The sequence below is a fragment of the Yersinia enterocolitica genome, assembly GCA_002082245.2.
Taxonomy (GTDB): Bacteria; Pseudomonadota; Gammaproteobacteria; order Enterobacterales; family Enterobacteriaceae; genus Yersinia; species Yersinia enterocolitica_E.
This window is the reverse complement of sequence record NBTC02000002.1, coordinates 57,672-115,342: the sequence shown is the minus strand read 5'-3', so window position 1 is coordinate 115,342 and position 57,671 is coordinate 57,672. Positions and strand designations below refer to the sequence as shown.

Sequence of the window (57,671 nt, the reverse complement as noted above, 5' to 3'; positions counted from 1 at the left end):
AATAAGGGGCTTACGATTTTTTAGTCACGTTAGACGATCAACTGTTCTCGTCTATTAAATAATCAGAATCCAGCACTAAATCCGATCCAGACTGCAAGCCATGTTGGTGGCCCGTCTGCATGGCATCGAAAATGGCTAAAGCCAATTCGTTGCCACACTGATTGTCTTTACATAATGCATAATGTGTTTCAGGCAACCGAGGTAGCCCTTCTGTTTCACCCAGTACGCGTAAATCAGGACTCATCATCTCTATTGGCCTAGCGGTCACACCCAGCCCTGCCCTGACTGCCGCACGAATGGCAGAAAGTGAAGAGGCTACATAGGCGATTCGCCATGCAATACCGGCTCTGGTCAGGTTTTCTATTGCCATATCGCGGAATGGGCTTGGCTCATCCATCACCACTAACGGTACCGATTCACCGGACTGGAACTGATAGTCGGCGGAACAGTACCAAAGCGTAGGTGATGTCCTTAAGATCACATGAGGATGAGTGTCGACCTTGGCTGTAGTAATAGCCAGGTCCACTTCGCCATTACTCAGCATATCAGCGATAAATGGACTGCGTTTTACCCGCACATCTATCGCTAGCCGAGGATATAGCGTCGCCACTCGGTTCAGCAAGAAAGGCAACAACGTATCGGCAGTATCATCAGATGCGCCGATAATGAGTGACCCTTCTATATTGCTGTACATAAGTGACGTACAAGCTTCATCGTTGAAACGCAAAATTTTTCTGGCATAGCCAAGTAACTGGAGACCATGTTCAGTCAATAATTTGTTACGCCCATGGCGGGCAAATAACTCCTTACCGACTAACTGTTCTAACCGTTGCATTTGTTGGCTAACTGCTGACTGAGTGCGACAAACCGCTGCGGCAGCAGAGGCAAAAGTATTCAAGTCAGCAACAGCTACAAAGGTTCTAAGCAGATCGAGGTCGAGATTAATTATCGGACGATTTGCATTTGTCATAGTGTATTCTTCACTTTTTTGAATTCTAATTACAAACTACCCTGGTGTATAAGTATCGCGCCATCAATAAGGGACAACGCTAAGTATGACAGTACCCCACTCACTAGAGTAGGGCAAAAAATTTACTTATATTTCGTTACCGTTATCTCTTTTTATAAAAATCTATTGAGTAAGTTATGTATTTATTTGTGAATACGGTCATAAAAAGCCACTAAATCTTCGATTAATGAAGATTTTTTCCCTTTAGGATCTTGCTTTTCCTCAGGCATTTTTAAGTGCTGCAATGCTATTTTAATTAAACAAATCTGCACTAACCCTTTTCGAAATATCAAAAAATATCAATATATCTCTATGTGTGTTTTTTATCTAATTGAGTAAATTCAACTATTAACATAGATATTCTCTAAGATTCAGCCTATTTAACATTAATTATTCTTAATAGTTTTCCTATCTACAATTTTGTTTCTTTTCACATCTTAATAATATGTATGATGATATAAATTGTTGGATTGAGATCCCAGCTAATACGATGCAGCATAATCGCGTCTCATTATCATCGGTATCAACCCGCGATTTTGGCACCGAAAGTGAACCTCATCTTATAGATATATTTTGTTGGTAACTGCTGTATGTCACGCAATCAGCCGAAATAAAACTTCAAATAAACTAATAAATAAGGCATAAACCAGTGGATTTAAAGACAAAAACATCGGTTATATTCCATACCAATGAAGCTGGCAGTCATTTACAATAAGAGCAGCTATTCGCACTAAAGATGTGCATAGAACTTCAAAAAGCAGCAGCGTCGGAGTACATTGGATACCTTGCAGTGTTCCACGCTGAGGACACGCTTTTACCAGCAAAAGGCTCAATTTTTTATGTCCCCCATTGAGAAATCCAGCAAACTGGACAACGTCTGTTACGACATTCGTGGACCAGTGCTAAAAGAAGCTAAGCGTCTTGAAGAAGAAGGTAATAAAGTTCTGAAACTGAACATCGGCAACCCTGCTCCGTTTGGTTTCGATGCACCCGATGAAATTCTGGTGGATGTGATCCGTAATTTGCCAACTGCGCAGGGCTATTGCGATTCCAAAGGCCTGTTTTCGGCGCGCAAAGCTATTATGCAGCACTATCAGGCACGGGATATGCGTGACCTGACAGTCGAGGATATCTACATTGGGAACGGGGTCTCTGAGCTGATCGTGCAATCCATGCAAGCATTGCTGAATCTGGGCGATGAAATGCTGGTACCTGCACCAGATTATCCGTTATGGACGGCGGCAGTTTCGCTTTCAAGTGGTACCGCCGTACATTATATGTGTGATGAAGAGTCGGGCTGGTTCCCTGATTTAGATGATATCCGTAGTAAAATCACGCCGCGTACCCGTGGGATTGTGATTATCAACCCGAATAACCCGACCGGCGCGGTATACAGCAAAGAGCTGTTACTGGAGATTGTTGAAATCGCCCGTCAAAATGACCTGATTATTTTCGCCGATGAGATCTACGATAAGATTTTATATGACGAGGCTCAGCATCATTCTATTGCGGCTCTGGCGCCTGATTTGTTAACTGTGACCTTCAATGGTTTATCCAAGACTTACCGTGTTGCCGGTTTCCGTCAGGGCTGGATGGTGCTGAATGGTCCTAAAAAACACGCTAAAGGTTATATTGAAGGTTTAGAGATGTTGGCATCAATGCGTCTGTGCGCCAACGTCCCTATGCAGCATGCCATTCAGACGGCATTAGGTGGTTATCAGAGCATTAGCGAGTTTATTCAGCCAGGCGGGCGCTTGTACGAACAGCGTGACCGTGCCTGGGAACTGATCAACCAAATACCGGGGGTTTCCTGCGTGAAACCTCAAGGCGCGTTGTATATGTTCCCACGTATTGATCAGAAGCGTTTTAACCTGAAAGATGATCAGAAACTGGTATTGGATCTGCTATTGCAGGAAAAAGTGCTGTTGGTTCAAGGCAGCGCCTTTAACTGGCCATACCCTGATCATGTACGGATTGTCACGTTACCGCGCGTGGATGAGCTGGAGATGGCAGTGAGGAAACTGGGGCGGTTTTTGGAGACCTACCACCAGTAATTAATCAGGGCTTGTATAGCAAGCCCTGTTTTATTTATGCAGTGATTATCTTAAACACCCTAGTTCTTCCCTTTGTTGACGGTCAATTAAAACCCTCACCGAATCATTAATGCTCCAAGATATTGCAGAACCTTGTTGTTTAATCAGCTTATTGCAACGTTCTATTCTTCGTTGCTCTTGCTGCTTATCCCTCGCGGCGTTATGCGTAGCGCAAAACTCCTCACTGAACGGCCCCAAATTTCCCCCTACACAGAATTCCTCCTGAGCTTGTGTTGTCGCACTGAATAATAAAATTGACATAGGAATAAATAATAATTTCATATAACTATCCTTAGCTTTATAATTTAAATAAAATTTATATGCTGAAATTTAATAATCCATAAAATGGACAAAAAAAGAATAATGAGTTCACATCACTAATTCAATAGAGCTAATGTTAAATAATTTCTTTTATAATTAATGAGATAGAATGAATGGCAAGAATGAAACACAAAGATAAAGTGAGGGTTTAATAAACAAAATTGAGACATTGTGAGAATATTTAATTAACTCATTATCTCATTGATAAAATCGATTTGATGTTATCCTCGTATGCAGATTGTTTCCATCATCTTATGGTTAATATATTGAATAGAGAGAAAACTATGAGTCACTTCTTCGCCCATCTATCTCGTCTGAAACTGATCAACCGCTGGCCGCTGATGCGCAATGTTCGCACTGAGAATGTCTCTGAACACAGTTTGCAGGTGGCATTTGTCGCTCATGCGTTAGCTATCATTAAGAACCGTAAGTTTAACGGCAATCTCAATGCCGACCGTATTGCGCTGCTGGCGATGTACCACGATGCCAGTGAAGTGATAACCGGTGATTTACCCACCCCTATCAAGTATTACAATCCTCAGATTGCCCATGAATACAAGAAGATAGAAAAAGTTGCTCAACAAAAACTGATTGAAATGCTGCCAAAAGAATTACAGCAAGATTTCCGCTGTCTGCTGGATGAGCATTATTATAGCGAAGAGGAAAAAGCACTGGTTAAACAGGCAGATGCTCTATGTGCTTATCTCAAATGTTTGGAAGAATTATCCGCCGGTAATAATGAGTTTATTCAAGCTAAAGCGCGGTTGGAGAAAACCCTCGCCATGCGCCAAAGCCCGGAAATGGATTACTTTATGGAAGTCTTCGTGCCCAGCTTTAGCCTGTCACTGGATGAAATCAGCCTCGATTCGCTGGATGAAAGTTGAAGTTGAAATTGAAATTGAAATTGAAGTTGATTTTCAAAAGCACATTTGAGCTGTCGAGCGAAGAGTATAGGCAAGGAAAATGGGCATGACGCCCGTTTTAGGGGTCACGCGCCTGTGACCCCTTTGGCGGTTGAGGCACCAAGGGGCAAGGTGAGCACCAATCTCATATCAACCGAACTAAACACAACTCTTACCCTGTAGCATCCCAATCAGAATGGAAACAGCACCGGCACCACCATCACACTAACAATCATGACTAATATCGTAAATGGCACCCCCATGCGGACAAAATCACCGAATTTATAACCACCTGGCCCCAATACTAAGGTATTCACCGGTGACGAAACTGGCGTCATAAAGGCCGCTGAAGCTGCAATACCAATAATCATCGCAAAGGGATACGGCGAGACCGACATCTCCCGCGCAGCAGCAATCGCAATCGGTGCCATTAGAACTGCCGTGGCAGTATTAGAGATAAACAGCCCAATCGTGGCACACAACACAAACAAACATAGCAGCATGACGCGCGGCCCCATCCCACCGGCCACATCCATCAAGCCACGGACAATCAAATCTACCCCACCGGTTTTTTGCAATGCTTGTGCAAAGGGCATCATCCCGATGATCAAAATCAAACTCGGCCAATGGATTGAACGATAAGCACTTTCCATATCAATACATCGGAACTGACCCATCAGTAAACAGGCTACCAATGCCGCAATCACATTTGGCACCTCGTCGGTCATCATCATGGCAACCATCAACGCCAGACAGAATAATGCATGTGGGGCTTGCGAAATGGCCGGTGCCACTTCATCCACTTCCGCCGGCAGGTTCAGTACGATGAAATCACGGGTCTTTAACTGTAACTGACGAATCAGTTTCCAATCACCGATCACCAGTAAGATATCGCCAAACTGCAATTTGTCATCAACCAGTTTGCCTTCCAAAGTCTTACCATTACGACGAATACCTACCACATTCAAACCATAGCGGGTACGGAAAGTGACCTCACGTAGACTCTTTCCCAAGAGGGCGGAATCAGGAATGAGCGAAACCTCGGCCATCCCGACGTTGCGCGCCTGCTCTGAGAAGTATTCACCGCGCAGCACCATCGGTTCCAGCATCTGTTCAGTGCAAAATTCACGTAAATCTATGTCGCAATCTGACATATCGATCAGTAAGACATCGTTCTCGTGTAATTCAGATGAACCGGTGGCACTCACCATCACACGCCGGAAACGCTTCCAGCGTTCAATCCCCACCACATTCGCCCCATAGCGGGCGCGCAGATGCAGTTCGTCAAGAGAACGGCCAATCAAAGGAGAATCATGGCGGATAGCCAAACGGCGCGCACGGCCAGTCAATTTATAATCGCGGATAAGGTCGCGGAAAGTGCGGCGTTTCCATTGCTGTTCTTTCTCTGAGTTTTCCTGCTTCCCGCCCAGCCAGCGCCGAGCCACTAACATATAAGCGACACCCATCAGCAAAATGATAATGCCGATAGGGGTAACGCCAAAGAAGCCAAAGCCTTTGATACCTTCGCGCAGTAATTCACTGTTAACCACCATATTTGGCGGCGTTGCCACCAGCGTCATCATGCCACTTATCAAGCCGGCAAAACTCAGCGGCATCATTAACCGCCCCGGCGAAATCTTCATCCGGCTGGCAACACTCAGTACCACTGGGATAAAGATTGCCACCACTCCGGTAGAGCTCATAAAAGCGCCCAATCCGGCAACCGTTACCATTAATAACGCCAGCATTTTGGTTTCACTGTGACCGGCGACCTTGACCAGCCAATCACCCACCTGATAAGCAACACCGGTTCTGACCAACCCTTCACCAATAACAAACAGCGCCGCAATCAATATCACGTTAGGATCACTGAATCCGCTGGTCGCCTCACCTAATGACAACGTACCACTCATCACAAAGGCAATAATGACCAACAGTGCTACCACGTCCATGCGCAGTTTATTGGTAGTAAACAGCACAATAGCTATTAGAAGTAGCGTCAACACCCACAATAGTTCGCGGTTCAAAATGGCCTCGTTGGCAAAAAGTGAAAGGAAATATCCGGCTCTGGCAGTAAAACATTAAAATCAGCAGCGGCCGCTGTCTGAGATCAATAATGACTGCAAATTTATGTGCTTACCATCCCACAAAGGGTTTTATTGTGTTTTTTTCCTGAAAAAAGTTTATCAACTTGTGATGTGCCAGACAGTAAAAGAGCGCCATCAGGCGCTCTCAGTGGTGATATTAAGGTATCTGGCGAAGAATTAACCTACTCGCACAACCCGCGCGCCGTTAGCGGTAACCTCAACGCTAATCTGCTCCAGCGAACTGAGCACTAAATCAACCTGCTCAAGTTTGGGAGTATCAGCCGGAGCATTGACCGCAATCACCTGACAGCCCGCAGCCAAGCCTGACAAAATCCCCGCAGGGGCATCTTCCACTACGATACAATCAGCCGGTGCCAGCCCTAAGCGCTCGGCCCCCAGCAGATAAGCATCTGGTTGCGGTTTGCCGTGCTTAACTTGTTCGCTGGTGATAAACACTTCAGGTACCGGCAGATGGCCGGCGGCACGGCGCGCAGAAGCGACCGGTACTGAGCCTGAAGTGACAATAGCCCACGGAATAGACAGGCTGTTTAGTCGCTCCAACAGTGCCACCGCCCCCGGCAATGCGCTCACACCATCGGTATCATTAGCTTCAACCTGCTCTAATGCCAGAAACTCAGCCTGAATTTCAGCCTCACTTGCACCCGACATAAAATGACGTAAAGAGGTAATTGCTTGTTTGCCATGGATAAAATCAAGAACTTCTGCTGGATTGATGCCTCGACCTTGCGCCCAGCCAATCCAGGCTCGTTCGACAACAGGTAAAGAATCAACCAAAGTCCCATCCAAATCAAAAAGAAAACCTTTACACTCCACAAGCACATCCTCATCAGTAAAACTATTTTTCAACTTACTGATAGCAAATAAGTTATGCGCTATCAGGCATTGATAATTTGCGAAATTTCAACAGCACTCAAATGGTATTGGCGTGGACATGATTGCCAGATAGCCAGCATACGTTGGTATTTATCCCACATTGGGGTTTGAGAGTTGAAACCATGAGTCCCTGAGTCAAAATGGGTGTAGCGCCCTTCAGTATTGACCATAAAGCGCACATAACTCAGGTAACGGGATTCGGTAGCAGCATCAAAACCGAGGAACGCGATACGGCGTTCATCCAAGTCTTGCTTGTCTTTCAGGTTACCACAGGAGACTTGCAGGGCGTGGTGCATCTCCATGATATTAATAATAGTACGGCAAGTATCTTCGCTCATCTCACCAAAATCACGGTCCAATTCACGCATCTGCAAACCAAAGCCGCGCTCGACAATGGTTTGCTGGCGACGATAACGCTCAGCATTTTCCGGATCCAGCATGGTCATCATTTTGTACTGATTCGACAGAATCAGTCGTTGGGCGTTGGTCATATCCATCACTAACTCCTAAGACATAAATAATGAGGAAATCATCGCACACAGGCTTGGGCCATACTTTGATTTGACAGGGGATTTTGCACCACTAATCCTTTGAGGCATAAAAGCCCGCTGGCATGAAACCGCCACTAGAGGTCATCAAGAAACGTTTTATCCAACTGTTTGAAGGCTCGTTTCAGCACATCGGCCAGGGATTGATAAGTCGGCGTCTGCTCGATAGGCGCAACAGCCTGCCCCGCTTCTGTTAGCTTGTTACGTACCTCATGGAACCACTGGAGTAAGGTTGGCGGTAACGGGGTTATCGCGCGCTTGCCTAACCACCATAACCCTTGCAAGGGTAAACCACAGGCGAACAGCGCCGTAGCGATGGCGGGTCCCAACTGGCCACCGAGGGCTATCTGCCAGGTCAGGGTAAAAATGGCCAGTGGTGGCATAAAGCGGATACCGAAGCGTGTCGCCGTAACCACGCGATTTTCGGGAAACATCGGCGCCAAGCGCTTATCGGCAGGCCAGGTCTTCATATAAAGCTGACCGCGCTGGAGTACCTGAAACCAACTTACAGAATCAGAGGGTTTTGTTGTCATGGCTCACCTCAACTTCACAAGCAAAAATTAAAATTTTTTTGTAATCCACAAACTAAAAATTAGTCTGTTAAATATATTTTGTTTTTAGGCTCCGCTATCGGTATCCTAACTCGGCCTTTTGGCCGCTAGAAGATGACGCTAAATATGTCAACTTTTTGCAGCTTTTAAATCATTTTTGTTAAATCGCACCGATTTTTACCACCAGGTTTTAACGTTTGCACTTAACGTTTAATCCGCGATTTTTCCATCATCATGCCTTTTTCTCTATCGCATGATGTTAATCATTAATGTCGACGCCAATATGCGCTACGCTTTTGGAATGATTGACGTTTTATTAACCATATGTTTTTCGCTGTTTTTGCATCATCAATGTCGCATGCGCGCTGTTTTTGCAAAACAAATGTTGAACACGACTATAAAATAGGTACTTCCATGTCGAGTAAGCTAGTACTGGTTCTTAACTGCGGTAGCTCTTCCCTAAAATTTGCTATCATCGACGCGACCAACGGTGAAGAACACCTCTCTGGTTTAGCCGAATGCTTCCATCTGCCTGAAGCCCGCATCAAATGGAAACTTGATGGTGGCAAACAGGAAGCAGCATTGGGTGCTGGTGCAGCACACAGCGAAGCACTGAATTTCATTGTTAATACTATTCTGGCACAAAAACCAGAGCTTTCCGCTCAGTTGACAGCTATCGGTCACCGCATTGTTCATGGTGGCGAGAAATTTACAGCATCAGCTATCGTTACCGAAGAAGTTATTCAGGGTATCAAAGATTCCATCCCATTTGCACCACTGCATAACCCAGCTCACTTGATTGGTATCGCTGAAGCGTTGAAATCATTCCCAAATCTGGCTGATAAAAATGTCGCTGTTTTTGACACCGCTTTCCATCAGACCATGCCGGAAGAATCTTATCTCTACGCCCTGCCGTACCGTTTATACAAAGAAAACGGTATCCGTCGCTATGGCGCACACGGCACCAGCCACTTCTACGTCAGCCAGGAAGCCGCTAAAACCCTGAACAAACCGCTGGAAGAACTGAACGTCATCACTTGCCATTTGGGCAACGGTGGTTCTGTCACTGCTGTTCGTAACGGTAAATGTGTTGATACCTCTATGGGCCTGACACCACTGGAAGGTTTGGTCATGGGCACCCGTAGTGGTGATATCGACCCGGCGATCATTTTCCATTTGTATGATGCCATGGGCATGAGCATGGAACAGATCAGCAAGCTGTTGACCAAAGAATCTGGCCTGCTGGGCCTGACTGAAGTCACCAGTGACTGCCGTTATGTTGAAGACAACTATGCAACTAAAGCAGATGCACGCCGCGCAATGGATGTGTTCTGTCATCGCCTGGCGAAATACATCGGTGCATATACTGCGCTGATGGATGGTCGTCTGGATGCCGTGGTCTTCACCGGCGGTATTGGTGAGAACGCCGCAATGGTACGTGAACTGACTTTGGACAAATTGGGCCTGTTGGGCTTTGAAATTGACCACGAACGCAACCTGGCAGCACGCTTTGGTAAATCAGGCACCATCACCAAAGAGGGCAGCCGCCTGGCTCTGGTTATCCCAACCAATGAAGAGCTGGTCATCGCACAAGACGCAGCCCGTCTGACTGCGTAAGAGTTTTTGACATATACCCAAAGTCATTGAAGTTGCAGGTAGGCGGCAAATGAATAAATCCCGATGAGCTGACTCAGGTCAGTAATTCGGGTGCATGAGCGTAGCCAACAACCCTGCGGCTTCAAGGACGAAGGATGTCCCCAAAGTCATTGGAGTTGCAGGTAGGCGGCAAGCGAATAAATCCCGATGAGCTGACTCAGGTCAGTGATTCGGGTGCATGAGCGTAGCCAACAACCCTGCGGCTTCAAGGACGAAGGGCATAACCGTAAAGAGGTTTAGCCGTGTCCCGTACAATAATGTTGATTCCTACCGGCACCAGCGTTGGTTTAACCAGCGTAAGCTTGGGTGTCATCCGTTCCATGGAACAAAAAGGTGTACGCCTGAGCGTATTCAAGCCAATCGCCCAGCCTCGTGCCGGTGATGATGCACCTGACCAAACCACCACCATCATTCGTGCGAACTCCAGCATCACTGCTGCTGAGCCGCTGAATATGGGTTATGTGGAAACCTTGCTGAGTTCTAACCAGCAAGACGTGTTAATGGAAGAGATTGTTGCCCGTTATCACGAAAATACCAAAGACGCAGAAGTGGTTCTGGTCGAAGGCTTGGTGCCAACACGCAAACATCAGTTTGCCAATGCATTGAACTATGAAATTGCTAAAACCCTGAATGCTGAAATCGTCTTTGTTATTGCTCTGGGTAATGACTCACCAGATCAGTTGAAAGAGCGTATCGAACTGGCTCGTTCCAGTTTCGGTGGCAGTAAAAACAAAAACATCACTGGCGTTATCATTAACAAATTGAATGCGCCGGTTGATGAACAAGGTCGTACCCGCCCTGACCTGTCTGAAATCTTTGATGACTCCACTAAGGCCAGCGTCGCGAACATCGATCCAAGCCAACTGTTTGCCAACAGCCCACTGCCAGTTCTCGGCTGTGTGCCGTGGAGCTTCGAGTTGATTGCAACTCGCGCCATTGATATGGCCAAGCACCTGAAAGCCACCATCATTAACAAAGGTGATATCAACACTCGCCGCGTTAAATCTGTGACTTTCTGTGCTCGTAGCATTCCGCATATGCTGGAACACTTCCGCCCGGGTTCTCTGCTGGTTACCTCAGCCGATCGTCCTGATGTGTTGGTTTCTGCTTGTTTGGCAGCCATGAATGGCGTTGAAATTGGTGCCATCCTGTTGACTGGCGGTTACGCTATTGATGAGCGTATCAACAGCCTGTGTGAACGTGCCTTCCAAACTGGCTTGCCAGTATTTATGGTTGATACCAATACTTGGCAGACCTCTTTGAGCCTGCAAAGCTTCAATCTGGAAGTCCCTGCAGATGACCATGAGCGTGTTGAAAAGCTGCAAAACTATGTTGCCAGCCATATCAGCAGTGATTGGATTGACTCTCTGAGCGCAACGTCTGAGCGTTCACGTCGCTTGTCACCACCAGCATTCCGCTACGAGCTGACCGAATTGGCCCGTAAAGCGGGTAAACGCATCGTGCTGCCAGAAGGCGATGAGCCACGTACCGTTAAAGCCGCTTCTATCTGTGCTGAACGCGGTATCGCAACTTGTGTGCTGCTGGGTAACCCAGAAGAGATCCAACGCGTTGCTGCCGCGCAAGGTGTTGAGCTGGGCAAAGGCGTTGAAATCATCGATCCTGTTGCTGTACGTGAGCAATATGTTCCGCGTCTGGTTGAGCTGCGTAAGAGCAAAGGCATGACCGAAGTGGTCGCGCGTGAACAGTTGGAAGACAACGTCGTTCTCGGCACCCTGATGCTGGAAAAAGGTGAAGTTGATGGTCTGGTTTCCGGTGCAGTACATACCACCGCAAACACCATCCGCCCACCATTGCAGTTGATCAAAACCGCACCGGGCAGTTCACTGGTTTCTTCGGTGTTCTTTATGCTGCTGCCTGACCAGGTTCTGGTTTATGGTGACTGTGCAATCAACCCAGATCCTACGGCTGAACAACTGTCTGAGATTGCTATCCAATCTGCGGATTCTGCTGCGGCATTCGGCATTGAACCACGTGTGGCGATGATCTCTTACTCTACCGGTAATTCCGGTGCGGGTAGCGATGTCGAAAAAGTACGTGAAGCGACCCGTCTGGCACAGGAAAAACGCCCAGATTTGATCATCGATGGTCCGTTGCAATATGACGCGGCAATCATGGCGGATGTGGCTAAATCCAAAGCGCCTAACTCACCGGTTGCAGGTAAAGCCACCGTGTTCATCTTCCCAGACTTGAACACCGGCAACACTACCTATAAAGCGGTGCAACGCTCTGCTGACCTGATCTCCATCGGGCCGATGCTGCAAGGTATGCGTAAGCCAGTTAACGATTTGTCCCGTGGTGCATTGGTTGACGATATCGTCTATACCGTAGCACTGACGGCGATTCAATCCGCTCAGGCTGACGCCAGCGCATCTTAATTCTAAGATTACGTTGTCTAAGAAACGCCAGCCTTGTGCTGGCGTTTTTGTTTGTTGGCAAAGCGATGTATAAATTGGGGTTAGAACGTTTTCACCTCGCAACCACACTCACCAAAAGACCGCATCGGTAAAATGCGCCAACAAAAAAACCGCCATATAGGCGGTTTCTCTGTGCTGGTCCGGTAAGCGGCCATTCCAGCGGGGTTGTTAGTATCAAAATAACTGTTACCAACATATCGCAAGTGCAACCCTGTTCTGATATTTTGGGCCAGTTGCTATTCACTGTCAAGTATCGGCTGGGGTGCATTCGTGTACAATCGCGGCGGACCTTTTCGCCGCCTTAAGCAAGCGGGCATCGGTTTAAGGGAAGGATATCCATTGGCCGTAACGCAAGTGCAACCCTGTACTTGTATTCACGCTAGTATCACCGGTGGTGCTGGCGTGAAGCGGTCTAAGCATGGACCGCACAATGAAACGGTACTTTTGTATTGTGCTCGTTGTATTTGGCGCATTGTTAACATCCGGGAATGGGGGTTGGCGTATTTTCAACAACTCAATCACGGTGATAATCAACACGTCAGGCAAGTAAGCCCGGTAAGCCGCCCTGCGGGGCGGTTTTCCTTTATTGTTTGGCGCTAGCCTCAGGTACTCTGCCGTGGTTCAAATTTATAGCTGAAACTCTGGCTAACCGGTTCACTCAACTCGCCATCGTCCTCACTCTCGAGCAGTTCGATCAACATCTTGCCAGCATCTTTACCCATCTTCCGGTAATCGATACGCATCGACGTCAGCGTCGGGTGAGTCTGATCGCAGTTATCAGAACCATCCAGGCAGGCAACCGCGATCCCGCCGGGAATTTTCAGCAAGCGACGTTGGCATTCAAACAGTACCCCCAAAGCGATATCTTCGTGGCTGCAAATAACCGCATCCAGCTCAGGCTGGCGTTGCAGAATTTCCGTCAAGGCATAGCGACCAAACTGTAAGCTGGCTGTTTCTGGTGTGGTGACGGTTTGATCAGCATTTTTATAATGTTCCAGCATCGCTTTATGCCAGCCATTCAGTTGCTGACGTTGTAAGCGGTTATCCATATGAGCGCCAATAAAACCAATATTGTGATAACCGCGCTCCAGTAAATGACGGCTTAATGCATAAGCGGATTCAAAAAATGCCGCCTCAAGGGTAATTTTCGCCCCTTTAAAATAGGACCCCACCACATTAACGGTAGGAATATTGGCCCGTTCAAGCAGTTGATAGGTTTTATCTGCCAGTTGTGAGCCAAATATCACCACGGCTGCCGGATTGCTTTGCAGTAACGTCATCAGTATTTCAGCTTCTTTCCGCTGACTATATTCATGGCAACCCAGCAATAACTGAAATTCATTTTTGTTCAGAATCTGTTGCAGCGCCTGCATAAATCGGGAGCTGGCTTTATCGGTCAGCGACGGAATCAAAACCGCCACGGTATCACTATGCCCCGAAGCCAAAGCCCCTGCCGTGCGATTAGGAATATATCCCAATGTTTCAACCGCTTGCTCTATCTTCTCACGTAACTTATCTGAAACCTGCTCCGGCGTTCGCAGCGCTCGGGAAACAGTCATCGACCCTACCCCAGCGTAATTCGCCACATCCGATAGAGTGACCCGCCCGGTATTACGGCGCTTGCGCGTTTTTTCCATGCTGAGTTCCTGCCTAATTAAAATTTCTTGTCGGATTAAAATTTTCTGTCTGGATAAAACAAGCCAGTCTGCGGGGTCTCGACAATACATTGCATTGTATATGGCTTATTCCGAGATAGCCAAAGGCCCTGACGCGACAAATGATAGCGCTATCACAAAATTTGATAGCGCTATCAGGTAGCGCTACCAATTGAGATATTCGTCACATTAATAGCAACGATAACTATCTACTCTCAGGTTAACAGTCATCGGGAGTCATCAATATCATGTTAAAAACACTGTTAACGTCAGACGTCATTCAGGTGGTTAGCCAGGCAAAAGACTGGCGTGATGCCATCGCCATTTCATGTAAGCCACTGATTGATAATGGCTCTATTGAAGCGCGTTATGTCGAGGCTATTTATCTCTCCCATGAGGCGATTGGCCCTTATTACGTAGTCGGCCCCGGCATTGCGATGCCACATGCCCGCCCGGAAGAAGGTGTGAATAAACTCGCTTTGGCATTAACCGTCATTACCGAGGGTGTCACTTTCAATGCTGAAGGTAATGACCCGGTCAAACTGCTCATAGTGTTAGCCGCGACAGACAGCAACAGCCACATCGAGGCTATTTCTCAACTCGCTCAGTTGTTCGATAACGATAACGATGTACAAACCCTACTTAATGCGCAAACGCCGCAAGAGATCCAATCTGTCATTGCGCGTTATTAATCACAGCATTCTGTACGGATAATAATTTTAAGGGGAAAAAAAATGAAAATTACAGTGGTTTGCGGTAACGGCTTAGGTACCAGCCTGATGATGGAAATCAGCATCAAAAGTATTCTGAAAGAACTGGCAGTCACAGCCGAAGTGGATCATGTGGATCTTGGCTCTGCCAAAGGGACACCAAGCGACATCTTCATCGGTACCAAAGATATTGCCGAACAGCTCATTGCTCAGGCCGTTGGTGGCAAAATCGTTGCTCTTGATAACATGATTGATAAAAAAGCCATGAAAGAACGTTTGTCTGTGGCATTAACTGAATTAGGCGCGCTGTAAGCGGAGGCTGGCATGGATTTCTTTCGTTTCTTAATGAGTGATGTGCTTTCTGAGCCGGCTGTTCTGGTCGGTTTGATTGCGTTAATTGGCCTGATTGCCCAGAAAAAACCGGTGACAGAGTGTATTAAAGGCACCGTAAAGACCATCATGGGCTTTGTGATTTTAGGTGCGGGTGCTGGCCTGGTGGTTTCATCTTTGGGTGATTTTGCCAATATCTTCCAACACGCTTTCGGTATTCAGGGCGTGGTGCCGAATAACGAAGCGATCGTTTCTGTGGCACAAAAGAGTTTTGGTAAAGAGATGGCGATGATTATGTTCTTCGCTATGGTGATCAATATTCTGATTGCCCGCTTTACGCCATGGAAATTTATCTTCCTGACCGGTCATCACACCCTGTTTATGTCGATGATGGTGGCAGTAATTCTAGCCACCGCAGGTATCAGTGGCGTGACACTGATTGTGATCGGTTCGTTGGTGGTTGGGGTTGCGATGGTGTTCTTCCCAGCCATTGCCCACCCTTACATGAAAAAAGTGACCGGTTCTGATGATGTGGCAATTGGCCACTTCTCTACCTTGTCTTATGTGCTGGCTGGCTTTATTGGTAGCAAATTCGGTAATAAAGAACATTCGACTGAAGATATGAATGTGCCGAAAAGCTTGCTGTTCCTGCGTGATACGCCAGTGGCTATCTCATTCACCATGTGTATCATTTTCATCGTGACTTGCCTGTTCGCCGGGCCGGAAGTAGTGAAAAGCCTGAGTGGTGGTAAGAACTGGTTCATGTTCTCGCTGATGCAATCCATCACTTTCGCCGCGGGTGTGTACATCATCTTGCAAGGTGTACGTATGGTTATTGCTGAGATAGTGCCAGCATTTAAAGGGATTTCAGATAAGTTAGTTCCTAATGCAAAACCTGCATTGGATTGCCCGGTGGTGTTCCCTTATGCACCTAATGCGGTTCTGGTTGGCTTCCTGAGCAGCTTTGCCGCAGGTCTTATCGGTATGTTCGCGCTCTATTTGATGAACATGACCGTGATTATCCCAGGCGTCGTTCCTCACTTCTTCGTTGGTGCGGCAGCGGGCGTATTTGGTAATGCAACCGGTGGCCGCCGTGGCGCTATTTTAGGTGCCTTCGCACAGGGATTGTTGATTACCTTCCTGCCAGTCTTCCTACTGCCAGTGCTGGGTGATATCGGCTTTGCCAATACCACATTCAGTGATGCCGACTTTGGTGCGCTGGGTATCTTGCTGGGTATTATTGTAAGATAATCAGTGAGATGAAGGTGAGATATACAAAAGCCCCTGCAAAGGGGCTTTTTTTATGGCTAAGCGGGAATCAATCTTCGCGTGGGGTAATTTTACCGTAATCCTGCTCATTGTTGCGCGTCAGCCACAGTGACAGCGCTTTCAGAGAGTCTGGGGTAAATTCGTCACAACGGGCAGTGATATCTTCCGGTACCATCCAGCATACTTCTTCAATTTCCTCAGCCTGTAGTGCAAACGGCCCATGGGACACGCAACTGAATAATCCGCCCCATACCCGACAGCACTCTTCTTCAAAATAAAACAGGCCATGTTCGGCAAACGGGACACCGGCTATCCCTAACTCTTCCTCTGCCTCACGCCGCGCAGACTCCAGGTAGTTTTCACCACTCTGCACCACCCCCCCCGCAGTGGCATCCAGTTTACCGGGATAGAAATCTTTACTCTCGGTACGACGTTGTACCAGAATTTTCCCCATTCCATCGTGCACCACAATATAGGTAGCACGGTGGCGTAGTCGTTGAGCTCTCATTTGTTGACGGCTGGATTGAGCAATAACGTCATTTTGCTCATCAACAATATCAACCCACTCGATGACTGCTGCTGGATTTTGCTCCACCATCCTCTGAAACCTTCTATCTGGGCGCGGTGAGACTCGCGCAATTGTTAATTATATGTTTACCCTCTGACATAACGTCAATAACTTTGGGTAACTAACTATTTATAATAGTTTTTTTAAAATTCAATTGGGTGACAGATTCATCATTATGTAGGGTCAAAACCTGTAAAATCCCCTCGTCTAACATGCCATAACTTGCCGGGTACCCACCTTTGGGGATACTGACCGAACCTGGATTAAAGCAAATAATCTCTCCCTGCCACCGAGCTTCAGGCAGATGAGTATGACCATAGACTAAGACATCACCATTACGCAACGGAGGAAGTGCGCCAGGGTGATAAAGGTGACCATGCGTCAAAAATAGACGGGTTTCTGGCATAATAATCTGCTGCCAACTCGCCATCATCGGGAACTGCAATAGCATCTGATCCACTTCACTGTCGCAGTTGCCACGAACCGCAATGATCCTTTCTTTATAGGCATTAAGGCGCTGTGCCACCTCTGCTGGCTGATAACCCGCGGGCAACGCATTGCGTGGCCCGTGGTTAAGAAAATCACCCAATAGCACCAGCCATTGCGCACCACTGCGCTCGAAGGTAGCCAGCACCTTTTCCGTTGCGGGCAACGAACCATGCAGGTCAGAAGCAAACATTAACTTCATGATATCGTCTTCTCTTAGGTCTACTCTCAGCAAATCAGGCGACGTAAACGCCATGGCACTCAATGAGAGATAAAAGAAGCCTATTCTATCATCCAATTGATCGGATTAATCCGATAAAAATCGATATCTGTTATGCAAAAATTTTATCGCAAAAAGCAGCGCCGACATGAAAAAATAATATCAGCGCAAGGTGAACGACAATACGAGGAAACCGTTATAATGAGGGCTGAGATACCAATTCATCCAATGTCACAGGATTGAATAAATATCCCTGCATTGCATCAATATTGCTACCCTTAAGTTGCGCCGACTCGTCTTCATTTTCCACGCCCACCACAATGACACCGAGGCAATATTTCTTAATGTTATTGATTAAGATCGGGAAGGTATGCTTATTGTGCTGCCAGAAAAAATGCTTATCGATTTTTACATATTCAAAAATATTGGCTGTGACCGCATTCAAGGTGGAGCCGCCGCTGCCCAAATCATCCAGCCATAACGGATACCGCTGCGCCAATTCCCGTAACAATGGGTTATTCATACCATCGGATAAATTAGAAAAAGTCTCCATGATCTCCAACCGTAGGAAGGGCATCTCATCCAACAACTGGCGCGTTGCGGCATCAGTCACAATCACTCCCGCCAAATCAAAATCAATATTGATTGAGAGCAAAACATGGTGAGTGATAAACCAAGCGCTATAGGCTTTTACTGCACGCAATTGATCCTGGAATAAATTAGTCTTTCCGTCGACATCTAATTCTTTAATAAACTTTTCAACATCGATGGGCAAATCAACCGATTTAGCTGAAAATCGGCTTAATAGCTCTACTGCCAGTAAGCTACCATCTTGTCTATGTATGGGTTCGCATACATAAGAACAATTAACTTCGATATTTAGCTTCATGCGCACCTGAAAAAGTGTATGGACAACAATGAGATCACAACCAGATCTCAGCCGGAGGATTTATAAGCCACCGTGAGTTTTTATAAAACACCCAATATTTATTTATAAAACATCCAAACTTCACAAGGGAGAAGGCCAACTGCCCTCTCGTCCATTCAGGTTAGTCTGTTCACTCTAGCAGAAATTCGCAAAATCAGTGTTTTAAAAATAATCAGCGTATGGCTTATAGTCGTTCTTGTTGCTCAGAAAAAATAACCATTTCGGCCGTTTTCTACCGTCGAAGTGGTATTACTTAAGCACTCAATACCGTATTAATCGGACAGATTGGTGCATTTATTTAGTTAAAATTTTTTATTTTTCCAAATGATGTGACTCACCAGACGCTCTGATGAGATAAAAATTTTAATCTCAAGATATGCTCAGTATCGTAGGAGAAGAGCGTAGGTTAGCCTATGCTGAAAGAGACACCAGACTGCCACTATTCAGGCATCAAGTAAGTTATTTGGGTAAGTGAACGCAGATAACACCTCTGCGGCTTCAAATTAAGAAGGGAATAAATGGAGGTTGGCTATGCGTATATTAATAACCGGAGCTACAGGCCTAATAGGGCGCAGTCTGACTGCCTTCCTTTTATCGCAAGCCCATCAAGTAACCGCACTGACCCGTGACACTCAGCGGGCAAATCAGGTACTCGGCGCACAAGTCACCTGCTGGTCAACGCTGGATGATAAACATGATCTCAATGATTTTGATGCAGTAATCAACCTGGCCGGTGAGCCTATTGCGGAAAAACGCTGGACCCCGCAGCAAAAAGAGATTCTATGCCAAAGCCGCTGGCAGATAACCGAGCGCCTGACCACGCTAATACAGGCCAGCACGACACCGCCAGCAGTATTTATTTCAGGGTCCGCCGTTGGCTTTTATGGTGATCAGGGGCAAGCTCTGGTTACCGAAGAAGAGACGCCACATGATGAATTTACCCATCAGTTGTGCGAACGCTGGGAAAATCTGGCTCGGGCGGCTGAAAGTAGTCATACCCGTGTTTGCCTGTTACGCACCGGTATTGTATTAGCGCCACACGGCGGTGCACTAGCCAAAATGGTCCCGCTATTACGTCTTGGATTGGGTGGCCCGATAGGGGATGGTCGCCAATATCTACCCTGGATCCATATCGATGATATGGTACATGGTATCCATTATTTGCTGACCACCGATGGCCTCAAGGGTCCATTTAATATGGTTTCGCCTTATCCGGTACATAACGAGCAATTTATTGCCACTCTGGCCGATGTGTTAGACAGACCAGCGGTTATCCGCACACCTGCCGCCGCGATTCGTTTATTACTGGGTGAATCCGCAGCGTTAGTGCTGGGCGGGCAACGGGCAGTGCCGAAACGATTGGAAGAGGCCGGTTTTGGTTTTCGTTATTTTGAATTGGAAGAAGCACTGCGCAATGTGCTGAATAAACCCTCAGCTTAATCAAACTGCTGCGGGATAGATAAAATCGCTATCCCGCAGAGATGTTACTTCAGTGCACCAGAAAGGAACTGCTGCAAGCGGGTACTCTTTGGGTTACCAAAAAGTTCAGCCGGCGGGCCTTCCTCTTCAATTACGCCTTTGTGTAAAAAGATAACATGGCTGGAGACATGACGGGCAAACTCCATTTCATGGGTTACCACCACCATAGTTTTCCCCTCCTCTGCCAGCTTTTGCATAATACGCAATACTTCGCCGACTAATTCAGGATCCAGTGCGGAGGTGGGTTCATCAAACAGTAATACATCCGGTTCCATCGCCAATGCCCGGGCAATGGAGACGCGTTGCTGTTGCCCACCAGATAGGTGCACCGGATATTTGGCGCGTGCGCGCTCATCAATTCCGACTTTATCCAGATAACGGATAGCCCGCTCTTTGGCTACTGATTTACTCAGCCCCAAGACTTGAACCGGCGCCTCCATCACATTTTCCAACACCGTCATATGGCTCCACAAATTAAAATGTTGGAATACCATCGTCAGGCGAGTGCGTAACAGTTGCAGCTCTTTTTTATCAAAAACTTTCAACTGCCCATCTTTATCTCGTACCAAACGGATATCACGATTATTTACACTAATCGAGCCTTCACTGGGTTTTTCCAAAAAGTTGATACAGCGTAAAAAAGTGCTTTTCCCTGAACCGGAAGAACCAATAATGGAGATAACATCCCCTGCTTTAGCTGAAAGTGAAACGCCCTTGAGTACTTCGTGTTCACCGTAATGCTTATGCAATTCCGTCACAGACAGTTTGGTTTCAGCTATTTTAGTTTCTAATGTGTCAGTCATAAGGTCTCCGTACTTAATGCGATGCCTGAGGTTTTATATGAGCCAGCCAACGTTTCTCTGCCTGGCGGAACAGGCTAATTAGCGTAAAGGAGATAATCAGATAAAGTACGGCAGCAATACCAAAAGCATAAAACGGCTGATAAGTTGCGGCGTTAATATCTCGCGCTATTTTCAGAATATCTGGCACTGTGGCAGTAAATGCCAGAGCGGTAGAGTGCAGCATTAAGATTACCTCATTACTGTAGGCCGGTAAGGCAATACGCAGTGCAGAAGGTAAAATAATACAGCGATACAATTTAAAACGTGAAAAACCATAGGCTCTGGCGGCTTCGATTTCACCGTGTGGCACCGAACGAATGGCACCGGCGAAAATCTCAGTGGTATAAGCACAGGTATTCAGTGTCAGTGCCAAAATAGTGCAATTCAAGCCACTGCGGAAAAAGGCATTTAACAGGTCATTGCCTCGGACAATCTCTAAACTGTACATACCGGAATAGAATACCAATAATTGTACATATAAAGGCGTGCCACGAAAGATATAAGTAAAAACCCAGACCGGTAAACGAATCCAACGCCGTTCGGCTACCCTTGCGACTGCCAAAGGAATTGCCAGTAACCCGCCCATCACTACCGAGGAAATAAGTAACCATAAGGTGACAGCCATCCCGGTAAAGCGGTAGCCATCGCTCCAGAGCAACGCTTGCCAATATTGTTGCAGGATTTCTATCATAGCTCAGCCCTCTTCACCCCATGGGAATAGCGCCGTTCTAGCCACAGTAATACGCCATTCGATACCGTGGTGAAGATGAGATAGACCACTCCGGCCACTAAAGCGAAGAAAAACGGCTGGTAAGTCCCTTTGCCTGCCAACTGTGTGGCCTTAACCACATCATTTAATCCCAGAATAGAGACCAATGCCGTTGCCTTTAGAATGACTTGCCAGTTATTGCCAATACCCGGCAGTGCGTAGCGCATCATGGCAGGAAACATGATTCTGCGGAAAATCTGGCTAGGGGTGAAACCAAATGCCGTCGCTGCCTCAATTTGGCCGCTGGGTACGGCCATATATGCGCCACGGAAGGTTTCAGTGAAATAAGCACCATAGATAAAGCCAAGGGTAATAATCCCAGCGGAGAGAGGATCAATATTGATTTGTTCAAAACCAATTGATTCAGTAATGCTATTTAGGGTTATCTGCAAACCATAGAAGATAAGCAGCATTAAGACTAAATCGGGTACACCACGGATAAGTGTGGTGTAACACTCAAACAAGCCAGATAACAGCCGGTTTGATGATAACTTTCCACCGGCACCAATCAAGCCGATAATCACTGACAGCAGCACTGAACACAGTGCCAACTCCAGCGTCACCAGCGCACCTTCAAATATCAGTTTCGAATATCCATCCAGCATCTGGGTTATCCTGTTTTACTGAGTAAGGAGTCTGGTTAATTGCTATGTTTAATTGCATGTAGAGGCCCCTGCCACTCGCGGCAGAGGCTCTAACGGCAAAGGTGCTTAACCGCCGTAAACATCAAAATCGAAATACTTTTTCGCGAGCTTGTCGTAGGTGCCATCTTTGCGCATTTCTGCAAAGGCTTTATCCAGCGCCGCTTTCAGTTCCGCATCATCTTTACGCAAGCCCATACCGGTACCTACGCCAAAGAACTGATCATTTTTTACTGATGGGCCAGCGAAAGCATAGCCTTTACCCGCTTCTTGTTTCAGGAAACCTTCACTGCCTGCAACTTCATCCTGGAAAGCCGCATCAATGCGCCCTGAAGCCAAGTCAGCGTAGATCAAGTCCTGATTTTGATAGGCAACCACATCGATACCTTTTGGCTGCCACTCAGCATTGGCGAATGCTTCCTGCGTAGAGCCTTGCAACACCCCAACACGTTTGCCTTTCAAGGCGACTAATGTTGGCTCTATTTTACTGTCTTTGGTCGCGATTAAACGGGCATTGGCAGCGTAGAGTTTGTCGGTGAAAGCAATCTCTTTCTGGCGTTTTTCCGTGATGGAGAGTGAGGAGATAATGGCATCGATTTTTTTGGCTTTGAGTGATGGGATTAATGCATCGAAGTCACTTTCAACAAAAGTACATTTAGTATCGATACGTTTGCATAACTCTTTTGCTATATCGATATCAAAACCTACCAATTCACCACTGGCATTTTTGGATTCAAAAGGAGCATAAGTTGGATCAGTACCAATTTTGACATCTTTCGGAATGGCAGCAAAAGCACTGCTGGCAGCAGCTAATGCTAAGACTAGCGGAAGAACCAACATCTTCTTATTCATACATAACCCTCAAATTGATTTTCGATGCCAGAAAGCGCGTTAATGTTCTGTACAACCCAGAGCGTTCATAAATCAATTTGCAGTAATCGTGCCAGTAATCATCTGGTAGGAAAGCTAATTCCACCACCGCTTAATTAGCACGATCACCACGAAATACAGGCATCAAGTCGTATACAAAAATCGAATACCACACTCATGCCATGATACGCGTTCTAAAACAGGATCATTGTGGTGCATAATCCGCCCCATTTCAGTGCGATGTTGCACAAATGTATCAATTAAGGGAAAAATGTTAATTATTGCCTTGCCATCGTGTAAACAGGTCTTCAGGCAGTTCGATGTCAAATTGATCGATAACCCGATTAACGGTCTGATCAACAATATCTTGAATGGTTTGTGGTCGATGATAAAACGCAGGCATTGGCGGCATAATGGTAGCGCCCAGCTCAGCGGCTTGTACCAGCAGGCGTAAATGCCCTAAATGCAACGGGGTTTCACGCACACATAACACTAGCGGGCGGCGCTCTTTTAAGATCACATCCGCGGCGCGGGTCAGCAAACCCTCGGTATAGCTATGGACAATTCCAGATAACGTTTTGATTGAACAGGGTAAAATAACCATACCTTGCGTTTTGAATGATCCGGATGAGATACAAGCAGCAATGTCACGTGAGTCATGTACAACATCGGCCAGTGCCTGCACATCCTTCACGCTAAATTCCGTTTCCAGCGCCAGCGTCTGGCGCGCCGCATTACTGAGAATAAGATGAGTTTCCACACCCTCGACATGTTGCAGCACCTGTAACAGCCGTACGCCATAAATGGCACCGCTGGCACCGCTAATGCCGATAATAAGTCGTTTCATGGGGTATAGCCTCGCACTGACGTTATGCCTTATAGTGTGAGCATAACATAAAGAAATATCGCCCGACTTTGCCGTATCAAGTACGGATTAGCAAGTTATTGGCCCCGTTTTGCCACAATACCCATGGCCCTCGGCTAGATAACAAAAAAGGTGCACCGCGCCGGAACGCTGGTTGCACCTTTTTGATTCACACTCTGCCGATAACTGAAGATACCCAATAAATTTCAAGTTGCAGCAAGGCACTAAACAGCGACCGCATCGCAAGATCCGTGGATTGGTCGAGGCCAACACATCTGCAACCTGAAAGATAACGGGTATTACCCTTCGTTATGCATCTCCAGATTCTCGGCTTCGTTATGATTACGTAATGCCTGCGCATCATCGTTACGTAACGATTCAAGATATTCCAGATAGCTCTGATCGACATCTTTAGTCACATAAACGCCGTTAAAGACCGAGCACTCAAACTGGGTGATGTCTGGGTTATCTTCGCGTACTGCCTCGATAAGATCGCTAAGGTCCTGGAAAATCAGTGCATCGGCACCAATCAACTGGCGGATTTCATCCACTTCACGACCATGGGCAATCAATTCGTTCGCACTTGGCATATCAATGCCATACACATTCGGGAAACGAATTTCCGGTGCCGCAGAGGCGAAATAGACCTTCTTCGCCCCAGCCTCACGCGCCATCTCGACAATCTGTTCTGATGTGGTGCCACGCACGATAGAGTCATCCACTAATAAGACGTTCTTATCACGGAACTCTGCGCGGTTGGCATTCAGTTTACGGCGCACAGATTTACGACGTTCCTGCTGACCCGGCATGATAAAGGTACGGCCAACATAACGGTTTTTCACAAACCCCTGGCGGTACGGTTTATCTAGAATACGGGCGATTTCCAGCGCGATATCGCAAGATGTTTCCGGGATAGGAATGACAACATCAATATCCAGATCTTCCCACTGCTTGGCAATTTTGGCACCCAACTTCTGGCCCATGCGCACGCGCGCACTGTAAACAGAAATTTTATCCATAAAGGAGTCTGGGCGAGCAAAATACACATACTCAAACAAGCACGGATTGTATTTCGGATTTTCAGCACACTGGCGGGTAAACAACTGGCCTTTTTCCGTGATATACACAGCTTCGCCCGGCGCAACATCCCGCAGGAATTCAAAGCCAAGGGTATCCAATGCCACACTTTCAGAAGCGACCATATATTCATTGCGGCCATCAACTAACGTGCGTTTACCAATAACCAGCGGGCGAATACCGTTAGGGTCACGGAACGCGACCATCCCGTGGCCGATAATCATCGCAACACAAGCGTATGCCCCACGGATCAACTGATGTGTTGCGGCAACAGCAGCAAAAATATTGTCTGATTCCAATGGATAATGTTGGAAACGGTCCAATTCACTGGCAAAAATATTCAGCAAAATTTCCGAGTCAGAAGTGGTGTTCACATGACGGCGAGAAACTTCGAATAATTTCTTTCTCAGTTGGTGAGCGTTAGTCAGATTACCGTTATGAGCGAGAGTGATGCCAAACGGTGAGTTAACGTAGAAAGGCTGAGCCTCGGAAGCACTGGAACTGCCAGCCGTCGGGTAACGAACATGGCCAATACCCATATTCCCCTGTAAGCGCAGCATATGCCGGGTTTCAAATACATCCTTCACCAAGCCGTTTGCTTTACGCAGCCGGAACCCATTATGGGCATCAATGGTAACGATGCCCGCAGCATCCTGGCCTCGGTGCTGAAGCACCGTCAGCGCATCATAAATCGACTGGTTTACCGGTGCAAAACCGGCGATACCGACAATACCGCACATGTTGTCTTTTCCTCATAAGCCGCTCCGAATCGGTAATTGATTCGGTAAGAAACTCGACGTGCTCTGCAGGTAGTCAAAGAACCACCTGATTATATAACTGAACTGCGGGATTAATTGTGACTGTTTCCAGTCAACACTCTGTGAGAAGCCGGTAAACGTATCCAGAAAGAACAGCATGGCAGAGACTATCAGAACACCTCGCAGCGCGCCAAAACAGACACCCAGCACCCTGTCAGTTCCTGATAAACCAGTACGTTCAACCAACGAACCAATCACATAGTTAACAATAGCCCCGACGATCAATGTCGCGATGAACAAAATGCCGATGGCAATTCCGTTGCGAACTACTTCATCTTCAAAACGCGTGAAATAGACAGCAAGGTAAGTGTAAAAATGGCTGGCAACAAAAAACGCACATCCCCATGTTACAAGTGACAATGCTTCACGGACAAAACCCCGGATTAAGCTGACCAATGCAGAAAATCCGATAATCCCTATAATGACGTAATCAATCCAGACCATGACTATTCCAATGACGAAATCGCCGCTGCATCCTGTTCGCGGCGAATTCTAACAGAAAAAGAAAACGTTTGCGTAGGGGAATTCTTACCCGCGACAAATTAAAGTGCGGCGATTTTAAAAACAACAATCGCCGCACAAACTTAGCTCAAAAACCCCGTACACCCTGATATCTTAACTCTCGGCATAAATCTTAACGCGCCGTGCCATAGGGCTTAACTTGCCCATTCAGGCCGCTTAATGAATTAAGCTCTGGCAGCGCAGATTGCAATTTTTGTTTTGACGCATCTGGCCCGACATACACACGGGTTATTTGGCCTTGAACCGGCGTTGTAGGCACCGTAAACGCCCGATGACCTGACAAGCGCAGCGTCGCCACGATTTCATTCACTTTAGCTGCGTTTTTCAACGCGCCCAGTTGGACGACATAAGCCTGCCCTACCGGTGCTTTTTCTTCTGTGACCGGTTTAGTTTCCGGCTGAACGTCCGGTTTAACCTCAGGTTTAGGTTTTACTTCCTGCGGTTTTTTCTCTACCGGTAGCGGTTTGACCTCAACCGGTTTCTTCTCAACAGGTTTCACCTCAACCGGCTTACTCTGTATCACTGGCGGTGCCACGATAGTCGGTTCAGACGGAGGGTTACCAGCATCATTAGCAGCCTGAGAGGCGGAATCATCTTTGGGGACATCCACGGCTTGCGCCGCACCTTCCGGTGGAGCAATAGGCAGAGGTTGACTGACCGGACCAACCGCATCGATCTCCTGACTATCACCTGGTTTTGGCACTAATGGGATAGCGGCGAACTCATCCTCATAATGCTTCTTTTTACCATCCAGTAGCCCCGGCAGCACAATCACGCCTAACGCCACCAGAATTATGGTCCCGACTAAACGGTTCTGGAACTTACTTGCCACTCGCACTCCCAATTCAATGCCTTGATAAACTCAAGTTGTCACAAATTCAGGCTGTCATAAATCCAATACAGCCATCACATGAGCGACAGTATGGAAAGAACCACAGACAATAACCACATCCTGTGGTTTTGCATCCAACATAGCCTGACGCCAGGCCGTTTCTACATCGCTAAACTGGCGTGATAACTCCAAATGCTCGGCTAATTGCTCCGCCGTCGCCCCACGCGGCCCTTCAAGCGGCGCGCAGTACCATTCATCGACTTGTTCAGATAAACAGGCCAGCGTCCCGCCGATATCTTTATCTGATAGCATACCTACCACAGCCCGTACTTTACCGTGTTTTGGCAATCGAGCCAGCCTGTCGGTGAGATAACGTGCTGCATGCGGGTTATGGGCTACATCCAAAATCAGCAGTGGTTGCTCACTGACAACCTGAAAACGCCCTGGCAAACTGGCAGCCAACAAGCCCTGGCGAATAACCTTATCGCTTAAAGGCAGGCCAGAATAGTGCAATACGGCCAAAGCTGTCGCCGCATTTGCCAAAGGTACGTTTGGTAAGGGTAGATTGGTCCAATGATGGTTGCCACACTGCCAATCCCAGGCATTTTCTTGTTTTTCACCTGGCTGTTGTTGGCTAAACCGCCATGCGTCATCACGGCGATACAGTTGTGCCCCCAATTGCGCCGCAACATCGGCAATCGACTGCGGCATATCCGGTTCGCCAACCACGGCAGGTTTCCCCGCACGGAAAACACCAGCCTTCTCGCGGCCAATGCTTTCTCGATCGAAGCCCAACCAGTCAGTATGGTCTATGGCAATACTGGTAATAGCCGCAACATCAGAATCGACTATATTGGTCGCATCCAAACGTCCACCCAGCCCCACTTCCAGAATCACTACATCAAGTTTAGCCTGCTTAAATAATTGCAGCGCAGATAAGGTGCCAAATTCGAAGTAAGTCAGTGATATACCCGCGCGCCCGGCTTCAATTTGAGCAAAAGAGTGGCTGTGTTCAGCCTCAGACAGTTCTTGCCCCTGAATACGGACTCGCTCGGTGTAACGCAAAAGGTGAGGTGAGCTGTAAACCCCGACCCGCAGACCCGCTGCAAGTAAAATTGATTCCAGGGTACAACAGGTGGTGCCTTTGCCATTAGTACCGGCAACGGTGAAGACTTTTGGGGCAGGGTTAAGCAGATCCAAACGCTCAGCAACCTGTTTAACACGTTCCAGACCCAACTCGATTGGTTGAGAGTGCAAACGTTCAAGATAGTAAAGCCACGCGGCCAAAGGCGACGTGGCTTGGGGAATTTGATGGTTTTTCATGAGTCCCGTCACTGGCCTTTATACCCATCATACTTCAAGCTGCATGTGCGTTGACTGCTTTCGTTGCTCGGCCCCCGTCCATGGACCTCGCCTCTGCGAGGCCGCTGCAAGCAGCGTTCAAATCGGTTCCTGACCGATTTGTCACCCGAATCAATGACTAGCGTCAACTCATCAGGATTATGAGCCTCTAATGAGACTCACCCTGCGGGCCAGCGCAAGCGATGTTCAACATGGTTTACAACCAAGTTGTCACTCAATTGCCGCCTTCCTGCAACTCAAATTATTTTGGGTAAATATTTTCTTTTTTAAAGCTATAAAGCTTAAGTTGCGACAATGCACAACAACCGGGCATCACCTTATCAGGGTGATGCCCGCGTGGATAATCAGGCTTCGGCCTGATTATCCGCCTGAGCAGTATCGGCTTTACTCTCAATCACACTGGGTTGTGGCTGATGCGTTAATTTAGACAAGATGCTGGCAATTGTCTGACGCATCACCGGGCGGCGAACGATCATGTCGATAGCGCCTTTTTCAATCAAGAACTCACTGCGCTGGAAGCCCGGCGGCAGTTTTTCCCGAACGGTTTGCTCAATAACCCGTGGACCAGCAAAACCGATTAAGGCTTTTGGTTCTGCGATATTGATATCACCCAACATTGCCAGACTGGCGGAGACACCACCCATGGTAGGATCCGTCAGCACAGAAATGTACGGCAAGCCACGCTCTTGCATTTTAGCCAGAGCAGCACTGGTTTTTGCCATCTGCATCAGTGACATCAATGCTTCCTGCATACGAGCACCACCACTGGAGGAGAAGCACACCAACGGGCAATTATCTTCCAGCGCCTGCTCAACTGCACGCACAAAACGGGCACCCACCACTGACGCCATTGACCCACCCATAAAGGCAAATTCAAATGAAGCGGCAACGATCGGCATCCCTTGTAAGGTCCCTTTCATGGCAACCAAAGCGTCTTTTTCGCCGGTATCTTTTTGTGCGGCAGAAATGCGATCTTTATACTTTTTGGAATCCTTGAATTTCAGGATATCCTTCGGCTCCAGTTCGCTACCCAATTCAACTTCACTGCCTGCATCCAGTAGCATATGTAACCGTGCACGGGCTGTCATACGCATATGGTGATCACACTTAGGACAAACTTCTAGATTACGCTCTAACTCGGCACGGTAAAGCACCTGACCGCAACTGTCACATTTCGTCCACACCCCTTCAGGAATACTCGCTTTACGGGTTTGTGTAATATTGCTTTTGTTAAGAATTCGTTCAATCCAGCTCATCGATGACCTTTCTGTTTGAACCTGGCTGTTGCCAGTCCGCTGTTCATGCTTTAACCATCTCCCTGAAAACATCCCAACAAAAAATGCCTGAGATACACGCCATTACAACGTGGCTAAGGCACTGGAACTCGGGTTGTCCGCAGGAACAGACCATAAATGTCACTCATTAAACCATATTGGCTCGACAGTGTAGATAAAAAACTGGTCGAACCCACGGCTTAGGTAACGTTTTTACTGATTTTTTTGCCGTGATTGCGCGCGCCGATGCCGCCATACCTCAAATACACCCGGCAAAATTGACACCACAATAATGGCAACAATTAGCAATTTCAGATTGTTCTGCACGATAGGTACGTTACCAAACAGATAACCAGCATAGGTGAATAACAGTACCCATACCAACGCCCCAATCACGTTATAAGCCGCAAAGTGGCGATAAGACATTTTACCCATTCCGGCGACAAACGGCGCAAAAGTGCGGATAATCGGGACAAAACGTGCCAAAACAATCGCTTTACCGCCATGTTTTTCGTAGAACTGATGGGTTTTTTCCAGATAGCTGCGGCGGAAAATTTTGGAGTCCGGGTTACTGAATAGTTTCTCTCCGAACACCCGTCCAATGGTGTAGTTAATAGCATCGCCCAAAATAGCGGCGGTAACCATCAGTGCCACCATAATGTGCACATTGATATCATTGGACGGTAATGCTGCCAACGCACCGGCCACAAACAGCAAAGAATCTCCTGGCAGGAACGGCGTCACCACCAGACCAGTTTCACAGAATAAGATCAGGAATAAAATGGCGTAAACCCAAACCCCATACTGCGCCACCAGCTCCGCCAGATGGACATCAATATGCAAAATAAAATCAATAACGAAACGTATAAATTCCATAAATACTCTCAAATGGTAAACATACTTGTGCTTTGAGTGAGTGAGATTAGCTGAACTTCCTTAGGTATTCCTTAGCCCAAGGCGACCTCACTCATCAATGTAGAGAAATCAGTCGTCTGCCAAAAAAAGGGGTCCCATTGGCGCTGTTGGTAGCGCAAAGCGTTCGGGGTAATCAACCGCGACTAAATACAACCCTTCGGCTTTCGCTGTTGCCGCAGCACGTGATCGGTCTTTCAGTGCCAGCAACTGGGCCATCCAGTTGACATCCTGATTACCACAGCCAATCTCAATCAAGCTACCAACAATATTACGCACCATATGATGAACAAAAGCGTTGGCCTTGATATCTACCACGATATACGCGCCATGTCGGGTAACTTTGACATGTTTTACATTTCGCCATGGGGTACGCGACTGGCACTGTATCGCACGAAACGAGGTAAAATCATTCTCGCCGAGTAAACATTGCGCCGCTCGTTCCATTTTTTCAGCATCCAGCGGCAGGTAGCAATGGGTTACCCCTTGCGCCAACACCGCTGGACGATAGCGATGGTTAAAGATGATATAGCGATAACGGCGGGCAGTAGCGCTGAAACGGGCGTGAAAATCGTCATCCACTGTTTTTATCCAGCGTACGGCGATATCTGGAGGTAAATGGCTATTGACCCCCATCGTCCAGGCGGCATCTTTACGCACCGCCGAGGTGACAAAATGCACCACCTGCCCGGTGGCATGTACACCAGCATCAGTGCGCCCAGCACAAAATACGCCAATGGATTCATCGGCAACTTTTGACAAGGCAGCCTCCAAACAAGCCTGCACACTGGCAACCTCCAACTGCCGTTGCCAGCCGAAATAGCGGCTGCCGTTATATTCAATACCCAGCGCAATTTTTATACCGGCCGTTTCAGCCACTATGTCTTGTGGCTGAGCCAACTCGAGTTCGGACATCAGTACAGTTGCTCCTGCAACAGGTGCTCCGCCGTTTCAATCGCCATCAATGCGCCACCAAAACGAATGTTGTCGGCCACTGACCAGAACTGCAACACTTCGGGAATGCCATAGTCATTACGCACACAACCAATACTCAGCACCTCACTGCCCGAGGCATCACTGACCTGTGTTGGATAATCATCCTCTTCAGATAATTGGATATCTTCGCAATTTTCCAGTTCGCTGCGCGCTTCATCTGCGGAGATTGGGCGCAAGGCTTCCAGATGAACCACTTGTGCCTGACCGTAAAATACCGGTGATTGAATGCAACTCACCGAGATAGGCAGACCTTCGTCTTGCAATACTTTGCGCACCTGATCAACCAGACGGCGCTCTTCACGCACACTGCCCTCTTCATCAGCCAGCAACGGCAACACGTTAAATGCCAGTTGTTTGGCGAAGATACTTGGCTCCGCAGGAATGCCATTTAACAACTTGGCACTTTGACCGGCCAGATCGTCCACAGCGGCCTTGCCATGGGCGGAGGCTGAAATCAATGCAGTGACATGCACGCGGGACAAGCCAGCCTGTTCCGTCAGTGGTTTAATCGCCGTCAGCAACTGGCTGGTCAGGCTATCGGCTACCGCCACAATATTGCGATTGCGATATTCTGCCAGCACCTGAGGATTCACACTTGGCACCACCAGCGGTACATCTGGTTCCATCGCGAACAGGCCACTGCTGTCGATAACCAAGCAACCGGCATTCGCCGCTTCTTCCGCATAGAGTTGTGAGGCTTCGCGCCCGGCAACAAAGAAAGCTAACTGCGCCTGAGACCAGTCAAATTCAGCAACATTTTCAACCAGTAAACTTTTACCATTAAAGCGCACAGAAGCACCGGCGCTGCGTTCGCTGGCCAGCGGATACAATTCACCAACCGGGAACTGGCGCTCATTTAACAGCTCCAGCAAAGCTTCACCTACTGCGCCCGTTGCTCCTAACAGAGCAATATTCCAGCCGTCAGACATGTTGGTTTTCTCCACTAACGTTCATTAAATTACAAGGGTTCATTCAGATACTAAGATCGATTGAAAGAGAAAGGCGGTAAAAAACCGCCTGACAATCAATAAATTAACGTTTATACCGCGCTTATAATAACTGTGTACTAAAGCCTAATTTCTGCAACAGTTCAGCACTGGCAGCATCATCGCACTGCACGCAGAGTGATGACCACTCACGGCGTTCCTGATAGTGCTTACGCAGCCGATCAAACTCACCGGGGATACCGGCCACATGGCGCAGTGGCGCATCATCGCGGCGCACATCATACACCAAGTGCATCAATCGTTTTAATTTGCCTTCATCCAACGCACCGTTCAGTCTCAAGTGGCTAAACTCCGGTTGAGGCAATAAAGAAGCTAGCTCTACCGACTGCGGCTGCCCCAGATGTTGACTAAAAGCTTCAAACACTTGTGTGGTACCACGTGCTTTACCTTCCAGCGTATAGCCGGCGATATGTGGCGTCCCGATATCAATCCGCCCTAACAGCGGCAAAGATAATTCCGGTTCCGGTTCCCATACATCCAGAACCACGCTGAGTTTTTTACCTTTTTCCAACGCACCAAGCAGCGCGGCATTATCCACCACGGCTCCGCGGCAGGCATTAATCAGAATACGGCCATCCGGCAAGGCTGCCAGTAATTCATCGTCCGCCATGTGCAGGCTTTGATAAGGGCCGGTTTTATTCAACGGCGTATGGAAAGTGAGAACATCTGCCTCTCGCACCAGTTTTTCCAGCGGCCAGAAAGTGTCGTTATCACCTCTGTCTGCTCGTGGTGGATCGCACAGTAAAGTCCGCACACCAAGGGCTTGTAGCCTGGTATTCAATCTGGCCCCGACATTCCCCACCCCAATAATACCGACAGTTTTGTCACGCAATTGGAAACCATCACGTTCGGCCATCATCATCAGTGCGGAAAAAACATATTCCACAACCGCAATGGCATTACAACCGGGAGCTGCGGAGAAACCGATTCCCTGTTGCTGTAGCCAGTTATCGTCGACATGGTCGGTACCGGCGGTTGCCGTGCCCACAAAGCCAATTGACGTACCTTGCAGCAACGCCTCATTCACTTTGGTAACCGAGCGCACCATCAGTGCGTCAGCATTAGCCAGTGCTTCACGGGGGATTGGCCGCCCCGGCACTGCCTGTACCTCACCTAAACGCCGAAATAGCACATCTGCGTACGGCATATTCTCATCAACCAGGATTTTCACTTTATTCTCCGGCAGCTTACTGCCCTATAGATGAAAAGCAGGGACTTAGTATATACCCAAAGAAGTTGGAGTTGCAGCCAACCCCCTACAGCTTCAGGATGAAGACGATCCCCAAAATCATTAGCGTTGCAGGTAGGCGGCAAGCGAATAAATCCCGATGAGCTGACTCAAGTCAGTGATTCGGGTGCGTGAGCATAGCCAACCCCCTACAGCTTCAGGATGAAGACGATCCCCAAAATCATTGGCGTTGCAGGTAGGCGGCAAGCGAATAAATCCCGACGAGCTGACTCAAGTCAGTGATTCGGGTGCGTGAGCATAGCCAACCCCCTACAGCTTCAGGATGAAGACGATCCCCAAAATCATTGGCGTTGCAGGTAGGCGGCAAGCGAATAAATCCCGATGAGCTGACTCAAGTCAGTGATTCGGGTGCGTGAGCATAGCCAACACCCCTGCGGCGTCAAGGATGAAGGGGATTGTTGCGACGAAAACGCTCCGGCGTAGTCCCTGCAATTTGCTGGAACATGGCGATAAAAGCCGATGAGGAGCTATACCCAACATCCAGTGCGACACTTTGCACGGTTTTGCCCTTTTCTAACAATGAGATCGCATGTAAAAAACGCAGCCGCTGCCGCCATTCGCTAAAAACCATACCCAGTTCTTGTTGGCAGCGGCGCGATAACGTCCGCTCGGTGGTATAGACCCGCTTAGCCCACTGCGCCAGCGAGGTATTGTCCGCCGGGCAGCGCTCTAGCGCCGCCAGAATAGGTGACAGTAATTTATCCTGTGAGGTGGGCAGATAGGTGCGTTGTACCGGTGACAACCTGAGTTGATCAATTAATACGTGGGCTAAGCGCATATCTTGCTCGCTTTCCGGCATCAATAAACCACGGGAGAAGCAATCTTCCACAATGGTATTAAAGATTGGACTGACATTAATCAGGCAAGCTGATAGCGGTAACTCATCACACAGCGTAGGTGCAATATCAATGGCACGAAATTGCATCGGCTTACGGTTATGGCTGGAGTGCTCCATGCCGGCCGGTATCCAGACACTGAATTCAGGGGGGGCCAGAAAACGCTGCCCGCCGATACTCATCGCTACCACACCTGACTTTACGCAGATCAACTGCCCGTAAGGATGGGTATGCGGCAAAAACTCAGTATTGGCATTAAAGGCCTCACAGCGAAAGGAAAGGCTCAGTGGCACGGTTGTGGCAACCACCGGGAAAGAGGGTTCTGCCATCGTGAACTGTCTCCTGTAAAAAATGATTCCTGCCGAGATTGTCCTAATCGCAGCAGTTATTGTCTGATTTTCAGTATATAGAATAAATCAGACAACTGTAGACTACGTCACATGTTATTTAGATGAGAATTATTATCATGAATATGTTATTCCCCCTGTTCGCGGTGATCATCTGGTCCATCAATGCCGTAGTCAGTAAGGTCTCTGCCACCGCAATTGATCCCGCCGCCATCTCGTTTTATCGCTGGGTGCTGGCGTTGCTAACGTTAACCCCATTCTTGCTGCTGGGTGTTATCCGCAATTGGCAGGCAATCCGCGTTTATTGGTGGAAATTGATGATATTGGGGATGCTGGGCATGGTGCTGTACCAAAGCCTGGCGTACTACGCGGCTCACAGTGTTAGCGCCCTGTTTATGGGGATTCTCAGTTCGTTAATTCCCTTACTGACTGTGCTTATTAGCATTGTGGTGTTACGAGTCGCCCCCACGGTAGGCATTGCATTAGGTAGCGTGCTGTCATTAGGGGGACTAGTGTGGTTGGTTAGTGCAGGTAACCCGGCACAACTGTTGCAACATGGTATCGGCAAAGGCGAATTGATGATGTTCGGCGCATCGGCATCCTATGCGCTGTATGGCGTATTAACCAAACGCTGGGCGATTCAATTACCCAACTGGCAGTCCCTTTATATGCAGATCGTTTTCGGCGTGGTGCTATTATTGCCTAATTTCCTGATGGCTTCAGATGTGCAATTGACGGCGCAGAATATTCCATTGGTGCTATTTGCTGGGATCCCAGCCTCAATTATTGCGCCTTATTTGTGGATCCACGGTGTGATGCGGTTAGGGGCAAATACTGCGTCGATATTTATGAATCTGACACCGGTATTTACCGCCATTATTGCCGTGGCCTTCCTTCATGAGCAATTACACAGCTATCACCTGATTGGCGGGGGTATCACGCTGGCTGGGGTGATATTAGCTCAGCGCCTGCGCACCCCATTGCGAAGAGCGGCGGCGCAGTAAAAATAAGGTAGCGGCGTATATTCTGCGCAGCTACCCCTGCCCTGTTTTTATTCCGCGCTAACCGCCACCATTGCTGCTTGAGCCTTATCTTTACGATGCAACATCAACACCCCCAGTAATACCAGCGCGCTGCCCAACAATTGGGAGGGAGAGAGTGTTTCGCCCAACAAGAAATATGCAATCACCGCAGTGAAGACCAGTTCCAGCGTTAATAGTAGGCTAGCCACCGCCAAAGAGAGTGTTTTCAAACTGAGATTAAACAGGCCAAACCCCAGTAACGTTGGACCGGCGGCTAAAATTAACAATAGCCCCCAACCAGACCATTGAATGCCATTAGCTCTATGGGATAAGAAAAATAGATCACCCACCATTGGCTGTAACCCAGACAATGGAAACCACAGCAATAACTGATTAAATATCAGTTGGTAGATGGCGGAGAAACCAAAGACGTAAAGAATAGTGTTCCAGACCGGATAACAGCGTTCAGTCGCAATGCGCCCAGCCAGAGTATAAAAGCTGTAACCAATACCGGAGGCCAATCCGATAAATAAGCCAACAAAATTAAAGTCTGATGCAATAATATTCAGGCCATCGCTGACTAAGAAACAACCCAACAGGCTGATAATAATAACCAGTAATTCACGCCAGCCCATATATTCGTTATAGAAAACCCAGCCGAGAAACACGGTAAAACCGATTGAGCAATAGACCAGAATGGTGGAGATCGACGCACCGTTTAAAGCGACAGATTCAGTCCATAGCCCATTAAAGACCGCCAGCAATAAGCCATATGCCGTATAGAATTTTAGCTGGCACCCGCGTAATTTGGCCCATTCCGGTTTGGTCAGAAGTAAAATAGGTAATAACACCATGGCGACCAGTGCTGCCCGCCAGAAAGCCAATACCGAAGTGGGTAGATGATAATGCGCCGTGAGGATGCGAATTATGATGCCGGTAAAACCCAACAACATGGCACTAATAATCGCCAGCAGATAGCCTTGTCGTTTGCCACTAAACCCGCCGTTGCCCGCCCCGATAGAGCCAAATGCTGATGGGAATAAATCTGCCGGAATCGCCATAACAACCTCATAACTACTTTCAGGATATTAATCAGATAGCGATTGTACCCCCCATGTTCTCTGCCACCAGAGCCACTTTCCCACTGATTGATACAGGCCACTTTTTTCCTCTTGAAGCCTTGTTAACCTTGAGTATAGTGACAATATATTATCCACAGTGAGCCACTTTTGGTCGGTGAGACATGCATATTCCGTTAGATCGCCAGCAAGACATTCCACTGTATCTACAAATCGAAGAGGCATTGCGCCGTGCTATCCTCAGTGGGGTGTTTGCTGATGGCGACAAACTGCCCTCAACCCGCACCTTGGCAGCAGAATTATCAGTGAGCCGCCTCACAGTGGATAATGCTTATGCCGAGCTGGCGGCAAAGGGGTTATTACAACAACGTCGCGGCAGCGGTGCCTATGTCTGTCACCTCTCGCCGCCGCCAAGCCATCCGCATCCACGGCTACATGGTGAGTTTCCACTGGATCGTTTTACCACTGTCACCTCAAGGCTGGACGGGTATGCCGATATCCCCTTACCGCCAGATACCATTAATTTTGCTGCTGGCATCGGTAGCCCCAAAATTTTCCCATTGGATGAATTCCGCCAGATCTTGCATTCAATTCTGCGCCGCCATGCTGAAGAAGCATTCAGTTACGGCGATTACTGTGGCTATTATCCATTGCGCGATACACTCAGCCGCATTCTATCCGCACAAGGTATCCCAACACGGCCAGAGCAACTGTTGATAACCAACGGTTCACAACACGCCATCAGTCTGATCAGTCAATCACTGCTGGCCCCAGGTGATAGTGTGCTGGTAGAAGAACCCACTTATGCCGAAGCATTAGCCCTGTTCCGCCTGCATAAAGTGAATATTATTGCTCTGCCCAGCGACCAACAAGGCATGAATCTGGCGACCCTGCCTGCGCTGTTAGCCAGGCATCAACCGAAACTTATCTATTGCATTCCCAACTTTAATAACCCCACCGGACGCTGTATGAGTGAAGAGCGCCGCCATCAGTTAGTGCAAATAGCCAGAACTGCTGGGGTGCCGATACTTGAAGATGATTATGTGGGTGACTTGCGTTACAGCGGCAAAAAGCTGCCTTCGCTGCGTTCACTGGCAGCCGCGGGTGAAGTTATCTATGTCAGTACTTTTTCCAAAATGTTACTGCCCAGCATGCGCATTGGTTATCTGGTGGCAGACGCACCCCATTACATCCAACTGGCGCGCTTAAAGCATGTTGACAGTTTTACCAGCTCGAACCTGATCCAACGGGCGTTGGATGCATTTGTCACTGTCGGGCGCTATGACAAACAACTTCGTCGGGCTTGCCGTTTGTACCGCCAGCACCGTGATGCCATGGTCGATGCCCTCCAGCAGACACTGCCACTCGGCTGCCAGTTTGAAGTTCCTGATGGGGGATTATTTATCTGGCTACAATTGCCAGCAAACGTGCCAATGACTCAATTAATGCCGCTGGCGTGGCAGGCGGGGGTCACTTTCGCTAAAGGTGGCGGGTTTTACCGCGAAGAGTCAGATGGAGAGTTCACCCTCCGTTTGAATTTTGCCGCTAATTCGCCCGAGCTGATTAGCCAAGGAATAGCCAGATTAAGTGCGGCGATTGGTCAGTGCCAAGCATAATATTAATCAAAAAAACGCACCACCAAAAGTCAGACTGAGTCCAACTTTTGGCGTGCGTTTCACTGTGGAGTTGGCTAAACAGCGTTACCTCAGAACGAGGCCAGCCATAAACGCAGTTTCATGCCCCAATAGCTGCTCCATCCGCTGGTATTTTGTACCATTTTGCCTTGATAAAGGATCACTAACGTCGGTGTAACACTGACTTGCCACTGCGCTGACAACTCGCCGCGTGGGTCATTTATCACCGGTAACCGGTAGCCTTTTTTGGTCAGCCAGCGCTCAAGCTGTGGTGCTTCACCAGAGCGTAGTGCCACTGTCATCACATTCTCCCCCTCCTGCACCAATTGATTGACACTGGGGCTGGTGAATTTACACACGCCGCACCATGTTGCCCAAAAATAGATGAGCAACGGTTTGTCCTGGCTCATCGCCTTTAGCGAGACAGTCTGGCCCTCCAGGGTTTGTAATGACACATCGCCCCAATCAGCAGGTACCTGCGGGCTACGCAACCAATCCATCGCCAAAGAGACCACCGTGACCAGTACCAGCAGAATAACCAGCTCTTTACCCCACCGCTTCAAGCGACTCATTTACCCGCCTTAGCCAGTTGCTGCTTCACTATCTCCTCCAGTTGCTCATAGGAAATAGCACCTGGGATCATCTGATTACCAATCAAAGTGGCAGGTGTGCCTTGGATACCCAGTTGATCCGCTAATTTCAGGTTGGTACGCAACACATTCAAGCTCTGCTCGCTTGGTGCTACCGGCGTAACACCGGTTTTTTTCTGCGCCGCGGCAATACTGTCAGCATCGTGGAAACCTTTTTTCGCCATCAAGCGCTGATGAAATGGCAGAAATTGATTCGGATGTTGTTGCCACAGTGTCAACGCCAACCGTGCACTGGTCACCGAGCTTTCCCCTTTAAACGGTAGCGGTTTTATCACCACCGCCACTTGCGGGTACTCCTTCACTACCTTTTCCAGCAACGGATCAAAAGTTTTACAAAATGGGCAGTTGTAATCGGTAAATGAAACCAATGTCAGGGCTGGAGTTGCAGCCCCGAAACGTGGGCTACCAGGGTCTTGGAACAGCGCCTGCTTATTGGCTGCGATAAATTGATCCATTTGCTGCCCTTGCGCTTCATTAGCTTGCTGTTGCAAGGCATTGATGGATTGTTCAAGAATGTCTGGATTGGCGACCAGCGTTTCACGGATTAACGCTTTAATCCGCACTTCCTGCTCCGGCGTAAAAGGTGCAGCCGCCCACAGTGAGGTCGAGATCAGCGCTAACAACACAACCATGATAATTTTCATTCTTTATTTCCTTTAGCATCGGCCAAAATTTTTAATAACACGTCACGGTCCAACAGTGGCGAGAGCACCACACCCTGTGGTTGCTGTGGCCCATAAATTTGATTAAATGGGATTGCGACACTGCCGCGCTGGCGCAAAAACTCAGTAATATCAGCAGAAGGTCGCGTCCAGTCACCGCGTAACGCCACCACATCAGGTGCTTGCAACGCCTGCTGCACATCGTCACGCATCAGGACGTGTATTTTGTTAACTTTACAGGTCACACACCAATCGGCAGTGACATCGACAAACACTCGCTTATGCTCCATCAAGGCTTTCTTAATGGCTGATTCAGTTAATGGCTGCCACGGGATGGTGTCATGTAGCGGTTTGCGCCATAGATTAGCCGTCAGCGAACCCGCCAACAGTAATCCGCCGATAATCAACACCCCGATTAAGCTGACGATTGCGGCAACACGCACGCCATAGCGCCAGCCAATTGCCAGTAATAGCGCTAACAGCAACACTCCGCTAATCACCATCACCAGTTGTGAGCCAATATGGCTCACCATCAGGCTCAGTAACCACAGACTTGATGCCAGCATCAGCCCCCCCATCCCGATACGCAGACGGTTCATCCAACGACCTGGACGGGGCAAAAACAGCACCAATCTAGGCCATAGCGCCACCGCCAACCACGGCAGGCTCATACCAACCCCCAGGGCGGTAAATATGCCCCACAGCGCCGGTAAAGGGGCGGCCAGTGCAAAGGCTACCGCCGTCCCCAAAAATGGCGCGGAACACGGGGTTGCCAGTAGCGTCGCCAATGCGCCCTGTCCAAAGTGGCCGGCCAAACCGCGAGCCCCCGATTGCTCCACACGAGGCGCGGCAATACGGCTATTGAGCGATGAGGAGAGGTTAATTTCGAACAAGCCGAACAGGTTGGCCGTAAAGAGTGCGGTAACCAACACCATAAAGCCGATAAACCAAGGGCTTTGGAACTGAATTCCCCAGCCAAGGGCATGATTACCTAAACGCAAGGCGGTCATCAGTAATGCCAACAACCAAAACGAAGTCACAATCCCAGCAGACGATGCCAGAAACTGCCAACGAATCTGACGGCGGGTTTGCTGCCCAGTCTGCAAAATAGACCCCAGTTTCATTGCAAGGACCGGAAGCACACAAGGCATCAGATTAAGAATAAATCCGCCCGCCAGCGCCATCACTATCCAAGACCAAAAACGAGTGGAGGATTGCGGTAAAGTGAGCGCTTGCCCAATGGTCACCGTGGTCTCTTGCGCCAGACCCGCATCAGTAATCACCATCGTCAGGGGTTTACCACGTAGATCCCCCACGCCCTCCCCCCAACCATCAGTCGCAGGAACCCGTACCGATAACTGATTACCCTGCACACTGACCAGCGGTTTACCGAGATCCACGTCCGCCAAGGTATCGAAGAACAACTCGGGCTGTTGCCAACCTTCGTCACGCACCGCCAGAATTTGCACCTCGCCATGATCAAAACCAGCTTGGATCTGTTGGGTCAGGGCATTGGCAATGGGTACCTGCCCCATCGCCTGGGCAAAATCATGTTGGAATTGCTGTTGGTTTTCGCCACTTAACGGCGAGGAAAGATCGATGCTAAACGGGTAGTCAGTCAAAATGCAGACATTGCTACAGGTCGATAGGGTCAAGATGCCACTTAGCGTTTTGGGTGCCTTAGCGGAAATGACGATCGGCAGCATGGCCTGCTCGTGATAGCCCTGAGTAGAGATACCAGAAACATCAAACCGTTGTGGTACAGGCCAGTACCATTTTACCGCATCAAGAGCGGTGCTCCAGACAATGGTCGGTGCAATGCCCCCTTCACCCGGTGAGCGCCAATAGGTTTTCCAGCCTTTCTCCAGTTGAACGGAAAGTAACAGGCGGGTTTCACCGCTCGTTGAAGGTTCGGCACGAATCCGCACCTTAGCATGTGAGTTTTGTGGGCTGACCAACCAGCCGCTGTCTGCCGCCCAAAGGGTGGGCATCCATAGCAGTAACAGACAGAACAACGCTGTCTTGCTTAAATTGAACATGATTCTTCTCCAGAAATAGATTAATCACAGCAACCCCAAGGGATGCCGTAGTTATGCCAAAAGCATCTCTATTCCCGGAAAATGCACAATCGCAGATGCACCCTCAAACGGCTGGGTGATATCACTCGGGGTGGTGGAAACCTCATGCGGGTCGGGATCACCGGCCCCAATAGCAAGAGTAATAAACCCAGAGAAAAAATCGCTAATTCGAACAGAACAGGCGGGGATGCCAACAGGGATTTGGCACTTAGCTCACAAGGGGTGGGTGCCTCATCAGCATCGACAGCAACCTGTGATGATGATGTCTGAAGGAGGTTTTTTTCCAACGCGTGCAGGCTGGCGATGCGTTGTGTCATACAAACTAATATGACTAGGCAAGCCAGGCAGAGGAACCACTTTGCCGCGCGCTGTTGTTTAACCATTATTCGTGTTTAACCATTATCCGTATTTAATTCTAATCCATATAATTCATCAGTAAAATTGATAAATTAGTCTCATTCAAGACCGAGCGCCCATCTTAGCGGCATAATCAAGATTATCAATGTCTGAACTTAAACAATCACTCAAAGTGACATTTAATTACAAACGTAGTTAACAAAAAAAACATAATCTGACGGTATGGGTCGCCCACATTTGCGCGTATCATATTGGTAGCCTGCATCTATTGCCGGGTACTTTATGAATTTCCACAGTATCGCCTCCACAGCGAAGGACCGGTTATATGCAACCTTTGAACGGCCCAAGTGTGCCGATTGCCAATGATCGCAATGTCGCACCGACCAAAATACCTCATCAGGGCCAAGTGGAAGATCAGGCACTTACCCCTGCGCAACGCACTACGCTGGAGAAGCTAATTGTGCGGATCATGGCCCTTAGCCCAATCAAATCTGCTGAGATCTGGGCCGGTCTGCGTCATGATTTATCCTTGGGTAGCACTAGCGACTTACTGGCACGCCACTTCCAGCCCGCTGAGCAATTGCTGCAAACCCGTCTGGCGCAGGCACAGGAAAATCATGCCAATCACCAGTTGCGCCAACAACTGACCGAACTGCTGCCTCAAGGCAACAACCGGCAAGCTGTCAGTGATTTTATCCGTCAGCACTTTGGTCATACTGTATTAAGTCAGTTAAGCCATTCAGAGTTACAACAAGTTCTGGTGCTGCTGCAATCCGGGACACTGAATATTCCACAGCCACAACTGGCAACAATAACTGATCGGCCGTTACTGCCGGCGGAGCATCAGAATATTCAATCGCTAGTAGCAAAACTTAGTGCCGCAACCGGCGAGCAACCGGCCAAAATATGGCAGGCATTATTTGATATGGTGGGGGTGAAAAGTAATGATCCGTTACCTGCACGCCATTTCCAGATACTCAGCCAGTTTTTACAGACCAAAGTGGCACTCAGCCAGCAAACAGCACCTACATTGGTTAACTTGCAAACCGCGTTGAAACAGCCCGCTGATGCGCAGGAACAACAATTATTAATTGATTACAGCCAGAGTCGCTTCCAGGCCAGTCCCATCACGCCGCTGACGCAAGCGCAGTTGAACGACATTATCAATGTCCTGTTTACCGCCAGATTGGATCGGGCCAATGCAGCCCAACGTTTAGCAGAAGATCAAAAAATTCTGCAACCAGTGATTAACCCGCTAATTGCCGCCTTACCTCAATCATTACAGCCATTGTTGCAAAAACCGTCACTGGCATTTGTGGCGCTGATCATAGTGATGGTCTTTTTGTTGGCTATCTTCTTCTAATGACCGATGTCGGCTCAGGTTATTTCCCGCTGAGCCGCGCCTGTGACTATCATAATAACCACCAGCCAACCAGAGCACTCCACAACAAAAATGGTAGTGAGTAAGCATGGAATTTTAACCAAATGGCCGGCTCTGCCGCCATTCTCAGCGCAATTAAATTAGCCATAGAACCCAACACAAAACCAAAACCACCAATATTGACCGCATAAGCCACCAGCGCGCTGGAAGGCAGATAATTAAGCAGCAATATTGTGGCGGGGACATTACTGATCAGTTGCGATAGGCCAATAGCCAAAATATAGGCGGCAGCCGTAGACAATGTTTTGATTTCACCGAACAGCGATTGTAAAGCAGGTAATTCCGTCAGTAGGCGCACGTCAATAAACATCGCCATAAAGACCACAATCAAGCTCCAGTCAATGGCCAGTAACACCCGCCGCGCCAATAGCAATAAACCGGCAAAAACGATAAGTAGCCCATAACCTGCCCAGCCCAAATCCACGCAGATAATAAAAATCACATACAGCGCCAAACAACTCAGCAACAGGCGGAACTGGTAAGGATAAATCGGGCTTGAGGCCTGTTTCTTTATCTTACGCGCCGGGAAACGCCACCATGTTACCGCGAATAATGTCAGCAGAATAATGGCTGCTAAAGGTGCCATTTGGCGAGTAAAACCGATAAAAGAGAGTTCGGAACGGCTCCATAACAGAATATTTTGTGGGTTGCCGATCGGTGTTAATAGCGACCCGGCATTGACTGCCAGCGCCGAGAAAATGATCAGACGAGAAACCGGCAGAGACGATATTTTTTTCAACGTCAAAATCAGTGGAATGATGATAAATAGCGCCACATCATTGGTTAGAAAGGATGACAACAGCGCCGCGGCTAAGACTAAAAACAGCGCCAGATACCGCTCAGTGTGGAGTGTATTAATAATTTTCCGGCCAATAAAATCGAAGTAACCGCTAACCTCAACCCCTTTAGTCAGTAGCATTAATCCCAATAAAGTAACAATGGTGGTCCAGTCAATAAACTGTGGAAAGGAGACAATTTGGGCCGGCATTAAGACGGTTAACCCTATCCCAAAGATCAATAGAATATGTAATAGACGATCTTCCAGAAAAGGTCTGAATAGTGTTTTTACTGCTCGCTGAGTCGTGGCAAATAATGTCATCAGAAAATCTACAAACGGCCTGGGGCTGACAAAGAGAGATTACGTTAGCGTAGCCTATCATTTTATGCCAGCCCCTATTATCTACTGGCTGCCGCAACCTGCGGCGAGATAGTGTGAACTTAACTTTGCGTGTTGTGTTTTATCGCTTTTCTGAAATCATCCATTGAACAGAACCCGTTAGCATCAATCGGACAGCCCTTAATTTCCAGCGTGACACGTTTTGGTGGTGCCTGAAGGGTCAGCGGCGTCTTATTACGAATTTGCTCAGTCGACAGATAGATATATTCGATCTTCATCATATCTTTATTTTGTTTCGTATCTTTCCAGCGCTCAAATACCACTTTGCCGCTGATTGGCGTTTTCTCATATTGGTCTGGCAATTGGTACTCTTTAGTCTTAAGGGCTGCCAACAATGATGCAATATTAGAGTCATGCCCAACCAATACCGCCAATTTAGCTTTCTGCGCTGCTAATTCATTAGGCGTTTTCTCACCGACGGGATCAAGAGCAGCACTGATAAAACCGACTAACTTCTCAGCCGCATTATCCGCAATGGCAGGAGAACCAAATAACGTCTCATGGTAGAGATTTTTGATATCGATTAATTTACGCCACTCTTCCGCTGACTGAATCCGTCCCCAAGCCACATCTTTAATCGGAAAACCCTCGTAATATTGCAGCATAAACGCATCTGATGCACCGGTACCTAATTTTAACGGGCCGGTAATGCCTGGCTCTTTATTTTGTACCAATACAATATTGGTTGGCTGGGTACTCCAGTCACATTTCTTATCCGTTAAACAGGCGGGTGATTTTTTATAATCCAATACGCGGGAAAGTAAGTCGTAATTAGGCTGTAAACGTTTATTCAGCCCTTCGACCCCACCCGGCCCGGCGTGTTGATTAATCGATGCCAAGGCTTTTTCTTTAAATTCTGGTGTGACATCTAGCGTGATGATCGGATTAAAAACCGGATCCATTTTGCCGATATCTTTTTGGTGCGCCACTGGCACATTACAACCAGGGAAAGCGCCGAATAAGAAATGTTGCGCGGTACCAATGGTCCTTGGCAAGCTGTTAGCATAAGTAAATACCGTGGTATCTGCCGGGCATCCTGCCGCTTTCAGCAATTTGGCATTAACCAGCCACTCGCGGAAATACCCCCCCATCATCGCCTCAAGCTCTGCCCCTTTCGGTGTCAGATACCCTCCTGGGGTGGTCCATTGTGGCCATTTATCTGGTGTCGCACTGGAAAGCATATCGCCATAATTAACTAAAGGTGCGCGTATACCATGCCGGCTCATCACCAGCACTTGTTCAAGTTTATAGTTGTCACTTTTATCCTGTGCTACAACATGGGTTGACGCTGGCAAGAGTAGCGCTAATAGTGTCAGGGTGTATGCCGTCTTTATTTTTATCATCCTAATCTCCGTCATCCTGTTGATGGTAATAGTGTAAAAATAGATAGAAGAATAAATAGATTTATCTATTGCTACAGATTTGTTACAACAAACATGATAGACAGAGATAACAGCTATAGTCGGAGTCTTGTCACAGTTCCGCTAATTGCTTCGTTACAACGTATCCGGGTGTTTCCGCATCGTTAAACTCTTATCCATACTCAGTGCTGATGTTTGCATAGGAATAAACTAATGAAAATTTTGGGTCTTATTGGCGGAATGAGTTGGGAGTCAACCATCCCTTATTACCGGATGATTAACCAGCAGGTTAAAGAACAACTTGGCGGTTTACACAGTGCCAAAATCATTCTCTACAGTGTCGACTTCCATGAGATTGAACAACTTCAGGCCAAGGGTGACTGGGAAACCGCAGCACAGTTGCTGTCTGATGCCGCCGTTTCATTAAAAAATGCCGGGGCTGACGTCATCGTGGTATGCACCAATACTATGCACAAAGTGGCTGATGACATTGAAGCGGCCAGCGGATTACCGTTATTGCATATCGCCGATGCCACTGCCGCACAAATTAAGCAGCAAGGGATCAATAAAATTGGCTTATTGGGTACCCGCTACACCATGGAACAAGATTTTTATCGGGGACGATTGACGCAAAAACACGGTATTGAGGTGATTACCCCCGATAGTATCGATCGCGAGATTGTTAACCGTATTATTTATGAAGAGCTGTGTCTGGGCGTTATCAGTGAAACTTCCCGTCAGGAATATCGCCGCATTATGGGCAAATTAGAACAGCAAGGCGTGCAAGGTATTATCTTTGGTTGCACTGAAATAACATTGTTGGTTAACGCACAAGACGCGAGCGTGCCGGTATTTGATACCACCGCAATACATGCCTGTGCGGCCGCAGAATATGCACTGAAATGCTAATGGTGATTATGCCCCATGCCCCATGCCCCATTTCCCATTTCCCAATGGCAGCAGAGCTTAACACCGCTTACTCCGGCCTCCCTTGCAAGGCTCAGCAATAGGCCGGGTAATAAAGGCTGCTACATCAATGCGCCATTACGTTCGAAAAATATCAACCGCTAATAATATTCCGTCCCGCCGCTTTTGAGTTATAGAGCATTTTATCTGCGCGAATTAATAGTTGTTCCTGTGCTTCATTTTGCCCCAGCTCCACCACACCTAAACTCATTGTCACATTGATATTCCCTTCCACGGGCATGGTTTCGATACGTTGCCTGATTTTCTCGGCGATACATTTAGCCTCATTTAATTGCGTGTTAGGTAACACAATCATAAACTCATCGCCGCCCCAACGGCCTAAAACATCAATTTCCCTAATATTATTCCTAATCACATCAACAATATGCGTCAAGGTTAAGTCCCCAACAGAATGGCCATACTTATCATTAATAGATTTAAAATTGTCTAAATCCAACGAAAGCAATGACAACGGCTGGCAAAATCGTTTTGCGCGGTTATATTCGTGCTTGAGTACTTTTTCCAGCAAATAACGGTTAGCCGCAGAGGTTAATACATCTGTTTCAGATAGACTTTTTTTGATATCGAGTTGCTGTTGTAAGCGGAAATTGGTTTCGCGTAATTCAACGGTTCGCTCTTCGACTAACGCTTCCAGAGATTTATTCTTTAACTCTAACTTTTCCAGACGATGCTTTTTGTCATGGATATTACGGTGAGCGCCGATCATCCTCGATACTGAACCATCACTATTACGCTCAATTACCTTGCCGCGATCTTCAATCCACACATAGTCGCCATCATGAGTCCGGCAACGGTATTCAATCTGGTATCTCTCGGCCTGATTATTAATATAGGCATCAAACTGAAACATCACTCGGTCAAAATCATCTGGATGGATGATTTTCTCCCAAGTATGGACTGTATTTTCAAATGCATCGGCGGGATAGCCCAGCATTTCATACCAGCCAGTATTACGATAAACAAATCCATTGTTGGCATTCCAATCCCAGATACCATCACTTATCACTTCCAGAATTTCATGAACAACGCGCTCGTTTAAATCGGCAATCTTAACCTTCTGATCACTTGGATTATGGCTCATTGAACTACCCTGCTGTGTTGGTAAATTAAAAGACAAAAATAAAATTGTTTAATTATTGTTCTAATATTGTAATTGACGTTTTTGAGCAGGCAAGGATTTTTTAACTTCAAATTTGGCTTTAAAGGAATAAAAAACATTAAAAATAGCTGAAATTAGAGCTAACGCATTAATATTCAATCACCTACATTTTATAATGTTATTCACCTTGGTTATTGAGTATAAGATATTTTTATGAATAGTCAGTGATCAACTAGTCTTCTTTGATACAAAAAGATGAAATTACTAAAAAAGGTTAATCACCTGATGATTATAGTATTTTTCTGTAGAAGTGTTTATTTATAGCGAATAAAAAGGCCCGCGATTGCTCGCGGGCCTTAATGACTCAGTATCAATGAGCAGAAATATCTGCGATTGACCTTATTTCTGGTATTTACGCATGACCAGAGTGGCGTTAGTACCACCAAAACCGAAGCTGTTAGACATAACAGTAGTCAGTTCGCGCTGAGTTGGCTCAGTGATGATATTCATCCCTGCCGCTTTCTCATCCAGATTTTCAATATTGATGCTTGGTGCGATAAAGCCGTGCTCTACCATCAACAGGCTGAAGATAGCTTCATGCACACCCGCCGCACCCAGAGAGTGACCGGTCATGGCTTTTGTTGAGGAAATAGCTGGCGTGTTATCACCAAACACCTCACGAATCGCGCCTAGCTCTTTCACATCACCAACCGGTGTAGAAGTGCCATGTACGTTCATGTAGTCAATTGGTGTATCAACACCTGCCATTGCCATCTGCATGCAACGAACAGCACCTTCACCTGATGGTGCAACCATATCAGCACCATCAGAGGTTGCGCCGTAGCCAACAATCTCAGCGTAGATGTGAGCACCACGCGCCAGAGCATGCTCAAGTTCTTCAACCACCACCATACCGCCACCACCGGCGATTACGAAGCCATCACGGTCTTGATCATAAGTACGGGAAGCTTTAGCCGGAGTTTCATTGTATTTGGTCGACAACGCGCCCATGGCATCGAACTCGCAGGCCATTTCCCAGCACAGTTCTTCACCACCACCCGCAAACACTACATCCTGCTTGCCCAGTTGGATTAACTCCAAAGCATGGCCAATACAGTGCGCAGACGTCGCACAGGCAGAGCTGATTGAATAGTTAACACCTTTGATTTTAAAGGGGGTTGCCAGGCACGCGGACACACCAGATGCCATGGCTTTGGTCACCATATAAGGACCAACACCTTTCAAACCGCGCGGGGTACGCATTGCATCAGAACCGGCAACCTGATTACGGGGTGAACCACCACCGGAACCCACCACCAGCCCACTGCGGAAATTAGATACCTGATCGTCTGACAGGCCAGAGTCTGCTATCGCTTCTTCCATCGCAAGAAAAGCATAAATTGAGGCGTCGCTCATAAAACGCAGCACTTTGCGATCAATGAGGTCTTTAGGCTCAGATGCCAGCTTTACATCGCCCCATACGTGGCTACGCATACCTGCGTCTTTAAATTCCTGAGCGAAAGTAATGCCAGAGCGGCCTTCCTGCAAAGATGCCAGAACTTCCTGCTGGTTATTACCAATGCTGGAGACAATACCCAAGCCAGTAATTACTGCACGCTTCATTCAATACCTCTTCCACTTATTTTACATTCGGGATTTTGCAACGCACTTTAGCGTACAGTTGTACGCCGAACAAGTCCGATCAGCGTAATATACCCAGATAATTTTACGATTTGCACGCGGCCGGTCACATAGTTAGAATCGCCCTACCCCTTGAGATACGAGTCTTTCAACGTGAGCCATCCCCCAATCCAAACCGCGACATTAAGCTGGAATGAACAGGGTACACCTGTATCGGAACAGTTTGGTGACATCTATTTTTCCAATGAAGATGGGCTGGAAGAGACTCACTACGTTTTTCTTAAGGGGAATGGCTTCCCTGAGCGTTTCATTCAACACCCGCGGGATAACTGCATTTTTGCCGAAACGGGCTTCGGGACTGGCTTAAATTTTCTGACATTATGGCGCGATTTCGCTCAGTTCAAACAGCAACACGCCAGTGCAAAACTCCAGCGATTACACTATATCAGCTTCGAAAAATACCCCCTACAGGTGGCAGATTTAGCTGCCGCCCATGACCGCTGGCCAGAACTGGCATTTTTTGCCGAACAATTGCGCGCGCAATGGCCGTTACCTCTTGCTGGCTGCCATCGTATTCTGCTAGCGCAGGGGAGTATCACTCTGGATCTGTGGTTTGGTGATGTCAATACCTTACTGCCCCAGTTGGATGCCAGCCTGAATAATCAAGTAGATGCCTGGTTTCTTGATGGCTTTGCCCCGGCGAAAAACCCCGATATGTGGAATGATATGCTGTTCAATGCCATGGCGCGGATGGCAAGGCCGGGGGGCACTTTTGCCACATTTACTGCCGCCGGATTTGTTCGCCGTGGTTTGCAACAAGCAGGTTTTGACGTAGCTAAAGTGAAAGGTTTTGGGCAAAAACGTGAAATGCTCACGGGCAGATTGCCGCAAAGCATCGGGTCAGCCTCAGCGCCTTGGTACCATCGGCCAGCCGCGGTCCGTTGTGATGATATCGCGATCATTGGCGGCGGTATCGTCAGTGCATTGACAGCATTAGCCTTATTGCGCCGTGGGGCCAAGGTCACGCTCTATTGCGCCGATGCACAACCGGCGCAAGGTGCATCAGGTAACCGGCAAGGTGCGCTCTATCCCCTGCTAAACGGCAAAGATGATGCACTGGAAAACTTTTTCACCAGCGCATTTACCTTTGCCCGCCGCCAATATGATCAATTGTTAGCACAAGGCATTCATTTTGATCATCAATGGTGCGGTGTCAGCCAATTGGCATTTGATGAAAAAAGCCGTGGCAAGATTGATAAAATGCTGCAAATAAGCTGGCCGGTGTCATTCGCCGAAGCCATGAGCCGTGAACAGCTCAGTGCGCTCGCGGGGCTGGATTGCGCCCACGATGGTATACATTATCCCGCCGGAGGCTGGTTATGCCCATCAGACCTCACCACAGCGCTGCTGCTGCTGGCCCAACAAAAAGGCATGGCATGCCACTATCAGCATGAACTGAGTCAGTTAGAGCATGTTGACGGGCAATGGCAGCTCAGCTTCCAGCAACTCAGTGCCCAACCCATCGATAGCCAACAACACGATACCCAACAACCACTGACGGCGAAACAACATGCTACAGTGGTGCTGGCCACCGGCCACCGCTTAGCTGAGTGGCAACAAACCCAGCATCTGCCACTGTCAGCCGTGCGCGGGCAGGTCTCGCACATTCCCACGACCTCAGTACTCAGTCAGTTGCAGCAAGTGCTGTGCTATGACGGCTATCTGACGCCAGTGAACCCGGCTAACCAGCATCACTGTATTGGTGCCAGTTATCAGCGCGGCGATATTGCCACTGATTTTCGTGCCGATGAGCAGCAAGAGAACCGGGACCGCCTGTTACGCTGTCTGCCACAAGTAAATTGGCCGCATCAGGTTGATATCAGTGATAATCAAGCGCGCTGCGGGGTGCGTTGCGCTATTCGTGATCACTTACCGATGGTGGGCGCGGTACCGGATTATGCTGCAACACTGGCACAATATCAGGATCTGCCACGCAAAATTCAGCGTGGTGATGAGATAGCGCCAGCGCCGGTATGGCCGGAATTATTCATGGTGGGGGCATTGGGGTCACGGGGGTTGTGCAGTGCGCCATTGGTGGCAGAAATTTTGGCCGCACAAATGTTTGGGGAACCGCAGCCATTAGATGCGCCGACGCTGGCGGCACTCAATCCCAATCGATTTTGGATTCGAAAATTGCTAAAAGGCAGGCCGGTACAACAGCGCGTTGCGAGGTTATCTTAGCGGGCAGCTCGCGGGGTGGCTTGCAGCGACGTCAAAGTCATTGGAGTCGCAGAGGCGAGGCCAAATAACGAACATCGCTACCCCCCCCCCGCGACTCCAGCAATGAACGCTATTTTATAGCTTGCTCAAGTAAACGATCCCATAAACCCAATACCAAAACCTGATCCGGTGGGGAAAGCTCCCCGGCTTTGATCGCTTTTTCCAGGCTGGTCTGCACGCGGGCATGTAACTGCTCAGCCGTATGTTCACCAAACTCTTCAGATTCTGCCACGGCTAGGGTCAGATGGCCGCGCAGATAGCCGCCGGCAAATAAATCATCATCACTGGCGTGCTCTACCATGTCATCAATCTGCGCTAATATGTGCGTTTCGAACTCTGCGATCATCAACTTTCCTCAATAACCCGTCATATTTCAAAGCGCAGGTGTGTTGGCAGCATTCATTAACCCGAATCACTTACCGTCGTGGGCTCATCGGGATTATGAGCCTCATCAGAGGCTCACCCTGCGGGCCAGCGCAAGCGCTATTCAAAATGATTTACACCCAATTTGTATCTTGCTTGCCGCCTTCCTACACCTTGAAATCTATTGGGTTATATTCTATATCCAAAAATAATGGCGTTACAGCCAGGCTGCAAGCTACACGAGATCTTCCGGGTAAGGGAAAAGCGCGGCTACCAACGGCGGCGTATTGTAAAACGATTGTAGTGCCTGAATAAAGCCCGCAGATCGTGGGGATATACCGTTTTCTAAATTCCACAACACTTGTTCGCGTACTTTGCGCTGGAATGTTATGCGATCCGGCTCACAATCCCCCTCCAGGTTGTCGCAACTGACGTTGAAAGGGAAACCCGCCGCTACACAGAACATCCATTCCAGTGCCTGTGGCTTGATCTCAACCACTTCAAACTGGCTCTGGGTTAATGCATCACGCCCATCCGGGCAGTACCAATAACCAAAATCGACCAACTTGCGCCGCTCTTCACCGGCAATACACCAATGGGAGATCTCATGCATTCCGCTGGCATAATAACCATGGGCAAAAATCACCCGATGATAGGGAAATTCGTCATCGGCAGGCAGATAAATAGGCTCATCGTCACCTTTTACCAGCCGGGTATTATATTGGTCGCTAAAACAGGCATTAAAAACATCGATTAATTGCTGATAATCATGGGTCATACTTGGGTCCGTAAGAGCGGTATCGTCAGCGACAGTCAGGCTCACTGCTATTTTGATACCTTAAGTTATGCGAAAACGTGTAACCCTAACCAGGAGGAGATCTCAGAACCGTGGCTGTCATACAGCAGCTTGCAGCTCATTACGAATGACACCACGACAATCATTGGGCGGATTAATTTTTGGCCTTTGGTCAACACCATATGTGCACCAAGGCGTGCGCCCAACACCTGCCCTACTAGCATCACCAACCCGATACTCCACACTACTTTGCCGCCGACGATGAAGAAGGTCAGGCCACCCAAGTTGGAGGTAAAATTAAGCACTTTGGCATGAGCGGTGGATTTTGCCAGATTAAATCCGCACAGCGTCACAAAGGCCAGCGCATAGAAAGAACCGGCTCCGGGGCCAAAGAAACCATCATAAAAACCGACACCACCGCCAGCAATCAAGGCAAAGGGTAGTGCGGATAGACGGCGCTGCTGATCAACTTCACCCAGCTTGGGAGTGAGCAGAAAATAAACACCAATCCCTATCACCAGCAATGGCAGAATTTGCCGCAAAATATCGGCCCGCATATGCTGAACCAAAATAGCACCCAGCATTGAGCCGACCAGTGTTAGAGCAATGGTCAGCTTTTGCTCTTTTAAATTCACCGCCCCACGGCGGATAAAATAGAGGCTGGCGGATAATGACCCGCCGACCGATTGCAATTTATTGGTCGCCAACGCCTGTGCCGGTGGTAATCCAACCGCCAGTAATGCCGGCACGGTGAGCAAGCCTCCGCCACCCGCAATGGAATCAATAAAACCCGCCAATAAGGCGACGACAAACAGTATCCCTAAAACCTCAGGGCCCAGCGTAAACCAATCCATGATTTATTCCGCAGCAAAATGGTTATCCAACAAAGCCTGACATGAAGGCGGCAATGGTGGGGGTAAGGTTTTACCCGGTTTAGCACTCGGTTGATGGGGCTGGAACCAGCTTTCCAGTTCTGCACCACAACCATCCCCCGCAGGAGGCGTGTCTTGATCCAAACACTCCAGGCTATCTGCCGGGCAGCGCAATCTTACATGCATATGTGCACGATGGCCGAACCACGGGCGCACTTTATGCAACCAATTACGATCCGTTCCGGCATCCAGACACAGTTGCTTTTTAATCGCCGGATTGACGAAAATACGCGTCACTTCGTTATCGTTAGCCGCTAACTTGATAAGGCTCTCGACCTGAGGTTGCCACAGTGCGGGGACGACCCGTTTGCCGTCGGCTGCCACCAAATCAACAGGTTGCGGTTTCAGCAATTGCTGTTGGCTCCAGCGCTGTACTGGCAGTTGTAACCAGATATCCACATCCAGACCAGATTGATGGCTGTCATGCCCACTACTAAAGCGCCCACCGGCGGGCATTGCCATATCGCCAATCAATACCGTTCCCAAGCGATGTTGCTCAGCCTGCGCACTCAGACGGTGGATAAAGTTCAGTAAATCAGGATGACCGAAATAACGGCGCTGATCCGGGCGCATCACCTGATAATCTGCCGATTGGAGCGGCAAAGGCATTGCACCAATAACGCAGCCGTTGGCAAAACCACCAATCGACTGTGGAGAACCTGCAACCGGGTTGGCTATCTGTTGCCATGGCGTCGCCGCCATGACCGGGGCTATAGCGGTGAGTGCTACGGTAGCGGCAAGTGCCACTGCACCCACAATCCATTTGTTCATTGTGCCTACCAGCGCGGAACGTCGGAAACCACATCACCGCACTGTGCACGCTGGCGCAGCAAGTGATCCATTAACACAATAGCCATCATGGCCTCAGCAATAGGGACGGCGCGAATACCGACACAAGGGTCATGGCGACCACGGGTAACCATCTCAACCGCCTCACCCTGCCGGTTAATGGTTTGCCCTGGTACCATAATGCTGGATGTCGGTTTCAAGGCGATATGGGCCACAACCGGTTGCCCGCTGCTGATGCCGCCTAAAATGCCCCCGGCATGATTGCTCTGGAAACCTTGTGGGGTAATCTCATCACGGTTTTCACTACCACGCTTAGTAACAACAGCAAAACCATCACCGATTTCCACCCCTTTCACCGCATTGATACTCATCAGCGCATGGGCCAAATCTGCATCTAAACGGTCAAATACTGGCTCACCCAAACCAACCGGCACGTGTTCAGCGACCACGGTAATTTTGGCTCCAATAGAGTCACCGGCTTTTTTCAGTTCACGCATCAGCGCATCCAGCGGCTCCAACTTACTGGCATCTGGACAGAAGAACGGATTTTGTTCAACCAAATCCCAATCAATCAAATCACAACTAATATCGCCAATTTGTGCCAGATAGCCACGCACCTGCACCCCGAATTTCTGCGCCAGATACTTTTTAGCAATGGCACCGGCGGCAACACGCATCGCGGTTTCACGGGCTGAAGAACGGCCCCCTCCCCGATAGTCACGCACGCCGTATTTTTGTTCGTAGGTATAGTCAGCATGGCCTGGGCGGAAGACATCTTTAATCGTGCTGTAATCCTGTGACCGCTGGTCAGTATTCTCAATCATCAACCCGATGCTGGTACCGGTGGTTACTCCCTCAAACACGCCAGATAAAATACGCACCTGATCCGGCTCGCGGCGTTGAGTGGTATAGCGTGAGGTACCCGGGCGACGCCGGTCGAGATCCAACTGAATGTCAGCTTCAGTGATTGGAATGCCCGGCGGGACGCCATCAATAATACACCCCAAGGCGATGCCGTGAGATTCACCAAAAGTGGTGACGCGGAAAAACTGCCCAATACTGTTGCCAGCCATCACGGCTCCTTACCATTTAGTCATAAACAATCTGCCAGCATGATATTTATCACACTGACAGACTTTATAAGCAGAGATCGATTAATCGCGGTACATACTAAAATGCGGAGCGCAGTCAATCAGTTGCTGTTTGGTCAGCATAAATACGCCATCACCGCCGTTGTCGAACTCCAGCCAGGTGAAAGGCACATCAGGATATATGTCCATCAAATGCACCATGCTGTTGCCCACTTCGCAAATCAACACGCCATCATCTTGCAAGAAGTCCGGGGCGCAAGCCAGAATACGGCGAGCCAGTTTCAAGCCATCGCTGCCAGCAGCCAACCCAAGTTCAGGCTCGAAGCGGAACTCCTGCGGTAAGTCGGCCATATCTTCGGCATCAACATACGGTGGATTAGTGACAATCAAGTCATATTTGATTGGCGGTAAATCACGGAACAGGTCAGAGCGAATCGGTGTGACCTGATGTTCCATCTCATGCTGTTGAATATTATGTTCAGTTACTGCCAGAACATCATTAGAGATATCAACAGCATCCACTTCAGCGTCTGGGAAGGCATAGGCACAAGCAATAGCAATACAACCACTACCGGTACACATATCCAGAATATGCTTAGGCTGGTGTCTGATCAGACCATCAAAGCTGTTATTAATCAATTCAGCTATCGGTGAACGTGGCACCAATACACGCTCATCAACATAATATTCCATGCCGCAGAACCAAGCTTTATTGGTCAGATAAGCAACCGGAATTCGCTCGTTAACCCGGCGGATCACCCGTTCGACAATACGGTGCCGCTCGCTCGACGTCAGGCGCGCACTGCGCATATCCTCAGGGATATCTATCGGTAAAAATAGGCTTGGGAAAACCAGTTGTACTGCTTCGTCCC

54 protein-coding genes and 2 pseudogenes (1 of these 56 only partly in view) are annotated in these 57,671 nt (G+C 48.3%); 15 read left to right on the top strand and 41 right to left on the bottom strand.

All coding sequences use genetic code 11. From position 1 onward, the window contains the following. Positions 1-37: 37 nt before the first annotated feature. On the bottom strand, positions 38-970 hold the full coding sequence (locus A6J66_001865) for a transcriptional regulator LrhA (protein PNM23043.1): 933 nt from the start codon (positions 968-970) through the stop codon (positions 38-40). 878 nt (positions 971-1,848) lie between these two features. On the opposite strand from A6J66_001865, the gene A6J66_001860 reads away from it, so the two are divergent. After that, a complete protein-coding gene (locus A6J66_001860; protein PNM23042.1) occupies positions 1,849-3,063 on the top strand; it encodes a pyridoxal phosphate-dependent aminotransferase in 1,215 nt (404 codons plus the stop codon). 45 nt (positions 3,064-3,108) lie between these two features. Here A6J66_001860 and A6J66_001855 read toward each other — a convergent pair whose 3' ends face one another. Next, the gene (locus A6J66_001855) at positions 3,109-3,384 is read right to left on the bottom strand and encodes a hypothetical protein (protein PNM23041.1); all 276 of its coding nucleotides are present in this window, start codon (positions 3,382-3,384) and stop codon (positions 3,109-3,111) included. Positions 3,385-3,707: 323 nt separating this feature from the next. Here A6J66_001855 and A6J66_001850 point away from each other — a divergent pair, with 323 nt between their 5' ends. Next, entirely contained in the window at positions 3,708-4,307 is a 600-nt protein-coding gene (locus A6J66_001850) for a 5'-deoxynucleotidase (GenBank protein PNM23040.1), read from the top strand. A 209-nt stretch (positions 4,308-4,516) separates the two neighbouring features. Here A6J66_001850 and A6J66_001845 read toward each other — a convergent pair whose 3' ends face one another. From A6J66_001845 to A6J66_001830, 4 genes are all read right to left on the bottom strand, one after another. Next, a complete protein-coding gene (locus A6J66_001845) occupies positions 4,517-6,352 on the bottom strand; it encodes an SLC13 family permease (protein PNM23039.1) in 1,836 nt (611 codons plus the stop codon). A 237-nt stretch (positions 6,353-6,589) separates the two neighbouring features. Further along, positions 6,590-7,252: a sugar phosphatase gene (locus A6J66_001840; GenBank protein PNM23038.1), complete on the bottom strand. Its 663-nt coding sequence runs from the start codon at positions 7,250-7,252 to the stop codon at positions 6,590-6,592. A 56-nt stretch (positions 7,253-7,308) separates the two neighbouring features. Beyond that, positions 7,309-7,803 carry a YfbU family protein gene (locus tag A6J66_001835; protein ID PNM23037.1) on the bottom strand — a complete coding sequence of 165 codons (495 nt, stop codon included), beginning with the start codon at positions 7,801-7,803 and terminating at the stop codon, positions 7,309-7,311. A 128-nt stretch (positions 7,804-7,931) separates the two neighbouring features. Then, positions 7,932-8,387: a DUF412 domain-containing protein gene (locus A6J66_001830; protein PNM23036.1), complete on the bottom strand. Its 456-nt coding sequence runs from the start codon at positions 8,385-8,387 to the stop codon at positions 7,932-7,934. Positions 8,388-8,658: 271 nt separating this feature from the next. On the opposite strand from A6J66_001830, the pseudogene A6J66_001825 reads away from it, so the two are divergent. The 3 genes and pseudogenes from A6J66_001825 (at position 8,659) to A6J66_001815 (ending at position 12,457) form a co-directional block, all read left to right on the top strand. After that, positions 8,659-8,830 (top strand): annotated as a pseudogene (locus tag A6J66_001825) (hypothetical protein). Further along, on the top strand, positions 8,820-10,022 hold the full coding sequence (locus A6J66_001820; GenBank protein PNM23035.1) for an acetate kinase: 1,203 nt from the start codon (positions 8,820-8,822) through the stop codon (positions 10,020-10,022). Before A6J66_001825 ends, A6J66_001820 begins: the two are co-directional and overlap by 11 nt. Positions 10,023-10,303: 281 nt before the next feature. Continuing rightward, complete coding sequence (locus A6J66_001815) at positions 10,304-12,457, top strand: phosphate acetyltransferase (GenBank protein PNM23034.1); 2,154 nt, start codon at positions 10,304-10,306, stop codon at positions 12,455-12,457. Between the two features lie 641 nt (positions 12,458-13,098). Here the strand turns inward: A6J66_001815 and A6J66_001810 are convergent. Continuing rightward, complete coding sequence (locus A6J66_001810; GenBank protein PNM23033.1) at positions 13,099-14,133, bottom strand: LacI family DNA-binding transcriptional regulator; 1,035 nt, start codon at positions 14,131-14,133, stop codon at positions 13,099-13,101. 266 nt (positions 14,134-14,399) lie between these two features. Between A6J66_001810 and cmtB the strand changes: the two genes are divergently transcribed. Genes cmtB through A6J66_001795 form a run of 3 tightly spaced genes read left to right on the top strand, consistent with a single transcriptional unit; the run spans position 14,400 to position 16,442 of the window. Beyond that, a complete protein-coding gene (gene cmtB, locus A6J66_001805; protein ID PNM23032.1) occupies positions 14,400-14,843 on the top strand; it encodes a PTS mannitol transporter subunit IIA in 444 nt (147 codons plus the stop codon). Positions 14,844-14,885: 42 nt separating this feature from the next. After that, positions 14,886-15,173 (top strand): PTS ascorbate transporter subunit IIB, encoded by a 288-nt coding sequence (locus A6J66_001800; GenBank protein PNM23031.1) that lies wholly within the window; start codon positions 14,886-14,888, stop codon positions 15,171-15,173. 12 nt (positions 15,174-15,185) lie between these two features. Then, the gene (locus tag A6J66_001795) at positions 15,186-16,442 is read left to right on the top strand and encodes a PTS ascorbate transporter subunit IIC (GenBank protein PNM23030.1); all 1,257 of its coding nucleotides are present in this window, start codon (positions 15,186-15,188) and stop codon (positions 16,440-16,442) included. Between the two features lie 67 nt (positions 16,443-16,509). On the opposite strand, the gene A6J66_001790 is transcribed toward A6J66_001795, so the two are convergent. The 3 genes from A6J66_001790 to A6J66_001780 form a co-directional block, all read right to left on the bottom strand. After that, on the bottom strand, positions 16,510-17,058 hold the full coding sequence (locus tag A6J66_001790; GenBank protein ID PNM23029.1) for an NUDIX hydrolase: 549 nt from the start codon (positions 17,056-17,058) through the stop codon (positions 16,510-16,512). Positions 17,059-17,149: 91 nt separating this feature from the next. Further along, complete coding sequence (locus tag A6J66_001785; protein PNM23028.1) at positions 17,150-17,716, bottom strand: phosphodiesterase; 567 nt, start codon at positions 17,714-17,716, stop codon at positions 17,150-17,152. 214 nt (positions 17,717-17,930) lie between these two features. Continuing rightward, positions 17,931-18,629: a diguanylate phosphodiesterase gene (locus A6J66_001780; GenBank protein ID PNM23027.1), complete on the bottom strand. Its 699-nt coding sequence runs from the start codon at positions 18,627-18,629 to the stop codon at positions 17,931-17,933. 564 nt (positions 18,630-19,193) lie between these two features. Between A6J66_001780 and A6J66_001775 the strand changes: the two genes are divergently transcribed. Beyond that, entirely contained in the window at positions 19,194-20,102 is a 909-nt protein-coding gene (locus tag A6J66_001775) for a TIGR01777 family protein (protein ID PNM23026.1), read from the top strand. A 44-nt stretch (positions 20,103-20,146) separates the two neighbouring features. On the opposite strand, the gene A6J66_001770 is transcribed toward A6J66_001775, so the two are convergent. From A6J66_001770 to A6J66_001695, 16 genes are all read right to left on the bottom strand, one after another. Continuing rightward, positions 20,147-20,944, bottom strand: coding sequence for a histidine/lysine/arginine/ornithine ABC transporter ATP-binding protein HisP (locus A6J66_001770; protein ID PNM23025.1), 798 nt, complete (start codon positions 20,942-20,944; stop codon positions 20,147-20,149). 13 nt (positions 20,945-20,957) lie between these two features. Further along, entirely contained in the window at positions 20,958-21,674 is a 717-nt protein-coding gene (locus A6J66_001765; protein ID PNM23024.1) for a histidine ABC transporter permease HisM, read from the bottom strand. Further along, positions 21,671-22,357 (bottom strand): histidine ABC transporter permease HisQ, encoded by a 687-nt coding sequence (locus tag A6J66_001760; protein ID PNM23023.1) that lies wholly within the window; start codon positions 22,355-22,357, stop codon positions 21,671-21,673. The genes A6J66_001765 and A6J66_001760 overlap by 4 nt, the downstream gene beginning before the upstream one ends. Positions 22,358-22,462: 105 nt before the next feature. Next, complete coding sequence (locus A6J66_001755; GenBank protein ID PNM23022.1) at positions 22,463-23,245, bottom strand: histidine ABC transporter substrate-binding protein HisJ; 783 nt, start codon at positions 23,243-23,245, stop codon at positions 22,463-22,465. A 162-nt stretch (positions 23,246-23,407) separates the two neighbouring features. Next, positions 23,408-23,590: a hypothetical protein gene (locus A6J66_001750; GenBank protein ID PNM23021.1), complete on the bottom strand. Its 183-nt coding sequence runs from the start codon at positions 23,588-23,590 to the stop codon at positions 23,408-23,410. After that, complete coding sequence (locus A6J66_001745) at positions 23,538-24,110, bottom strand: UbiX family flavin prenyltransferase (GenBank protein ID PNM23020.1); 573 nt, start codon at positions 24,108-24,110, stop codon at positions 23,538-23,540. Before A6J66_001745 ends, A6J66_001750 begins: the two co-directional genes overlap by 53 nt. Before the next feature lie 317 nt (positions 24,111-24,427). Then, positions 24,428-25,945 carry an amidophosphoribosyltransferase gene (locus A6J66_001740; GenBank protein ID PNM23019.1) on the bottom strand — a complete coding sequence of 506 codons (1,518 nt, stop codon included), beginning with the start codon at positions 25,943-25,945 and terminating at the stop codon, positions 24,428-24,430. Between the two features lie 12 nt (positions 25,946-25,957). Then, a complete protein-coding gene (locus A6J66_001735; GenBank protein ID PNM23018.1) occupies positions 25,958-26,467 on the bottom strand; it encodes a colicin V production protein in 510 nt (169 codons plus the stop codon). A gap of 190 nt (positions 26,468-26,657) precedes the next feature. Then, positions 26,658-27,377, bottom strand: coding sequence for an SPOR domain-containing protein (locus tag A6J66_001730; protein PNM23017.1), 720 nt, complete (start codon positions 27,375-27,377; stop codon positions 26,658-26,660). A gap of 54 nt (positions 27,378-27,431) precedes the next feature. Further along, entirely contained in the window at positions 27,432-28,700 is a 1,269-nt protein-coding gene (locus A6J66_001725; GenBank protein ID PNM23016.1) for a bifunctional tetrahydrofolate synthase/dihydrofolate synthase, read from the bottom strand. 383 nt (positions 28,701-29,083) lie between these two features. Beyond that, the gene (locus tag A6J66_001720) at positions 29,084-29,995 is read right to left on the bottom strand and encodes an acetyl-CoA carboxylase carboxyltransferase subunit beta (GenBank protein ID PNM23015.1); all 912 of its coding nucleotides are present in this window, start codon (positions 29,993-29,995) and stop codon (positions 29,084-29,086) included. A 231-nt stretch (positions 29,996-30,226) separates the two neighbouring features. Next, positions 30,227-30,889: a DedA family protein gene (locus tag A6J66_001715; GenBank protein PNM23014.1), complete on the bottom strand. Its 663-nt coding sequence runs from the start codon at positions 30,887-30,889 to the stop codon at positions 30,227-30,229. Between the two features lie 108 nt (positions 30,890-30,997). Continuing rightward, complete coding sequence (locus A6J66_001710) at positions 30,998-31,840, bottom strand: tRNA pseudouridine(38-40) synthase TruA (GenBank protein ID PNM23013.1); 843 nt, start codon at positions 31,838-31,840, stop codon at positions 30,998-31,000. After that, positions 31,840-32,850, bottom strand: coding sequence for an aspartate-semialdehyde dehydrogenase (locus tag A6J66_001705; GenBank protein ID PNM23012.1), 1,011 nt, complete (start codon positions 32,848-32,850; stop codon positions 31,840-31,842). The genes A6J66_001710 and A6J66_001705 overlap by 1 nt, the downstream gene beginning before the upstream one ends. A 121-nt stretch (positions 32,851-32,971) precedes the next feature. Continuing rightward, on the bottom strand, positions 32,972-34,099 hold the full coding sequence (locus A6J66_001700; GenBank protein ID PNM23011.1) for a 4-phosphoerythronate dehydrogenase PdxB: 1,128 nt from the start codon (positions 34,097-34,099) through the stop codon (positions 32,972-32,974). Positions 34,100-34,556: 457 nt separating this feature from the next. Further along, the gene (locus tag A6J66_001695) at positions 34,557-35,342 is read right to left on the bottom strand and encodes an AraC family transcriptional regulator (GenBank protein ID PNM23010.1); all 786 of its coding nucleotides are present in this window, start codon (positions 35,340-35,342) and stop codon (positions 34,557-34,559) included. 137 nt (positions 35,343-35,479) lie between these two features. On the opposite strand from A6J66_001695, the gene A6J66_001690 reads away from it, so the two are divergent. Further along, positions 35,480-36,364 (top strand): EamA/RhaT family transporter, encoded by an 885-nt coding sequence (locus A6J66_001690; GenBank protein PNM23009.1) that lies wholly within the window; start codon positions 35,480-35,482, stop codon positions 36,362-36,364. A gap of 47 nt (positions 36,365-36,411) precedes the next feature. On the opposite strand, the gene A6J66_001685 is transcribed toward A6J66_001690, so the two are convergent. Then, on the bottom strand, positions 36,412-37,443 hold the full coding sequence (locus A6J66_001685) for an EamA family transporter (GenBank protein ID PNM23008.1): 1,032 nt from the start codon (positions 37,441-37,443) through the stop codon (positions 36,412-36,414). 182 nt (positions 37,444-37,625) lie between these two features. Between A6J66_001685 and A6J66_001680 the strand changes: the two genes are divergently transcribed. Beyond that, a complete protein-coding gene (locus tag A6J66_001680; protein PNM23007.1) occupies positions 37,626-39,077 on the top strand; it encodes a PLP-dependent aminotransferase family protein in 1,452 nt (483 codons plus the stop codon). 89 nt (positions 39,078-39,166) lie between these two features. Here A6J66_001680 and A6J66_001675 read toward each other — a convergent pair whose 3' ends face one another. The 4 genes from A6J66_001675 to A6J66_001660 all read right to left on the bottom strand — a co-directional run bounded on the left by A6J66_001675 (position 39,167) and on the right by A6J66_001660 (position 42,868). Beyond that, positions 39,167-39,667 (bottom strand): protein disulfide oxidoreductase, encoded by a 501-nt coding sequence (locus A6J66_001675; protein ID PNM23006.1) that lies wholly within the window; start codon positions 39,665-39,667, stop codon positions 39,167-39,169. Continuing rightward, positions 39,664-40,389, bottom strand: coding sequence for a DsbA family protein (locus A6J66_001670; GenBank protein ID PNM23005.1), 726 nt, complete (start codon positions 40,387-40,389; stop codon positions 39,664-39,666). The genes A6J66_001675 and A6J66_001670 overlap by 4 nt, the downstream gene beginning before the upstream one ends. Further along, on the bottom strand, positions 40,386-42,446 hold the full coding sequence (locus tag A6J66_001665) for a protein-disulfide reductase (protein PNM23004.1): 2,061 nt from the start codon (positions 42,444-42,446) through the stop codon (positions 40,386-40,388). Before A6J66_001665 ends, A6J66_001670 begins: the two co-directional genes overlap by 4 nt. 68 nt (positions 42,447-42,514) lie before the next feature. Beyond that, entirely contained in the window at positions 42,515-42,868 is a 354-nt protein-coding gene (locus tag A6J66_001660) for a copper resistance protein (GenBank protein PNM23003.1), read from the bottom strand. Between the two features lie 299 nt (positions 42,869-43,167). On the opposite strand from A6J66_001660, the gene A6J66_001655 reads away from it, so the two are divergent. Then, positions 43,168-44,205 (top strand): flagella biosynthesis regulator Flk, encoded by a 1,038-nt coding sequence (locus A6J66_001655; protein PNM23002.1) that lies wholly within the window; start codon positions 43,168-43,170, stop codon positions 44,203-44,205. 49 nt (positions 44,206-44,254) lie between these two features. Here A6J66_001655 and A6J66_001650 read toward each other — a convergent pair whose 3' ends face one another. Beyond that, entirely contained in the window at positions 44,255-45,382 is a 1,128-nt protein-coding gene (locus tag A6J66_001650; GenBank protein ID PNM23001.1) for an anion transporter, read from the bottom strand. A 119-nt stretch (positions 45,383-45,501) separates the two neighbouring features. Further along, positions 45,502-46,803, bottom strand: coding sequence for a bifunctional glucose-1-phosphatase/inositol phosphatase (locus A6J66_001645; protein PNM23000.1), 1,302 nt, complete (start codon positions 46,801-46,803; stop codon positions 45,502-45,504). Between the two features lie 231 nt (positions 46,804-47,034). Here A6J66_001645 and A6J66_001640 point away from each other — a divergent pair, with 231 nt between their 5' ends. Further along, positions 47,035-47,730, top strand: a complete 696-nt coding sequence (locus A6J66_001640) for an aspartate/glutamate racemase family protein (protein PNM22999.1) — start codon at positions 47,035-47,037, stop codon at positions 47,728-47,730. Positions 47,731-47,881: 151 nt separating this feature from the next. Here A6J66_001640 and A6J66_001635 read toward each other — a convergent pair whose 3' ends face one another. Both A6J66_001635 and A6J66_001630 read right to left on the bottom strand, forming a co-directional pair. Next, positions 47,882-48,889: a PAS domain S-box protein gene (locus tag A6J66_001635; protein PNM22998.1), complete on the bottom strand. Its 1,008-nt coding sequence runs from the start codon at positions 48,887-48,889 to the stop codon at positions 47,882-47,884. A gap of 417 nt (positions 48,890-49,306) precedes the next feature. Further along, positions 49,307-50,530, bottom strand: coding sequence for a beta-ketoacyl-[acyl-carrier-protein] synthase I (locus A6J66_001630; protein ID PNM22997.1), 1,224 nt, complete (start codon positions 50,528-50,530; stop codon positions 49,307-49,309). Positions 50,531-50,701: 171 nt separating this feature from the next. Between A6J66_001630 and A6J66_001625 the strand changes: the two genes are divergently transcribed. Next, complete coding sequence (locus A6J66_001625) at positions 50,702-52,789, top strand: bifunctional tRNA (5-methylaminomethyl-2-thiouridine)(34)-methyltransferase MnmD/FAD-dependent 5-carboxymethylaminomethyl-2-thiouridine(34) oxidoreductase MnmC (GenBank protein PNM22996.1); 2,088 nt, start codon at positions 50,702-50,704, stop codon at positions 52,787-52,789. A 109-nt stretch (positions 52,790-52,898) separates the two neighbouring features. On the opposite strand, the gene A6J66_001620 is transcribed toward A6J66_001625, so the two are convergent. Then, positions 52,899-53,174 (bottom strand): YfcL family protein, encoded by a 276-nt coding sequence (locus A6J66_001620; protein PNM22995.1) that lies wholly within the window; start codon positions 53,172-53,174, stop codon positions 52,899-52,901. Between A6J66_001620 and A6J66_001615 the strand changes: the two are divergent. Further along, a pseudogene (locus A6J66_001615) lies at positions 53,147-53,362 on the top strand (hypothetical protein). The gene A6J66_001620 and the pseudogene A6J66_001615 sit on opposite strands and share 28 nt — an antisense overlap. A gap of 64 nt (positions 53,363-53,426) precedes the next feature. On the opposite strand, the gene A6J66_001610 reads toward A6J66_001615, so the two are convergent. The 5 genes from A6J66_001610 to A6J66_001590 form a co-directional block, all read right to left on the bottom strand. Further along, entirely contained in the window at positions 53,427-53,969 is a 543-nt protein-coding gene (locus A6J66_001610) for an elongation factor P hydroxylase (GenBank protein ID PNM22994.1), read from the bottom strand. Positions 53,970-54,034: 65 nt separating this feature from the next. Further along, on the bottom strand, positions 54,035-54,841 hold the full coding sequence (locus A6J66_001605) for a hypothetical protein (GenBank protein ID PNM22993.1): 807 nt from the start codon (positions 54,839-54,841) through the stop codon (positions 54,035-54,037). Between the two features lie 3 nt (positions 54,842-54,844). After that, positions 54,845-55,690, bottom strand: coding sequence for a penicillin-insensitive murein endopeptidase (locus tag A6J66_001600; protein PNM22992.1), 846 nt, complete (start codon positions 55,688-55,690; stop codon positions 54,845-54,847). Positions 55,691-55,695: 5 nt separating this feature from the next. Further along, the gene (locus A6J66_001595; GenBank protein PNM22991.1) at positions 55,696-56,781 is read right to left on the bottom strand and encodes a chorismate synthase; all 1,086 of its coding nucleotides are present in this window, start codon (positions 56,779-56,781) and stop codon (positions 55,696-55,698) included. An 81-nt stretch (positions 56,782-56,862) separates the two neighbouring features. Beyond that, positions 56,863-57,671: the 3' portion of a 50S ribosomal protein L3 N(5)-glutamine methyltransferase gene (locus A6J66_001590; GenBank protein ID PNM22990.1), read on the bottom strand. 124 nt of this gene lie beyond the right edge of the window; the window shows 809 of its 933 coding nt (coding positions 125-933); the start codon falls outside the window, past its right edge — the gene reads right to left on this strand; its stop codon occupies positions 56,863-56,865.

What these genes read in the sequence shown, in the direction of transcription:
- A6J66_001850 (PNM23040.1), top strand. Translation starts at nt 3,708, where the DNA reads ATGAGTCACTTCTTCGCCCATCTATCTCGTCTGAAACTGATCAACCGC.
- A6J66_001755 (PNM23022.1), bottom strand. Translation starts at nt 23,245, where the DNA reads ATGAATAAGAAGATGTTGGTTCTTCCGCTAGTCTTAGCATTAGCTGCT.
- A6J66_001860 (PNM23042.1), top strand. Translation starts at nt 1,849, where the DNA reads ATGTCCCCCATTGAGAAATCCAGCAAACTGGACAACGTCTGTTACGAC.
- A6J66_001655 (PNM23002.1), top strand. Translation starts at nt 43,168, where the DNA reads ATGCAACCTTTGAACGGCCCAAGTGTGCCGATTGCCAATGATCGCAAT.
- A6J66_001695 (PNM23010.1), bottom strand. Translation starts at nt 35,342, where the DNA reads ATGGCAGAACCCTCTTTCCCGGTGGTTGCCACAACCGTGCCACTGAGC.
- A6J66_001595 (PNM22991.1), bottom strand. Translation starts at nt 56,781, where the DNA reads ATGGCTGGCAACAGTATTGGGCAGTTTTTCCGCGTCACCACTTTTGGT.
- A6J66_001865 (PNM23043.1), bottom strand. Translation starts at nt 970, where the DNA reads ATGACAAATGCAAATCGTCCGATAATTAATCTCGACCTCGATCTGCTT.
- A6J66_001820 (PNM23035.1), top strand. Translation starts at nt 8,820, where the DNA reads ATGTCGAGTAAGCTAGTACTGGTTCTTAACTGCGGTAGCTCTTCCCTA.
- A6J66_001690 (PNM23009.1), top strand. Translation starts at nt 35,480, where the DNA reads ATGAATATGTTATTCCCCCTGTTCGCGGTGATCATCTGGTCCATCAAT.
- A6J66_001735 (PNM23018.1), bottom strand. Translation starts at nt 26,467, where the DNA reads ATGGTCTGGATTGATTACGTCATTATAGGGATTATCGGATTTTCTGCA.
- A6J66_001675 (PNM23006.1), bottom strand. Translation starts at nt 39,667, where the DNA reads ATGAGTCGCTTGAAGCGGTGGGGTAAAGAGCTGGTTATTCTGCTGGTA.
- A6J66_001645 (PNM23000.1), bottom strand. Translation starts at nt 46,803, where the DNA reads ATGATAAAAATAAAGACGGCATACACCCTGACACTATTAGCGCTACTC.
- A6J66_001745 (PNM23020.1), bottom strand. Translation starts at nt 24,110, where the DNA reads ATGAAACGACTTATTATCGGCATTAGCGGTGCCAGCGGTGCCATTTAT.
- A6J66_001855 (PNM23041.1), bottom strand. Translation starts at nt 3,384, where the DNA reads ATGAAATTATTATTTATTCCTATGTCAATTTTATTATTCAGTGCGACA.
- A6J66_001600 (PNM22992.1), bottom strand. Translation starts at nt 55,690, where the DNA reads ATGAACAAATGGATTGTGGGTGCAGTGGCACTTGCCGCTACCGTAGCA.
- A6J66_001620 (PNM22995.1), bottom strand. Translation starts at nt 53,174, where the DNA reads ATGATCGCAGAGTTCGAAACGCACATATTAGCGCAGATTGATGACATG.
- A6J66_001710 (PNM23013.1), bottom strand. Translation starts at nt 31,840, where the DNA reads ATGTCCGAACTCGAGTTGGCTCAGCCACAAGACATAGTGGCTGAAACG.
- A6J66_001630 (PNM22997.1), bottom strand. Translation starts at nt 50,530, where the DNA reads ATGAAGCGTGCAGTAATTACTGGCTTGGGTATTGTCTCCAGCATTGGT.
- A6J66_001785 (PNM23028.1), bottom strand. Translation starts at nt 17,716, where the DNA reads ATGAAGTTAATGTTTGCTTCTGACCTGCATGGTTCGTTGCCCGCAACG.
- A6J66_001650 (PNM23001.1), bottom strand. Translation starts at nt 45,382, where the DNA reads ATGACATTATTTGCCACGACTCAGCGAGCAGTAAAAACACTATTCAGA.
- A6J66_001635 (PNM22998.1), bottom strand. Translation starts at nt 48,889, where the DNA reads ATGAGCCATAATCCAAGTGATCAGAAGGTTAAGATTGCCGATTTAAAC.
- A6J66_001795 (PNM23030.1), top strand. Translation starts at nt 15,186, where the DNA reads ATGGATTTCTTTCGTTTCTTAATGAGTGATGTGCTTTCTGAGCCGGCT.
- A6J66_001790 (PNM23029.1), bottom strand. Translation starts at nt 17,058, where the DNA reads ATGGTGGAGCAAAATCCAGCAGCAGTCATCGAGTGGGTTGATATTGTT.
- cmtB (PNM23032.1), top strand. Translation starts at nt 14,400, where the DNA reads ATGTTAAAAACACTGTTAACGTCAGACGTCATTCAGGTGGTTAGCCAG.
- A6J66_001640 (PNM22999.1), top strand. Translation starts at nt 47,035, where the DNA reads ATGAAAATTTTGGGTCTTATTGGCGGAATGAGTTGGGAGTCAACCATC.
- A6J66_001715 (PNM23014.1), bottom strand. Translation starts at nt 30,889, where the DNA reads ATGGAATTTATACGTTTCGTTATTGATTTTATTTTGCATATTGATGTC.
- A6J66_001765 (PNM23024.1), bottom strand. Translation starts at nt 21,674, where the DNA reads ATGATAGAAATCCTGCAACAATATTGGCAAGCGTTGCTCTGGAGCGAT.
- A6J66_001800 (PNM23031.1), top strand. Translation starts at nt 14,886, where the DNA reads ATGAAAATTACAGTGGTTTGCGGTAACGGCTTAGGTACCAGCCTGATG.
- A6J66_001605 (PNM22993.1), bottom strand. Translation starts at nt 54,841, where the DNA reads ATGGATTGGTTTACGCTGGGCCCTGAGGTTTTAGGGATACTGTTTGTC.
- A6J66_001670 (PNM23005.1), bottom strand. Translation starts at nt 40,389, where the DNA reads ATGAAAATTATCATGGTTGTGTTGTTAGCGCTGATCTCGACCTCACTG.
- A6J66_001835 (PNM23037.1), bottom strand. Translation starts at nt 7,803, where the DNA reads ATGGATATGACCAACGCCCAACGACTGATTCTGTCGAATCAGTACAAA.
- A6J66_001705 (PNM23012.1), bottom strand. Translation starts at nt 32,850, where the DNA reads ATGTCTGACGGCTGGAATATTGCTCTGTTAGGAGCAACGGGCGCAGTA.
- A6J66_001680 (PNM23007.1), top strand. Translation starts at nt 37,626, where the DNA reads ATGCATATTCCGTTAGATCGCCAGCAAGACATTCCACTGTATCTACAA.
- A6J66_001775 (PNM23026.1), top strand. Translation starts at nt 19,194, where the DNA reads ATGCGTATATTAATAACCGGAGCTACAGGCCTAATAGGGCGCAGTCTG.
- A6J66_001720 (PNM23015.1), bottom strand. Translation starts at nt 29,995, where the DNA reads ATGAGCTGGATTGAACGAATTCTTAACAAAAGCAATATTACACAAACC.
- A6J66_001725 (PNM23016.1), bottom strand. Translation starts at nt 28,700, where the DNA reads ATGAAAAACCATCAAATTCCCCAAGCCACGTCGCCTTTGGCCGCGTGG.
- A6J66_001610 (PNM22994.1), bottom strand. Translation starts at nt 53,969, where the DNA reads ATGACCCATGATTATCAGCAATTAATCGATGTTTTTAATGCCTGTTTT.
- A6J66_001665 (PNM23004.1), bottom strand. Translation starts at nt 42,446, where the DNA reads ATGTTCAATTTAAGCAAGACAGCGTTGTTCTGTCTGTTACTGCTATGG.
- A6J66_001660 (PNM23003.1), bottom strand. Translation starts at nt 42,868, where the DNA reads ATGGTTAAACAACAGCGCGCGGCAAAGTGGTTCCTCTGCCTGGCTTGC.
- A6J66_001770 (PNM23025.1), bottom strand. Translation starts at nt 20,944, where the DNA reads ATGACTGACACATTAGAAACTAAAATAGCTGAAACCAAACTGTCTGTG.
- A6J66_001830 (PNM23036.1), bottom strand. Translation starts at nt 8,387, where the DNA reads ATGACAACAAAACCCTCTGATTCTGTAAGTTGGTTTCAGGTACTCCAG.
- A6J66_001685 (PNM23008.1), bottom strand. Translation starts at nt 37,443, where the DNA reads ATGGCGATTCCGGCAGATTTATTCCCATCAGCATTTGGCTCTATCGGG.
- A6J66_001760 (PNM23023.1), bottom strand. Translation starts at nt 22,357, where the DNA reads ATGCTGGATGGATATTCGAAACTGATATTTGAAGGTGCGCTGGTGACG.
- A6J66_001810 (PNM23033.1), bottom strand. Translation starts at nt 14,133, where the DNA reads ATGGAAAAAACGCGCAAGCGCCGTAATACCGGGCGGGTCACTCTATCG.
- A6J66_001740 (PNM23019.1), bottom strand. Translation starts at nt 25,945, where the DNA reads ATGTGCGGTATTGTCGGTATCGCCGGTTTTGCACCGGTAAACCAGTCG.